At 69.2% G+C, this 57,411-nt stretch carries 47 protein-coding genes and 6 pseudogenes (1 of these 53 only partly in view); 38 read left to right on the plus strand and 15 right to left on the minus strand.

Features of this window, described 5'->3' with window-relative positions:
- Window positions 1-294: 294 nt before the first annotated feature.
- Window positions 295-588 carry a hypothetical protein gene (locus AB0A61_RS33160; RefSeq protein ID WP_361300691.1) on the minus strand — a complete coding sequence of 98 codons (294 nt, stop codon included), beginning with the start codon at window positions 586-588 and terminating at the stop codon, window positions 295-297.
- 198 nt (window positions 589-786) lie between these two features.
- Between AB0A61_RS33160 and AB0A61_RS33165 the strand changes: the two are divergent.
- The 8 genes and pseudogenes from AB0A61_RS33165 to AB0A61_RS33200 form a co-directional block, all read left to right on the plus strand.
- A pseudogene (locus AB0A61_RS33165) lies at window positions 787-942 on the plus strand (peptide-methionine (S)-S-oxide reductase); the annotation flags it as partial.
- A 177-nt stretch (window positions 943-1,119) separates the two neighbouring features.
- Window positions 1,120-1,328 (plus strand): annotated as a pseudogene (locus tag AB0A61_RS33170) (DUF4291 family protein); the annotation flags it as partial.
- Window positions 1,329-1,560: 232 nt separating this feature from the next.
- Entirely contained in the window at window positions 1,561-1,992 is a 432-nt protein-coding gene (locus tag AB0A61_RS33175; protein WP_361300694.1) for a WXG100 family type VII secretion target, read from the plus strand.
- Window positions 1,993-2,050: 58 nt separating this feature from the next.
- Window positions 2,051-2,371 carry a WXG100 family type VII secretion target gene (locus tag AB0A61_RS33180; RefSeq protein WP_361300697.1) on the plus strand — a complete coding sequence of 107 codons (321 nt, stop codon included), beginning with the start codon at window positions 2,051-2,053 and terminating at the stop codon, window positions 2,369-2,371.
- Window positions 2,371-4,065, plus strand: coding sequence for an RNase A-like domain-containing protein (locus tag AB0A61_RS33185; RefSeq protein ID WP_361300700.1), 1,695 nt, complete (start codon window positions 2,371-2,373; stop codon window positions 4,063-4,065). Before AB0A61_RS33180 ends, AB0A61_RS33185 begins: the two co-directional genes overlap by 1 nt.
- 19 nt (window positions 4,066-4,084) lie before the next feature.
- Window positions 4,085-4,573 (plus strand): hypothetical protein, encoded by a 489-nt coding sequence (locus AB0A61_RS33190; RefSeq protein ID WP_361300703.1) that lies wholly within the window; start codon window positions 4,085-4,087, stop codon window positions 4,571-4,573.
- Window positions 4,574-4,630: 57 nt separating this feature from the next.
- Window positions 4,631-4,930, plus strand: coding sequence for an RNase A-like domain-containing protein (locus AB0A61_RS33195; RefSeq protein ID WP_361300706.1), 300 nt, complete (start codon window positions 4,631-4,633; stop codon window positions 4,928-4,930).
- A gap of 25 nt (window positions 4,931-4,955) precedes the next feature.
- Window positions 4,956-5,654: a contact-dependent growth inhibition system immunity protein gene (locus AB0A61_RS33200; RefSeq protein WP_361300709.1), complete on the plus strand. Its 699-nt coding sequence runs from the start codon at window positions 4,956-4,958 to the stop codon at window positions 5,652-5,654.
- Between the two features lie 253 nt (window positions 5,655-5,907).
- Here the strand turns inward: AB0A61_RS33200 and msrA are convergent, their stop codons facing one another.
- A complete protein-coding gene (gene msrA, locus AB0A61_RS33205; protein WP_361300712.1) occupies window positions 5,908-6,420 on the minus strand; it encodes a peptide-methionine (S)-S-oxide reductase MsrA in 513 nt (170 codons plus the stop codon).
- Window positions 6,421-6,733: 313 nt separating this feature from the next.
- Here msrA and AB0A61_RS33210 point away from each other — a divergent pair.
- Window positions 6,734-6,889, plus strand: a pseudogene (locus AB0A61_RS33210) (DUF4291 family protein); the annotation flags it as partial.
- Between the two features lie 379 nt (window positions 6,890-7,268).
- On the opposite strand, the gene AB0A61_RS33215 reads toward AB0A61_RS33210, so the two are convergent.
- Window positions 7,269-10,061, minus strand: coding sequence for a tetratricopeptide repeat protein (locus AB0A61_RS33215; protein ID WP_361300715.1), 2,793 nt, complete (start codon window positions 10,059-10,061; stop codon window positions 7,269-7,271).
- 135 nt (window positions 10,062-10,196) lie between these two features.
- Between AB0A61_RS33215 and AB0A61_RS33220 the strand changes: the two genes are divergently transcribed.
- Both AB0A61_RS33220 and AB0A61_RS33225 read left to right on the plus strand, forming a co-directional pair.
- Complete coding sequence (locus AB0A61_RS33220; RefSeq protein WP_361300718.1) at window positions 10,197-10,379, plus strand: hypothetical protein; 183 nt, start codon at window positions 10,197-10,199, stop codon at window positions 10,377-10,379.
- Between the two features lie 71 nt (window positions 10,380-10,450).
- A complete protein-coding gene (locus tag AB0A61_RS33225; RefSeq protein ID WP_361300850.1) occupies window positions 10,451-10,885 on the plus strand; it encodes a DUF4291 family protein in 435 nt (144 codons plus the stop codon).
- Between the two features lie 234 nt (window positions 10,886-11,119).
- Here AB0A61_RS33225 and AB0A61_RS33230 read toward each other — a convergent pair whose 3' ends face one another.
- A complete protein-coding gene (locus AB0A61_RS33230) occupies window positions 11,120-11,626 on the minus strand; it encodes an RNase A-like domain-containing protein (RefSeq protein WP_361300721.1) in 507 nt (168 codons plus the stop codon).
- A 205-nt stretch (window positions 11,627-11,831) separates the two neighbouring features.
- Between AB0A61_RS33230 and AB0A61_RS33235 the strand changes: the two genes are divergently transcribed.
- Window positions 11,832-12,515, plus strand: a complete 684-nt coding sequence (locus tag AB0A61_RS33235) for an alpha/beta hydrolase (protein ID WP_361300724.1) — start codon at window positions 11,832-11,834, stop codon at window positions 12,513-12,515.
- 399 nt (window positions 12,516-12,914) lie between these two features.
- Here the strand turns inward: AB0A61_RS33235 and AB0A61_RS33240 are convergent, their stop codons facing one another.
- Complete coding sequence (locus AB0A61_RS33240; protein WP_361300727.1) at window positions 12,915-13,364, minus strand: GNAT family protein; 450 nt, start codon at window positions 13,362-13,364, stop codon at window positions 12,915-12,917.
- Between the two features lie 169 nt (window positions 13,365-13,533).
- On the opposite strand from AB0A61_RS33240, the gene AB0A61_RS33245 reads away from it, so the two are divergent.
- Window positions 13,534-15,591 carry a restriction endonuclease gene (locus AB0A61_RS33245; protein ID WP_361300730.1) on the plus strand — a complete coding sequence of 686 codons (2,058 nt, stop codon included), beginning with the start codon at window positions 13,534-13,536 and terminating at the stop codon, window positions 15,589-15,591.
- 521 nt (window positions 15,592-16,112) lie between these two features.
- Here AB0A61_RS33245 and AB0A61_RS33250 read toward each other — a convergent pair.
- A complete protein-coding gene (locus AB0A61_RS33250) occupies window positions 16,113-16,529 on the minus strand; it encodes a hypothetical protein (RefSeq protein WP_361300733.1) in 417 nt (138 codons plus the stop codon).
- 437 nt (window positions 16,530-16,966) lie between these two features.
- Between AB0A61_RS33250 and AB0A61_RS33255 the strand changes: the two genes are divergently transcribed.
- Window positions 16,967-17,362: a DUF3592 domain-containing protein gene (locus tag AB0A61_RS33255; RefSeq protein WP_361300736.1), complete on the plus strand. Its 396-nt coding sequence runs from the start codon at window positions 16,967-16,969 to the stop codon at window positions 17,360-17,362.
- A 21-nt stretch (window positions 17,363-17,383) separates the two neighbouring features.
- Here the strand turns inward: AB0A61_RS33255 and AB0A61_RS33260 are convergent.
- A pseudogene (locus AB0A61_RS33260) lies at window positions 17,384-17,515 on the minus strand (IS5/IS1182 family transposase); the annotation flags it as partial.
- 211 nt (window positions 17,516-17,726) lie between these two features.
- On the minus strand, window positions 17,727-18,173 hold the full coding sequence (locus tag AB0A61_RS33265) for a MarR family winged helix-turn-helix transcriptional regulator (protein ID WP_361300739.1): 447 nt from the start codon (window positions 18,171-18,173) through the stop codon (window positions 17,727-17,729).
- A gap of 110 nt (window positions 18,174-18,283) precedes the next feature.
- Here AB0A61_RS33265 and AB0A61_RS33270 point away from each other — a divergent pair, with 110 nt between their 5' ends.
- The 3 genes from AB0A61_RS33270 to AB0A61_RS33280 all read left to right on the plus strand — a co-directional run bounded on the left by AB0A61_RS33270 (window position 18,284) and on the right by AB0A61_RS33280 (window position 20,447).
- Window positions 18,284-19,213 (plus strand): alpha/beta hydrolase, encoded by a 930-nt coding sequence (locus tag AB0A61_RS33270; protein WP_361300742.1) that lies wholly within the window; start codon window positions 18,284-18,286, stop codon window positions 19,211-19,213.
- A gap of 97 nt (window positions 19,214-19,310) precedes the next feature.
- Entirely contained in the window at window positions 19,311-19,691 is a 381-nt protein-coding gene (locus tag AB0A61_RS33275; protein ID WP_361300745.1) for a hypothetical protein, read from the plus strand.
- Window positions 19,692-20,009: 318 nt separating this feature from the next.
- The gene (locus AB0A61_RS33280; RefSeq protein ID WP_361300748.1) at window positions 20,010-20,447 is read left to right on the plus strand and encodes a cupin domain-containing protein; all 438 of its coding nucleotides are present in this window, start codon (window positions 20,010-20,012) and stop codon (window positions 20,445-20,447) included.
- A gap of 55 nt (window positions 20,448-20,502) precedes the next feature.
- On the opposite strand, the pseudogene AB0A61_RS33285 reads toward AB0A61_RS33280, so the two are convergent.
- Window positions 20,503-20,872: pseudogene (locus tag AB0A61_RS33285) on the minus strand (SpoIIE family protein phosphatase); the annotation flags it as partial.
- Window positions 20,873-21,071: 199 nt separating this feature from the next.
- Between AB0A61_RS33285 and AB0A61_RS33290 the strand changes: the two are divergent.
- Window positions 21,072-22,247: a CapA family protein gene (locus AB0A61_RS33290; protein WP_361300751.1), complete on the plus strand. Its 1,176-nt coding sequence runs from the start codon at window positions 21,072-21,074 to the stop codon at window positions 22,245-22,247.
- A gap of 154 nt (window positions 22,248-22,401) precedes the next feature.
- Here the strand turns inward: AB0A61_RS33290 and AB0A61_RS33295 are convergent, their stop codons facing one another.
- Window positions 22,402-23,601, minus strand: a complete 1,200-nt coding sequence (locus AB0A61_RS33295; RefSeq protein WP_361300754.1) for a cytochrome P450 — start codon at window positions 23,599-23,601, stop codon at window positions 22,402-22,404.
- Between the two features lie 609 nt (window positions 23,602-24,210).
- Between AB0A61_RS33295 and AB0A61_RS33300 the strand changes: the two genes are divergently transcribed.
- Window positions 24,211-25,083 carry a hypothetical protein gene (locus AB0A61_RS33300; RefSeq protein ID WP_361300757.1) on the plus strand — a complete coding sequence of 291 codons (873 nt, stop codon included), beginning with the start codon at window positions 24,211-24,213 and terminating at the stop codon, window positions 25,081-25,083.
- 62 nt (window positions 25,084-25,145) lie between these two features.
- Here the strand turns inward: AB0A61_RS33300 and AB0A61_RS33305 are convergent, their stop codons facing one another.
- Window positions 25,146-25,781: a MerR family transcriptional regulator gene (locus tag AB0A61_RS33305; protein WP_361300760.1), complete on the minus strand. Its 636-nt coding sequence runs from the start codon at window positions 25,779-25,781 to the stop codon at window positions 25,146-25,148.
- Between the two features lie 214 nt (window positions 25,782-25,995).
- Here AB0A61_RS33305 and AB0A61_RS33310 point away from each other — a divergent pair, with 214 nt between their 5' ends.
- The 5 genes from AB0A61_RS33310 to AB0A61_RS33330 all read left to right on the plus strand — a co-directional run bounded on the left by AB0A61_RS33310 (window position 25,996) and on the right by AB0A61_RS33330 (window position 33,014).
- Window positions 25,996-27,336: a DUF3533 domain-containing protein gene (locus tag AB0A61_RS33310; protein WP_361300763.1), complete on the plus strand. Its 1,341-nt coding sequence runs from the start codon at window positions 25,996-25,998 to the stop codon at window positions 27,334-27,336.
- Window positions 27,337-27,449: 113 nt separating this feature from the next.
- The gene (locus tag AB0A61_RS33315; RefSeq protein WP_361300766.1) at window positions 27,450-28,178 is read left to right on the plus strand and encodes an NAD(P)H-binding protein; all 729 of its coding nucleotides are present in this window, start codon (window positions 27,450-27,452) and stop codon (window positions 28,176-28,178) included.
- Window positions 28,179-28,401: 223 nt separating this feature from the next.
- Window positions 28,402-30,945, plus strand: a complete 2,544-nt coding sequence (locus AB0A61_RS33320; protein ID WP_361300853.1) for an amino acid permease — start codon at window positions 28,402-28,404, stop codon at window positions 30,943-30,945.
- 140 nt (window positions 30,946-31,085) lie between these two features.
- The gene (locus AB0A61_RS33325; protein ID WP_361300769.1) at window positions 31,086-32,105 is read left to right on the plus strand and encodes a polyphosphate kinase 2 family protein; all 1,020 of its coding nucleotides are present in this window, start codon (window positions 31,086-31,088) and stop codon (window positions 32,103-32,105) included.
- A gap of 12 nt (window positions 32,106-32,117) precedes the next feature.
- A complete protein-coding gene (locus AB0A61_RS33330) occupies window positions 32,118-33,014 on the plus strand; it encodes a hypothetical protein (RefSeq protein WP_361300772.1) in 897 nt (298 codons plus the stop codon).
- Here the strand turns inward: AB0A61_RS33330 and AB0A61_RS33335 are convergent.
- A complete protein-coding gene (locus tag AB0A61_RS33335; protein WP_361300775.1) occupies window positions 32,999-33,943 on the minus strand; it encodes a VCBS repeat-containing protein in 945 nt (314 codons plus the stop codon). The two genes, AB0A61_RS33330 and AB0A61_RS33335, sit on opposite strands and share 16 nt — an antisense overlap.
- 265 nt (window positions 33,944-34,208) lie before the next feature.
- Here AB0A61_RS33335 and AB0A61_RS33340 point away from each other — a divergent pair.
- A pseudogene (locus AB0A61_RS33340) lies at window positions 34,209-35,304 on the plus strand (magnesium and cobalt transport protein CorA).
- Window positions 35,305-35,348: 44 nt separating this feature from the next.
- Here AB0A61_RS33340 and AB0A61_RS33345 read toward each other — a convergent pair.
- Window positions 35,349-36,251 carry a MerR family transcriptional regulator gene (locus AB0A61_RS33345; protein ID WP_361300778.1) on the minus strand — a complete coding sequence of 301 codons (903 nt, stop codon included), beginning with the start codon at window positions 36,249-36,251 and terminating at the stop codon, window positions 35,349-35,351.
- A gap of 65 nt (window positions 36,252-36,316) precedes the next feature.
- On the opposite strand from AB0A61_RS33345, the gene AB0A61_RS33350 reads away from it, so the two are divergent.
- A complete protein-coding gene (locus tag AB0A61_RS33350; RefSeq protein ID WP_361300781.1) occupies window positions 36,317-37,837 on the plus strand; it encodes an alpha/beta hydrolase in 1,521 nt (506 codons plus the stop codon).
- A gap of 233 nt (window positions 37,838-38,070) precedes the next feature.
- Window positions 38,071-38,841 carry an SDR family oxidoreductase gene (locus AB0A61_RS33355; protein ID WP_361300784.1) on the plus strand — a complete coding sequence of 257 codons (771 nt, stop codon included), beginning with the start codon at window positions 38,071-38,073 and terminating at the stop codon, window positions 38,839-38,841.
- A 94-nt stretch (window positions 38,842-38,935) separates the two neighbouring features.
- Here the strand turns inward: AB0A61_RS33355 and AB0A61_RS33360 are convergent, their stop codons facing one another.
- A complete protein-coding gene (locus AB0A61_RS33360; RefSeq protein ID WP_361300787.1) occupies window positions 38,936-39,520 on the minus strand; it encodes a TerD family protein in 585 nt (194 codons plus the stop codon).
- Window positions 39,521-39,999: 479 nt separating this feature from the next.
- Between AB0A61_RS33360 and AB0A61_RS33365 the strand changes: the two genes are divergently transcribed.
- The 5 genes from AB0A61_RS33365 to obgE all read left to right on the plus strand — a co-directional run bounded on the left by AB0A61_RS33365 (window position 40,000) and on the right by obgE (window position 47,915).
- Complete coding sequence (locus AB0A61_RS33365) at window positions 40,000-40,785, plus strand: TIGR03936 family radical SAM-associated protein (RefSeq protein ID WP_361300790.1); 786 nt, start codon at window positions 40,000-40,002, stop codon at window positions 40,783-40,785.
- A gap of 265 nt (window positions 40,786-41,050) precedes the next feature.
- A complete protein-coding gene (locus AB0A61_RS33370) occupies window positions 41,051-45,535 on the plus strand; it encodes an Rne/Rng family ribonuclease (protein WP_361300793.1) in 4,485 nt (1,494 codons plus the stop codon).
- Window positions 45,536-45,777: 242 nt separating this feature from the next.
- Window positions 45,778-46,098, plus strand: coding sequence for a 50S ribosomal protein L21 (rplU, locus tag AB0A61_RS33375; RefSeq protein ID WP_003990208.1), 321 nt, complete (start codon window positions 45,778-45,780; stop codon window positions 46,096-46,098).
- 14 nt (window positions 46,099-46,112) lie between these two features.
- Window positions 46,113-46,367 carry a 50S ribosomal protein L27 gene (gene rpmA, locus AB0A61_RS33380; RefSeq protein WP_023550764.1) on the plus strand — a complete coding sequence of 85 codons (255 nt, stop codon included), beginning with the start codon at window positions 46,113-46,115 and terminating at the stop codon, window positions 46,365-46,367.
- A gap of 111 nt (window positions 46,368-46,478) precedes the next feature.
- Window positions 46,479-47,915 (plus strand): GTPase ObgE, encoded by a 1,437-nt coding sequence (obgE, locus tag AB0A61_RS33385; protein ID WP_361300796.1) that lies wholly within the window; start codon window positions 46,479-46,481, stop codon window positions 47,913-47,915.
- A gap of 125 nt (window positions 47,916-48,040) precedes the next feature.
- Here obgE and AB0A61_RS33390 read toward each other — a convergent pair whose 3' ends face one another.
- Entirely contained in the window at window positions 48,041-50,917 is a 2,877-nt protein-coding gene (locus AB0A61_RS33390; RefSeq protein ID WP_361300799.1) for a CDP-glycerol glycerophosphotransferase family protein, read from the minus strand.
- A gap of 286 nt (window positions 50,918-51,203) precedes the next feature.
- Between AB0A61_RS33390 and galE the strand changes: the two genes are divergently transcribed.
- The 6 genes from galE to AB0A61_RS33420 form a co-directional block, all read left to right on the plus strand.
- Window positions 51,204-52,175 (plus strand): UDP-glucose 4-epimerase GalE, encoded by a 972-nt coding sequence (galE, locus tag AB0A61_RS33395; protein WP_361300802.1) that lies wholly within the window; start codon window positions 51,204-51,206, stop codon window positions 52,173-52,175.
- 308 nt (window positions 52,176-52,483) lie between these two features.
- Window positions 52,484-53,611 (plus strand): glutamate 5-kinase, encoded by a 1,128-nt coding sequence (gene proB, locus AB0A61_RS33400; protein WP_361300805.1) that lies wholly within the window; start codon window positions 52,484-52,486, stop codon window positions 53,609-53,611.
- 143 nt (window positions 53,612-53,754) lie between these two features.
- Window positions 53,755-54,225 (plus strand): hypothetical protein, encoded by a 471-nt coding sequence (locus AB0A61_RS33405; RefSeq protein ID WP_361300856.1) that lies wholly within the window; start codon window positions 53,755-53,757, stop codon window positions 54,223-54,225.
- 60 nt (window positions 54,226-54,285) lie between these two features.
- The gene (locus tag AB0A61_RS33410) at window positions 54,286-55,572 is read left to right on the plus strand and encodes a glutamate-5-semialdehyde dehydrogenase (protein ID WP_361300808.1); all 1,287 of its coding nucleotides are present in this window, start codon (window positions 54,286-54,288) and stop codon (window positions 55,570-55,572) included.
- Window positions 55,573-55,807: 235 nt separating this feature from the next.
- Window positions 55,808-56,380, plus strand: a complete 573-nt coding sequence (locus AB0A61_RS33415) for a hypothetical protein (protein WP_361300811.1) — start codon at window positions 55,808-55,810, stop codon at window positions 56,378-56,380.
- 89 nt (window positions 56,381-56,469) lie between these two features.
- Window positions 56,470-57,411 carry the 5' portion of a hypothetical protein gene (locus AB0A61_RS33420; protein ID WP_361300814.1) on the plus strand. The gene runs 129 nt beyond the window's last position, so 942 of the gene's 1,071 nt are visible here — the first part of the coding sequence; it begins with the start codon at window positions 56,470-56,472; its stop codon lies beyond the right edge, outside the window.

Raw genomic sequence — 57,411 nt, forward strand, 5'->3', positions numbered from 1 at the left:
GCGCACTGACGTGAGCGGGGCACTCGATCGGGTGGTTGAGGCGCTGGCGGGGGTGAGCGAGGAGGAGGTGGCGGCTGCGCCGGCTGCGGTCGGCGTTTCTGGACGTCGTCCGGCGGCCCCGAAGCGGAGACTCCGTACGCCCCTGCCGGAGCCGGCAGGCTCCTCGCACATCCGCTCAGAGGTGGAGTGGGTCTGAGCTCGCTGCGGTGTCGGGTGTCGATCTGCACTGGCCGGACAGATCGACTCGACGACCGGGCCGGTATCCCGGCAGTGCGCAGATCCGGCCGCGGTTGGTCACTTTCCGTCGACGCCGGGCTTGATCTCCAGCGTGAAGACCGCGTCCTCGGGGCCAGTGCCTTCTTCGCCCGCCCACACGATCACGCGCACGTGCTGCTCGCTGACGCCGTTCACCTTCCATTCGGTCACCAGGTCGGTGACTACGAGGGTGGCGACGTATTTGGCATCCTCGCTCCGGGACTCCGTGGTGACCCCTCCCCGCCACCGGTGGGAAGGGCCGCCGTGGGGGCGCCGGCCGTGCGAGCCGTGCGGCTCCTCCACTCGGTACCCCCACACCCTCTCGGTGCCCATGGCACCGATCCTGTCACCAAGGAGCCCTCATGCGCCGGATCGGATCGACGCCCGCAGAGCGGGGCAGTGCGACGGGGCAGTCTTGTCCGGACCTCATCCAGGCCGACGACGGGGACTTCCTCGCGATCGGGAAGCTCGCCTGGCTCAGCTTCCGCGACAGCACTGCGGATCGTCGCCGCAGGGGGCGACTTCTAGACGGCCGACTGCTACCACCATCAGCAGTGCCTCGACAAGAAGGCCGGGCACTGCGGGCTGGGCGGAACGGGGGTCATGCTAAGTGACCCGTTCGAGACGAACTGGGGTGCTTCCTGCCCGACAGGCATCGCTCCGGCACCGGATGCCAAGGACAAGTAGCCGGCGTGAGCCCAGAGTGTCTGAAGAGGGCGGCCCCGGCGCTGGCAACCTGCACGCTGCTGCGGGTCGGTGCTCTCCCTCGCAGGGGATGGCAGTCGAAAAATCAGTGGCCGCCTGAACCGGCCGACCCACGCTGTAGGTCATGGAAGAACCGCAACACGAGATCCGCGCGGCCTGCCTCGCGTGCAGTGGGACCCCGAGCGGGACCTGCACCTGCCGCCCCTGCGTACCGCTTCCTGCAACTTGGCCTCTCCCGTGAGGCCGCACGACGACACACGGACGAATGGACGGTCGCCATCCGCGACGTGACCCCACTCGCCCACGAGATCTATGCCCTCGTAAGTGGCGGTGACCTGGAGTCCGCCGCCCGACTGCTGCTCCAGGAACTCCGCCAGCGTGGTGTCCGCAGGTTCCTGCCGCGTTCCCCACTGCTTGGAAGCAGGGGAACGCCCGACGTTGATCAAGTAATCGTTTCGGGCGGCACGCTCGGCCCCCACCCACGCCGTACTTCCGTCGGCCGTCTCGCTCTATCGGCCCCGCACACCGGCATCGATGCTTCTTTCGTAAGATTCACGAGTCTGTTGAGACGCGAGATGCAGACCGGACGGGGGATGCGACATGGGTGCACCCGGCGCAAGCGCGGGCGGGAGAGATGGCCCTGATCTGCGCGTGTCATCGAAGGACCTGACAAAGCTCGCCGGTGACCTCGGCGACATGCAGGACCATCTCGACAAGCAGGTCAAGCGCATGGACGCGATCGTCGACCGCATCGAGGCCGGGTGGCGCAGCCCGGCGGCCACGGCGTACCGCCAGTTCCACCGGGCGGCGGCCGAGGACGCCGTACGCATCCGTGAAGTGATGAAGCTGCTCGAGCAGGCCGTTCGGCTGAGCCGGGACGGGTTCAGCGAACACGACATCGACGTGCTGGAACAGATGCAGCGGATCCAGGTGGACATCAACAGCGAAGTCGACAAGCTCTCCACGCCCGACGCGGAGGCCCGGACGGGCGGAGCGCCGTCAGCACCGCGCAGCAGCCTCGACTCCTTTTGACCGTGCCGTACGCCAAGTACTTACTTCGCCCACCCAGTTGCCGACAACAAGGGGAATCATGTCGACCGGGTCCGCCGCTGCCGAGGACGGCCACATAACCGTCTCCTTCTCCACGTTCCACGAGCTCGCCACCGAGCTGGAGGACATCCTCAAACAGCTCAACAGCGGACTCGACGACATGTACGAGCGAGTTCAGCCAGTCGTGCTGTCATGGAAAGGCGAGGCCCGGGAGGTCTTCGTCGAGAAGCTCGACGACTGGGACCGCTCCGCACAGGACCTGCAGGCGGCCCAGAAGTGGCTGCACGCCTACGTCACCACCGGCCACGCCAACTACGCGGCAGCGCACCGCGCGGTGCTGCGCGGCTGGGGAGCCGCCTGATGGGCACTCCGCCGGCTCCCCGGAACGGAACGATCGACGTGACCCCGTCCGTCCTCTACGGGGTCTCCACAGGGGTAGCCGGGCAGCAGGACCCTCTGGACCGGGGCATCAAGTCGTTCCTCAACGAACTGGCGCGGTACCCGGACGGCGGCGGCAAAGGGTCGGCCATGAAGGACTTCACGACCGCCTACCTGCAGATCGCCAACAGATTCCTCGAAGTGTGGGCCAAGTCCGTCGTGAGCGTCGGTGGCGCCGCCGTCGGCTTCACGACCACCGCCAACAACTACGCAGCGGCTGACGCCGCGACGCATCCTTCTCCGTCGGGGCACACGACGCACAGGCCCGTCCCGCATGTCATCGACACAGCCCCGAAATACGGTCCGGTCACGGACTTCAAGTGGGGGGACCTGGACCCCGGCCAGAGCATCATGCAGGAGGCCCTTGAGGGCCTGGAAGCCGCGGTCCTGGCCGTCATGCGGCCTTTGCTGGAGCACGAGTGCCGTTGGGGCAAGGCGGCAACCATCCTCCCGTTGCCCAATCACCTGCGCCTGTACTCGATCTCCCAGGCATGGCGAATGCCGCAGACCACGCTCAGCATGGTGGACGGAACGCTCACGGGCCTCATAGGCGGCATCACGGACCAGACCAACCAGGACTGGTACAACGCGATGCGCACGTTCTGCAGCACGCTGTGGGGAACCTCCGCCTGGGGCCAGAACCGAGAGGGCTACGACTGGTCCAACGATGACGCAAAGAAGAGGGGGACCAGCCACCCTGTCTTCGCCGTTCTGTTCGACACGTGCGACGCCATGGTGGAAGCCGTCCATGCCGTCGCCAAGGCGGCCGAGGACGTCCGGGACGATCTGCATCGCATCTACCGCCAAGCCGTTGTGGACAGTCTCAAGCAACTCGATCCGGGAAACCTTGACATCACGGACGCAAAGAGCCTGGTGAAGGGCCTGTGGGAAGCAGGCAAGGGCCTGGTCGCTGACGTCTCGATCGGCATCGTGCTGAACATCGACGAGGGCGCCCTGAACGACGCCGTGTCGGCCTACAACAACCGGATCCATCGACAGGTCGGTGAAATCAAGGCGCTGCTGCCGGCACTGGACGAGGCATACACGAGCGCACCGACCTTCAATGCCGAATCGGCCAGGGCCGAGGCGTTCGGCGCGCGGGCATTGACAGACTTTAAGGGTGACCCGCTCTACACGGTGCCGGGGGACAGCGAAGCCAATCATGCGTATCCGGTCGACTTGGCGAATCAGGAGGGGGTCCATGGGAGCCACATCATCGACAAACACGTGGGCAAGACCGATGAGCAACTCGCGCAGCGGCTCAGGGATCAGCCCACGATCGACGCCTCTTCCAGCTTCACTAATCTGACTTCCGCCCAGAAATACACACAAGATGCGCTGGAATATGTGGGACCGCCCGCGAATTCAGGTCAGCAAAACGCCGGTGTAGACAATCAGGAAAAGATCAAGAAGTGGCTCTCCAGGCCGCGTAGTGACAGTTCAATTTTGACTCTCGACCCTGTGGAGTTCAATTCTGCAACCGGGCGTACCGTTGAGGCAGGCAACCCTCGGGCGAGTGCGGCACGGGACACGCACACGGTAAAGGTCGTACTTAAGTACAAGAATGGCCTTCACCCGCCTTATGTGGTCTACACGTCCATGCCGACGCTGCCGTGAGCACACCGTGGGAGGATCTGTGAAGGAGAGGAAGACGGGTCTGCCCGGCTGCGCGCTGGGGCGTTTCGACGAGCGTCAGTCTTTCGCAGCGCTCGTAGCCCGCGGGGGCGCGGACTGGCACGACACCGTAATGGAAACGATCCAGGGGCATCCCGTGCTCCGGCAGGTCGACCGCATGGAGTTGCGAGACAGTGTCCTGCAGGTCTCACCCGCCCAGGCCCTGGATTTGGCCGGGCTGATTTCGGTCGGATCTCTTCTGCACGGTCCTCGCGAATCCCTTCGCACATCGGATGCGGAACGCGACGCCTGTCTACGGGACATCTTGAAGGCCGTGGGGAATGGTGCGCGTTTCTTCACCAATCATGGTCAGGCGGAAGACGGTGAAGAGGCTGACTTCCTGGCCTCGTCATTCCACGCCAATGCCCTTGCCGGCACCACCATTGATATTTGTCTCATCGGGGTGTCGGATGAGACCGTCCTAGTGCTCTGGCGCTTCGAGGACGACTAGCTGTTCGCGACCATCCAACGATCGCCGCCACCCGCAGCACCCAGGAGAGGACCGAAGGTGCGCACCCGTTCCGCCACCTACCCCGACCGCGAAACGGCCCAGTGGGCCACCCAGCAGGTCGTCACCGCCAACGAGCAGCTGATCCATCGCTGGCTGGCCCAGTCGACGCGCCCGCGCCTGACCATCGAAGCGTCCTGGCCGTCCCGGTTCGAGCCGGTCGGACGCGTCCTTCTGCAGGCGATGATGCTGGCCGGGCGGGAGCCCGTCGATGTGCGGGCCGCCCGGGTGATCCTCAAGCGGGATACCTCCCTCCCCCATGGCTTCGCCGTCCATGCCACCTTCCCCATTTACCTGTAGAGACGACCCGTAGAGGCTGACCACCGTGCCCCTGAGCCCCCTCGAACACGACCGTCGCTACGGCGAGCTCGACCAGGTGATCCGTGCCTACGCCGGACAGCCGGCCGACGACACCCCCGACAAACCCGGCCAGGCCCTGACTGCTTATCTCCGGCAGACCTGGCACAGCCGACCGTGGGCTCTCGCTGTCGCCGAGCGGCAGTTGCGGGATTACGCCGAGAATCCGCCGGGGCGACTGCGGCAGCGCCTCGGGGAGTTCTACGCCATTCCCGATGTCGGCCTGCCACAGAACGAGATCCAGCGGTGGCTGTACTGCCTCGCCGATCACCTCAAACACAGCATCGAGGAGGGCGAGGTTCCACCTCCGGCGACCCCCTTCACCCACTGGGAGTGGCACGCCCGCTTCCCGGAGCTCGGGCAGTTCCTCGGCGGCTGGTTCTCGCAGGACATGCCGGACGAGTTCGACGACCACGACGCGGCCGTCGAGGACTACCGGACCTCGAACGACCCACACCTCGTCGCCCGGCTCGTCGGCGAGTTGCATGAGCTCCTTGCCCTCGATCTCGACGAGTCCGACTACGCCCTCGCCGTCGCCGAGCTGGGCATGGAGGTCGACCCTCCAGCACCGTATTCACCCAGTGCCTGGCTGGCACTCGTTGCCGACCGGCTCACCGGGCCGCAGGCCCAGTACGGGTCCCGAGCAGGAACCGACGAGCCGACGTGACATGGTGTCGTGCGTCTGCCGGCCCACCGCGCGAGGTGGCCGACGGGTCACATGGCACAACAGGCTGGGCGGGACGGGAGTCAAGCTAAGTACCCCATTCGAGACGAACTCGGGCGCGTCCTGTCCCACCGGTGTCACCACGACCGACGGCTGAGCCGCACGACTTCAGCACCGAAGGTCCCAGCTCGGCAATCGGGGCCACGACACGACCCGCGGCCGAGCGGCCGTGCACCTTCTCCCGGCCACCTCGTGGTCAGCCCTCCGCGCGGGCGGGCAGCCGCCATCCCGGGCGCGGGAAGTGGCAGGTGTAGCCGTCCGGATAACGCTGCAGGTAGTCCTGGTGCTCCGGCTCGGCCTCCCAGAAGGGGCCGACCGGCTCCACTTCGGTGACGACCTTGCCGGGCCACAGTCCGGAGGCGTCCACATCAGCGATCGTGTCCTCGGCGATCCGCTTCTGCTCGTCGTCCACGTAGTAGATCGCCGAGCGGTAACTGAGGCCGATGTCATTGCCCTGACGGTTCTTGGTGCTCGGGTCGTGGATCTGGAAGAAGAACTCCAGGAGCGCACGGAAGTCGGTCTTCGCGGGGTCGAAAAGGATCTCAATGGCCTCCGCGTGCGTGCCATGGTTGCGGTACGTCGCGTTGGGCACGTCACCCCCTGTGTAACCGACCCGGGTCGCCGTCACGCCCGGGAGTCGGCGGATCAGCTCCTCCATCCCCCAGAAGCATCCGCCTGCCAGCACGGCCCTCTGCGTCTGCGCGGTCATTACGACCCCTCCAATTTCTGTCAGCTTCGCGGCATCCCTGCCCCCTGTCCTCAACGCGCGAGGCCTCCAAGCGATTCCGAGCCCGCACGACCCGCCCTGCGGTCGATGACCACCGGCCACCGCGAGGAGCGCACCCGTACCAGGCGGACTCGGGGACGTCTTCCCCGGCAGGTATCGCTCCGGAAGCCACGGACGGACAGGCCGTGGGTGCCGAAGAGCCGTGGCACCGGCTATCCGTGCGGTGCTGCGGCCGAAGCTCTCGCGGCGAACGGCAGTCGAAAATCAGTGGCCGCCTGAACCGGTCGACCCCACGCTGTACGCCATGGAAGAACCGCAACGCAGGATCCGTGCGGCCCACTCGGAATCCACGATCACCGTCTACCAGGCGTATTCCCCGGATATCGGCCTGCCCGCTGTCCGCGACGGCCGATTCCCCGCCGTGTGGAAGCGGGAGAGGATGACGTGGATCATCATGGCGCGTTCACAGTCTCCATCAGTTTTCGCGTCTCGCCTTTGGCTGGAGCTCCTGTCCCCCACGCAACGAACCGTCCGGCACCGTGTCAACACGCAGGAGACATGAGTGCTGGGCGGATACGTCCCTGCGTCGTGCTCTCGCCTTACCTGACGGTCGGCGGAGTTCGCGCCGTCTCTGAACGCATCGACGAAGACCTGGTACTCGCCTACAGCCTCCTTGACCGGTCGCTCCAGAGTTCCTCGTCGCTGCTATGCGGCGAGGCATATAACGACTTTCTGGAAGTTGCCGGCTTGCTGGACTGAGGAGTCACGCCCGGGTAGCCAGGGCTGCGCTGACGCTACCGCAATGCCTGACTCGGTTCCTCTCGAATCAGTTACCACCGGCCGCTGGGGGAGCCGTCTGCCTCAAGGCCATAGGTCAAAGGCTTGTCACTGTGCTTGCGCAACCGTATGAGCTCAGCGACGGCGTTCGAGTCACCACCGTCGCAAGCCTGTTGGTACAGCTGCTCAGCCCTCGTCCGATCGCCCTCCTTCTCCATGAGCCGGGCGAGGCGCACGAGAGCCGCCGGATTCCCCGCGTCGGCTGCTTGCTGATACAGGAAAGCCGCCCTCTCGTCGTCTCCGTTCCTGTTCCGCAATCGAGCCATCCGAAAGAGAGCCGTGGCCCCGCCGCGTGTCGCTGCCTCTCTGTACAGGGCTTCTGCAGCTACATGGTCACCGCGTCTATTGCATGCCCGGGCCAGATGAATCAAACCCTGCGGCTCGCCGGCGTCCGCTGCCATTCTACAGAGGTCCCCTGCTCCGGCATTATCTCCGGATTTTCCCTTTAGGCGGGCCAGGTGAAGCAGTGCTCCAGTATTCCCCGCGTCAACCGCTTGGTGATAGAGTTGTTCTGCAGTGATCCAGTCTCCATTCTTCTCACAAATTTGACCAAGGTGCACTATTGCGCCGGTATTTCCGGCATCCGCCGCCTTTCGGTATAGACGTTCCGCCGCCTCTGGATCCCCCCTTCTTTGATAGAGTCTCGCCCGCAGTACCAATGCATACGTGCCACCGCACTCTGCTGCGAGTTCGTAGATTTTTGCGGCGCTTGTCCAGTCGCCGTCTCTTTCCCGTTTTTGAGCTATGCGTAGAAGCTTGCTCTCGCCGCCTGCGTCTATTGCCTTCTTGCGCCATTCTAAAGCACTACTGGGGTCCTCTTGCTTTTCCTTCATGGACGCCAGACGGAGCATAGCGCGAACGTGTCCCTTCTCTGCCGCTCGCATATAGAGGAGCTCTGCCTCGGCTAGCTCTCCCTGTTTCTCGCGGAGTTGAGCCAGGCGCATGATCGCTCCTGGATTGCCAGCCTCTGCTGCCCGCACATACCACGACTCTGCGCTGCCGAGCTCGCCAGCCTTCTCATACAGAAGACCGAGACGAATCATCGCCACGGCGTGGCCGTCATCGGCGGCCCTCTTGTACGCGCGTTCTGCTTCAACAGTCGCCCCGACGGTCTCGCGTATTTGTCCGACGAGAGTCAATGCGGTCGTGTCTCCGCTGTCGGCTACGGCGTGGTAGAGCGAAGCGGCGTGCCGGAATCTGCCGCGGGCTGCAGCAGCCCGCCCCAGCCGCTGCAGGTCGGTTGCGGGAAAGTGTTCAACGGCTGCTGTCCAGAAAGTCGCCGGCGGGCATACAAAGCGCCGTACGGAACTCTCGTGCTGTTCCAAGTAGTCGGCCAGTCCGACGACCCCCGGCCGCGGGCCCATGCCGTTGATGCTGGGGAGCCGGTGAAGAGCAGAGACTACCCGCTTGACACGTAATTCAGCGTACGCCAGAGCTGCAGTGAGCCAATTTTCTGGATCCGCTTCTGCCCGCTGACTGCCGGTCAGGTAACCAGGAGCAGCCGCCCGAAGGAATTCGATGGGCAAGGGCCCGTTGACCCCAAGGCGTCGAGCGTCGACAGCAGCGATGATCAATGCGCGGCCATGAATTCCCTCTACCCCTGCGGGATTGTTGTAATGATCGAGGAGAGCTGGCCCTGCGGCAAGATTTTGAGTGATCGCTGGAGTCCCGACTCCAAGCGCTTGGGCCAACGAAGCATCGGTGGCTGAAGCCTCGCGGATTGCGTGCATCTCGCCGTTGAAGTCGGGTGGCACGATAATGCGGTGAGCCCGAGTCAGTAAGAGCCGAGCCTGAAGGTGGGTATCCTCCTGACCGGGAAGCGGATCCGAGGTGAGCGTGTGATCATGCTCGCGCCACAGAGTGATCAAGGTGAAGACGGGACCACGGCTTTTATCGAGGCGCTCAAGCAAAGCCGCTGCGATTGATTCTCCGACCGCCCCGTACAGATAGCGATGTCCGCTGTCGAGCCATAACACGGTGCGTGGCTTAATGCCGTCGATATCTAAAGAAGCTCGTAAGGATTCTGCCGTGCCGAAATTCGACAGATCCCAGTCCGGAACAACTTCCCGAATGGCCTCGAATGCACTGCGCGTCTTTCCGGTGCAGGAGTCTCCTCGAATGAGAACAAGTTTGTTTTCATCGCGTTTCACAGCTGCGGACAGCAGCTCTTTGAGAGCTGTGTCGTGGGGACGCGGTACAAAGGTCGGCAGGACGAAGTCCTCATCGGGAAGCAGGGTGGACTCACTGCCGATAGCTGCATGGACTCCCAGTTGCCGGGCTGTCCAGGATCGAACTGGAAGCGAGGGGGCCGGCGCGACGCTGTGCCCGGTTCGGCGGTGTTGCTCTTCCAGGGAAGCTCGTGCTCGCCAAGCTTCCGCGGTCAGACGGCCGAGTTGGATGCGTCGGTGGCTGTCTCGCTCGTAGATGGCGCGCCACCGCTGTTCGTCCAGCAGCTGAGCCACTGTCTCGCCGTCACTGCCTATCACGTGGCAACCGAGCAGACTGCGACGCTGCGCCTCTCCGCGAATCATGCGGATCAAGGTCAACAAGATGTCGCAGGTCTGTGGCGTGCGTCTGCCACGCAGCCAGTCACTGACGGTTGTGGGAGATACCGCTAGTGCCCTTGCCAAGGAACGGCCGGAAGGTACATCAGGCAATTGCTTGCGTTTCCACTCGCCGAGGCGTTGAAGCTCGATCTTGATCGTGGCTTCTGTGTTCGTCGCCGGGTCGTTCACATGGCCCCCACCCGCATCTCCGCCTGTCCAGCGGGCGAACTGGACGCTCATCAGCCTACGGTCTTGGCCGAGGTCAGCGGGCATGTTTGTCCACTTTCCAATAGATAGTCGCAGGACGCCGCTCTGGACAGCCACCGTCTTGGCGTGGCCGATGGCCGGCCCTGACGGTTGCCTCTGGAGAACAACATGACTGGCCTGAACGTTGTTTCCCTCTTGCTGGCGCTGCTGAGCGCCGTGAACATCGGTTGCGGTGTTGGTTTGCTGTCCCGGCGATCCGGAAGGAACCTCTACGAGGCAGCGCTAGCCGGGGTGAGCGCATGCGGCACTGCAGTTGCTCTGTTCCTCGCCGCCGTGGCGGCGTACCGCTAGGTTCCGTCGCTCAGCGGGCGGAAAGGGCCTGTGGACACGCCTTGACATGGATCAAGCCGTCGTTCCTGTGGATGATGTACCGCTGCGGCTGGGGTGCGAAGGCAGGGCAGGAGACCGTTCTCGCTGTCGAGATCACCCGCAACGGCTTCGAGTGGGCGCTGCGCCACGCCTGCCTGTCAAGCTACGCCCGCGAGGTCCACCCCGACCGCGCCACCTGGCAGCGTCAGCTGAAGCGCGCGCCCACCCGCGTGCAGTGGGACCCGGAGCGGGACCTGCACCTGCACCTGCACCCCATGCCGTACCGGTCGCTGCAACTCGGCCTCGCCGGTGAGGCCGCAGGACGCTACGCGGACGAATGGACGGTCGCCATCCGCGATGTGACCCCACTCGCCCACAAGATCCAGGGTCTCGTCAGTGGTGGAGACCTGGACTCCGCCGCCAGGCTGCTGCCCCAGGAACGCCCCTATCCCATCGAAGACGATCTCCTTGCCCACCTGTGCGGATGACGGGCTGCTCCACTTCGCCGGCTCCGGCTGATGGGTCACATGGCACCACGGACTCGCCGGGACAGGGGTCAAGCTAAGTACCCCGTTCGAGACGAACTGGGGAGCCTCGTGCCCGACCGGCATCGCGCCTGTTCCCACCGAGGGTGAGCGCTGACCTACTTCAAATCGGCCCGACGGCAAGAAGTTGCTTCCGCTGACGGTCAAGAACGCTGCGTCGGCGCCGGCTTCAAGTGGTCACGCCCACTGACGAGGGTGACGCACTCGATCGGGTGGTTGAGGCGTTGGCGGGAGTGAGCGAGGAAGAGGTGGCCGCTGCGTTGGCGGCGGCCGGGTTTCTTGCCCTCGCCCGCCGGCACCCTCGTGGACGCTGCTGCCGGGCCCTGGACGTTCCCCGCACATCGCTTCCGAGGTGGAGTGGGTCTGAGGCCCGGTCCAGCCTGTGCGCGACCGCGTGACTCCACGAGCCCCCTTCTTCTGGGCAGACTCCTCGTCGATGCAGCGGGAGGCCGTTTTGAGCTTCGGATTGGCACGAAGTCGGGCCCGCAGATCTCGAGTGGTCACATCAACATGCTTCGCCAGCGTATGGGGCGACGACTTGGCCGTGCCCTTGCCTTCGTCGTCCGCCAGGTCGGCCCAATACTTCGGATTGACCGCACCCTTGCGTTTGCTGCGGGGCCAGGCGTTTGGTTCGCCGCCTCCCTTGATCAGCAGGCCAAGGTCGTCCTGAACGCCAGAGACCACGCCTGCTCCACGGTGTGTGGGTCGACGGCGTACGGGATGGGAGCTGGGGTGAGTGGTGGGTGAGGCAGGGGGTCAGGCCGGTCGGAAGACCTGGACCTCGTGTCGGGCGAGCGGCACCTGTAGTTCCCACCTAGGGTTGAACAAAGAGGATCAAACGGAGTGGATCTCCGCTACAGGCAGCGACGTAGCGACAAAGGAGGCACTCATGGCCGGCAAAGCCAGCATCGTACTGGCCCACGGCTTGTGGGCCGATGGCTCGTGCTTCGCAAAGCTCATCCCCGCACTCCAGGCCGAGGGGCGCGAGGTCTTCGCGTCGCAGCATGGGCTTGACTCGCTCGCAGGCGACGTCGACTGCGTAACCCGCGCGATCAACCACGTGCCCGGCCCGGTCGTGCTCGTGGGCCACTCCTACGGCGGCACGCTGATCACCAAGGCGGGCGTGCACGACCGCGTGGGCGCCCTGGTGTACATCTGCGCGCTTGCCCCGGACGACGACGAGACCTCGCAGCAGCACCTGGCCGCGTTTCCCAGCTCGCCGGTTTTCGAGCACCTCGAGGTCACCGACAACCGCATCTACCTCAAGGAGTCGGGCATCGGCGACTTCTGCGGCGACCTGCCGCTGGAGGAACAAAAGCTCGTGCTGGCGACCGCCAACCCGCCGATCGCGGACCTCTTCGACCAGCAGGTACCCGGTAATGCCTGGCGAGCGAAGCCGAGCTGGTACATCGTGGGCACCCAGGACCGCACGGTGAACCCGGACCGGGAGCGCGCTTCCGCCGAACGGATGAAGGCCACGACCGTCAGCCTCGACAGCAGCCACGTCCCGATGCTCTCCCAGCCCAACGCTGTCCTCGAGGTCATCCGCAACGCTGCGAAGACCCTGGAGTAAGGCCGAGGACCGCGGGGCACGCCGCCTTTGGGCATCCGTGCGCGTCGCCGCCGGCCGCGATCCGATGTGCGTCGGGATCGCCAGTTGGTATGAAGTTCCCCCTTGATCTTGGACAGCGGGTTTCTACGCTGCGGGGGTGAAGTCCTGCTGCAGTCTCCACCCGAGAGTCTCGCGTGGGCGCGCGTTGGGAGCGACCGCGACGGCGTCGAGGTCGCTGCGGGCACGGCGTGCCCGTCGCGTGCCCGATCGGGCGGGAACTTCCGGGGACTCACGGTGAATCACGGCCGGAGCCACGCGCTACCGCAGGTCAGCAGACTGCCAGCTCAGCAGAGCGCCACAACCGGACTCTTCCAAACCAGTGCTTCGGCACTCAGCGGCCCGGCCCCCGACATCGCGTCGTCAGGGAGTCCACTCATGAGCGAGGAGACCGAGGATCACCTGGTCGACGAATGCTCCGTATACCCAGGCCGAGCGCCGCAACGTGCCCTCGATCGTGAACCCCGCTCTCTTCGCCGCCGCGATCATCGGCGCGTTGTCTGCCGTGGTCTCCACCTGTAGTCGCTGCAGTCCGCGCACCGCGAACCCGTACTCGCACAGCACGCGGACGATGTCCGAGCCAACACCACGACCGCGGAAGTCAGGGAGCACGGAGATGCCCAGGTGCGCCGACCTGTTATGCGCGTCGATGCCCCACAGCGAGGCGGCACCCACCAGTTCCTGCGACTCGAGTTCCACCACGGAAAAGGATGCTGCAGCGTCCGAGGGCTCAGCGACTGCATAGGGAGAGCGCGCCGACCCTGGTGGTATCGGATGCCAGGGCCGAGGGTCTTGACGCGACCGGGTTGCCACGTCTGGCGCAGTCGTGTCATGACCTGCCGGAACAGCCGGTGCAAGTTGCCTTTGGCAAGTTGATGTCCGTGCCAGCGATTGCTGGATAAAGTCGTTTGGTTACTACTGGTTGTGGGGGCAACCAGAGTTTGGTCGGCTCTGCCGACGTCCTGGGGAGGGCCTGTAGCGCATGAGTCGTCGCTCTGCTGGTTTTGTCGGTGTCTGGGCGGAAATGCAGCGTCAGCGCCAGCGCCAAGTGGAGGCCGAGGCCAGACGGCGCCGAGAAGAGGCACGACAGGCGCGGGCCTATCAACGACTTGCCACTCAAGAGCACCGGCAGTACCGACAGGCAGAGGCGAGGCGGCGCACGGAGGAGCTGGACGCGCAGGTCGCCACCTTGCGGGGGCTGCTGGCCGCGGGTTGCCAGGCGCCGGTCTTCAGGGCGTCGTCCCTGATGCGCGCGGAAGAGATCCCGCCGTTCGATCCGGGACAGCTCGCCTGGCCCGTGCGCATGCCGGATCCAAGCCAGTACCAGGCGCAGGGAGGTTGGACCGCAAACCGGCGAGCACAGGCTCAGGCGGAGGCGCAGGCTCGTTTCGAACGGGACTGGTACGCCGCGCAAGCTGCCGAAGCGCAGCGACAGCAGCAGCTGGCGGCCCTCCAGCGGGACTACGAGCAGAGGACTGGGGCCCAGCGGGCGGAGGTGCGTCGGCACAATGCCGGCATCGTCGAGGTGACCGAGGGTGTCAGGCGGGGAGACCCTGACTCCGTGGTCGAGTACTTCTCAGCGGCTCTCTACTCGTCGACTGCCTGGCCGGAAGGGTTTCCTCGGCAGGTCGCGGCAGCCTTCGACTCGGCGGCGCGGCAGCTTGTTCTGGACTGGGAGCTGCCCGGGTACGACGTGGTCCCCGAGACGAAATCCGTGAGGTACGTACCCGCCCAGGACGAGGACAGGGAAACCGCACGTCCTGTTACCCAGCGCCGTGGGCTGTACCGAGAGGTGCTGGCGCAGAGCCTGCTGCTCGTAGTGCATCAGCTCTTTGCGGCGGACGAGTACGGCATTCTCGACTCGGTGGCCCTGAACGGCTTCGTTGACGCGCACGATCCGGCGACGGGCCGGCGCACGCACATTTTCCTGGCGACTGTCATGGCCCAGCGGGCGGTGTTCACCGGCCTGCACCTGGGACAGGTGGATGCGGTCAGTTGTCTGACCGACGCATTGAGGGGCCAACTCGCGTCCAGGCCTGATCAACTCACCTCCGTACGGCCGGGTCGAAAACCTCAGGACGTGGGAAACCATGTTGTCACCCATGGCGGTGATGAGGATCCGGATCTGTATGCCATGGATCCGATCGAATTCGAGTCGCTCGTTGCCGACCTGTTCCGCGCCATGGGGATGCAGGCTGTGACGACCCAGCGCTCGAATGACGGCGGCGTGGACGTCGACGCGCTGGACCCGACGCCCATCCGAGGTGGAAAGATCGTCGTACAGGTGAAGCGCTACCGCAGCACAGTGCCGCCCACCGCGGTGCGTGACCTGTACGGGACGGTCCAGGACGTCGGCGCCAACAAGGGCGTCCTGGTGACCACGTCAGGATTCGGGCCCGGATCGCACGCCTTCGCTCGGGGCAAGCCTCTGGAGCTCATCTCAGGTAGCGAACTCGTCGACCTCCTGCACAGGCACGGGCTGCGTGGACGTCTGGGGGAGGGAGGGCGAGCGACTCCAGCGCAGCCGTCCCCGTCCAGTCCTGCAACTGCGCCCGATGACTACAACGTGTTGGGCATGACTTGGTCCGGCAATGTCGCATTGGACGTATGCGCGCTTGTCTGCTGTGGCAGTCGGGTACTGAGCGAAGACCACTTCGTCTTCTTCAACAACCCGCAAACTCCGGACGGCTCGGTACGCGCAGTGCCAGCTGCGGCGCCGGACAAGGCAGCGCTTCGTGTTTCCTTCGACGCGCTGCCGGAAGCGGCTGATCGGTTCGTGCTCGTGGCGGCCGTTGATCCGGAGGCCAACCCGGAAGCCGACCTGTCCAGATTCACCGACGCATGCATTCGGTTGCTGGACCCGGCAATGACTGAGCTCGGTCGACTCGAAGTCTCCGATGGCCGCTCCCGCGAGACCGCATTGGTGCTCGGTTCCTTCCGGCGCAGGCCCAATGGCGACTGGGACTTCGTGCTTGGAGGGAAGGGGTACACAGGGGGGTTGGAGGAGCTCGTCCAGGAGTACGGCATAGAAGTGGATTGACGGCACAGGCCTCTTGCGTGGTGTTGGCCTTTTCCGCAGATGGATACGGCCATTCAAATCGGCCCGACCGGCAAGAAGTTGCTGTCGCTGACGGTCGAGAACGCTGGTGCGGTGGCATGTAGCGGCTCGATTGGATCTGTGAGGCCCCAACTCAGCTGAGTTGCAACTTCTTCTGCCGGGTTCAAGCACCCGTCGTCGCTTCGCTCCTCCGGGCGGGCGCGGGCCGCCGTCCGCGCCCGCGCTGATGTCTCCGCCCCGCTCGGCACGGCCGACGCCCCCCGTCCGCCCAAGAGGCAGGCACACAGGGCTTGCGGTCAGAACAATCCTCCGGCGGGGGAGCGGCCGGCGCCGGGATGGTGAGGGCGTCGTTCCCGAGTGCGGGTTCGTAGGATGTGCGTGGGGGCTCTCCCATCCCGTTTGCCATCGGCCCAGGCAGAGCCGAGCGGACGCGGCCCCTGGCGTCCAGGTCATTCGTACAGTGGCGCGCTCTACCTGGACGCCAGGAACCACACTTTCGGCGATCACTTGGACATGGACACGGTGAAGTTTTCTGTCTTGCCGGACTTCCATTTAATGTAGTCCTCAACCGACACGTAGGTCGACTTCCGGGTCATGCGCAACTGCTCGCTCGCGTTGTTCCATGTGTACGTGGCGTACTGGGCGCCCGCGACGTACCTGCTGGGGGACAGCTTCTTCGTCCGGCCGCCGTCCCAGGGACAGTCCTTCGTCGCGTCGTAGTCGCACGTGGAATAGGCCCTGATGGAAAGGCCGCAGCTTTCTGAAACAAACACGTCGATGCGACTCAGCCTGTCATTGCTTGAATGCCACGTGCCTGGAAGCTTACTTGTGGTTAGGCAGGCGGCTGCCTGTTTCGCCGAGGTGAGCATGAATGTGACCGAGAGGGAAAGCGTCAAGGCCGCCGTGACGAGCAGGGCCATGATTCGGGGTAGTGGGCGGCGGGCAGAAGAGACGTGTGTCATTGCGAACCTCCCATGGCTGGTACCAGCATGAGCATTCCGTGGTCGCACGACACGTCAAGCTGGTCTTGTCGCTTGGCGGCAGGCACGACTGGCGCAGCGCGGGAGAGTTGACGACGGCGCGCTGAAGAGTGGGCGGCAAAAACACATCCGACTCTCGCTAGTCATCGAGGTAATTCCAGTCAACGCCGGTCACCCATATGCCGCAACTGGAGGGCGAGGCAGGGGGTTCCCGCTGGTCGGCTGTTTGCGCGACGACACGACAGCGTCCGTCGGTGTAGGGCTCGCACGGGAGCCAATCTCCGTGGGGCGTCGGCGAGGCCTGCCGGACGCCGCCGCGTCATCCTGGTGCGCGGCCCGTGCCGGGTGGCGCTGGGCGCGGGAGAGCAGAGGGACAGATGACGGCACGTGACATGTTCTGTGTCGTGTTGGCGAGCCTGGCGTGCCTGTGGGGCGGTGTGCGGGAGGCGCGGCTGCAAGCGCGGCTGCGTCGGTACGGCGTCCACGCCGGGGGTGTGGTGGTGGACCAGTATCTGGCGCCGGCGGACGATAATTTGACGCCCGTCATCGAGTTCACCGACCGGCAGGGCCGACCCGTCAGGTTCACGCCCGTGGCGACGGGGACGGGGCTGGGGCTGGACCTTGGAACCCGTGTCCCGGTCGTCCATCTGCCCGAACACCCCGAGATTGCCAGGGTGTTCACCCGGAGGTACCTCCGGCCCATGTACATCAGCATGCTTGCCGGAAGCGGGATCTTCCTCGGCGTCGCGGTGTGGATCGTGCTCAAGAGCTGAGCTGGTTCTCCTTCCTCGTTCTCACGAAAGGATCCACAGCCGGATCGCTGCGACGCTGACCGTGCCGTGAAAGACGAACGCTCGCTTGTCGTACCGGGTCGCCACAGCTCGGAAGCCCTTGAGTGCGTTGACGGTCCGCTCAACTTCGTTCCTGTGTTGCTGCCGCTGACGGTCGAGAACGCCGGTCAGGCGCCCGCTTCGAGTGGTCACGAGCACTGACGTGAGCGAGACACTCGATCGAGTGATGGAGGCGCTGACGGGCGTGAGCGAGGAGGGGGTGGCGGCCGCGCCGGCTGCGGTCGGCGCTTCGGTCCCTCGCCAGTCGGCGCCGCCGGCGCCCTCCCGGGCTCCCGGTCATGTCCCCTCATCCCGGCCGGCCGTGGGAGTCCTCCTCGAGGGTTGCGCGAAGGACGGCCAGGGTCGAGGCGATGCGGGCCAGGTCATCGGGGGGAACCGCCGCGGTCAGTGAGATGAGCTCGCTTTCGACAATGGGGCGGGAAGCGGACAGCTGCTTCTCACCCGCGGATGTGAGGCGGAGGACGGACGAGCGGCGGTCCTGGGGGTGCGCGACCCGCAGGCACCAGCCCGCAGCCACCAGCCGGTCGACCGCCTTGCTGACGGCGCCCACGGTGATCGCCAGTTCGCCGACGATGTCGAGCACGCGGCACCCCGGCACGCGGTCGATGATCTCCAAAAGCTCGAACTGTCCCAGCCCCAGCCCTTGTTCGGCGCGCAAACGGGCGCTCACCGCGTTGTAGAGCCGGGTCTCGACGCGGACCAGATCGGTGAAGATCGGGGTGATGTGGCTCACATTGGCCTTCCAGTAGATTCTCGGGAATCATCTTCCTTAGAATCCGGTTGGGGTCAGGCAGGTGGATTCCAAGGAATCCATCCTCGCACCCCGACCCATGGAGGCCCCGCATGTCCCGACAGCAGCGCGACGCCCTGGACGCCATACTCCGTTCCGCCCCTCGCAGCGAGACGCGGCCCACTCCCGAGGAGCAGCGCAGCGGTTTCGCCGCGGCTGTCACCCGCCCGGCGCCGGAGGGCGTGGTCACCCGCAGGACCGTCCTGGGCGGTCGACCGACCCTGGAGCTGGAGCCGGCCGAAGCCTCCGGCCGCGGCCGACTGCTCTACCTGCACGGCGGCGGCTACGTCATCGGCTCACCGGACACCCACGCAGGGCTGGTCGGTGAACTGGCCCGCCGCGCCGGGCTGCGCGCGACGTCGGTGGATTACCGGCTGGCGCCCGAGCACCCTTTCCCGGCGGCTGTCGGCGACGGGCTCGCGGTCTACCGCGAGCTGCTGGCGTCGGGCACCGACCCACGGGATCTCGTCATGGCCGGTGACTCCGCCGGTGGCGGATTGAGCATCGCCACGCTGCTCGCCGCCCGGGAGGCCGGGCTGCCGCAACCAGCCGCCGTGGTCGTCTTCTCCCCCTGGGCCGACCTCACCCTCGCTGGAGGAAGCATCCGTTCCAAGGAGAGCGCCGACCCCATTTTCACAGAGGCCGACGTGCGCGCCTACGCCGATCTCTACGTCGGCGCAGGCGACAGGGCGCATCCCCTGGCCAGCCCGGTGTTCGCCGACCTCACCGGACTGCCCCCACTCCTCGTGCAGGTCGGGGCGAACGAGGTGCTCCTCGACGACGCGGTCCGGCTGGCCGGCCGCGCGGGCGCCGACGGCGTCGACGTCACGCTCGAAGTCGGCCCCGGCCTCCCCCACGTCTTCCAGCACCACTACGGCCGCCTCGACGAGGCGGACGCCGCACTCGACCGCGCCGCCCGCTTCCTCACCGCCCACCTGAGCGCCGGGCGCCCGGGCGCCGACCATCTCGAACCGGTCCACTGACACCGACCCCGGCGGCGGGAATTCCACCGCGAGCGCACCGGGCTTCGCGGTACCGAACAAGGTCGGCGGGCTGTTCCCCAACCCCTACGACAAGTACTTGTGCACGCCGATGGAGTACGAGCCGGACCGCGTCGCCGTCATCCGCGGCAAGGCGCCCAGCTTCCCCAACACGGCCAACGGGCAGTCGGTGCTGACGAAGACCCGGCTTCGCTACTGGTCTCTTTGCCAGAACCGGCTTCAGATCCCCTATGCGGTGAGTTCCTGCGCCGCAGACTTCCAGACGAGCCGGAGCAAGGACGGGCGTGACACCTACGTGGTGTCCACCTCGCGGGACCGTCCGCACAACGCGACTACGGCGAACGGGATCACCTGGATCGACTGGGGTCCCACCAATGTCCAGAGCGTCCTGTTCTTGCGGAACATGCTCCCGGCGCAGAACCTCACCAACGCGGTCCAGGACGTCAAGAAGGGTGACTGACCCGGCGAAAGTGATGGGCGCCTACTACCCGACCATCACCTACTGCACCAAGGAAGCCTTCGCCAAGGACGGCCCGGACGCCTGCAGAGGCTGATACGCAGGCAGCCTGAGCGCAACTGCGGCAAGTCCTGGCAGGCCGGCACGAGAGATGGCTGCCCCTCGCCGGCCCCGCCGGCTCCCGGATTGTGGCGGTTGCCGACGGAAGGCAGGGTGGTCTCGAGACCGTTCGGGCCAGGCAGAAGGCACACCGCCTGTCACGGATACGGCCAAGCCGACGCGAGATCGTCCATTCCGGGCAGGCTTACGGAGGTGTGGTGCATGTCGGAGAAGAACCCGGAGCACGGGACCGCCAACGAGGTCTCCTTGCCGCCCGAAGTCAAGTTGCTGCAGGAGGTCACTCCGCCCTTCTTTCCCGAGGGTGGTTCGGGAATGACCATTCTCGTCGAGTGGCCTCCCGGTCACCCCGGGCTCCCTCCGCATCGCCACTCGGGCCCGTCGTTCGGCTACGTCATGGAGGGCGCGCTCCGGTTCGAGCTCGAGGGTGAGCCGGAGCGTGTGGTCGAGGCCGGTGGGACGTTCTGGGAGCCAGGCGGTGACGTGATCCACTACCAGGACGGCAACGCCCTGTCGGACGCATCGACCAAGTTCGTGGTGACCATGGTGTGCGCGCCGGGTCAGCCGATGCTCACGGTGGTCGACGAGGAGGAGCTGAAGGAACGGGCGCACCTGCGCGCCCCGCGTCCCTCCGAAGGCTGACCCGCGACCCGCGAGATCGACACGCGTCACTTCACAGGGAAGCGGCGGGCCGGGTTCACAGGCGCACGACGACCAAGGGGGTGTCGTCGGTGGCGCCACCGGGTGGGAGTAGGTCGGTGAGCACGGCGTCGGCGAGACCTTCGGGATCGTCTGCCCGGTGGCGGGCCAGGGAGTCGGCGAGCCGGGCGAGGCCCTTGTCGATGTCCTCGCCGCGGCGTTCGATCAGACCGTCGGTGCAAAGCACGGGGGCGCCGCCCGGCCGACGACGTCGCCGACGGTGACGGCCATGTGGTCGCCTGGCAGGTCGACGAGGTCGTACCAGTCGCCGGCCACGTTCAGCGCTTCGGCGGCGGGCCCGTAGCGCACGGCCGCCGGGTGGCGGCCGACCGGGCGGGGAGCATGGCTTCTTGCAAGGGCAGCGCCACTGTGCTTCGGGCCGTCGGCAGGCGGCCCAGCCGCCTGGGCCTCGCACGACTCTGCCGGGCCCGGCGGGCGCCACAGGGATCCACTCAGAGGTGGAGTGGGTCCGAGTCGCCTGCCTCCCTGCAGAGGGCCAAGCGGCCGGCGGACACGCCAGTGACTGACTTCCGCGAAGAATGGGTGGCCATTTCGTAGCATGAGCTGATGATCAGGTCAGGCGAACGACGCGCCCAGCAGCGGCGCGAGCGGCAGAAGGCCGTGCACCGTCACCGCCCGTTCGCCCTCGGTCTGGCCGGGATCGGTGTGGTGATCGTTGCGGCGTTCGTTTTCCGCGACGGGTCCGAGGACGCAGCGTCCATCGGCTCGGCCCGGACCCCCCTACGGACGACCAGGAGCACGGCGTCCGGGGCGCCGGGAGCACCGCGCCCTACCGGCAACGTACGGATTGCCGCCGTGGGGGACGTCGTGATGGGCTCGCTGCCGGACGATCTGCCGCCGGACGACGGCGCTTCGTTCTTCGCTCCTGTCGACGACCTGCTCGTCGGCGACGTGGTGCTCGGGAACCTGGAGGGAACACTCACCACCGGCGGCTCCAGCAAGTGCGACGACGACAGCCCGAACTGCTTCGCGTTCCGCGCCCCTCCGTCGTACAGCCACTGGCTCAAGAAGGCCGGCTTCACGGCGATGAACGTGGCCAACAACCACATCGACGACTTCGGGGCCGAGGGGCGGCGCGAGACGTTCGCCGCCCTGCGTTCGGTGAACCTGCCGTTCACCGGCCGCCTGGGCCAGATCACCATCCAGCGAGTCAACGGCATCCGGGTCGCACTGGTCGGGTTCGCTCCCGACCGGGGGGCCAACGATCTCACGGACATCCCCACCGCGAGGCGACTCACCGCTCGCGCCGCAACGATGGCGGACATCGTGATCGTCACGATGCACGCCGGAGCGGAAGGCTCGGACCGAACCCATGTAGAGCCCGGCACCGAGTACTTCCTCGGCGAGAACCGCGGCGACAGCTACCGCTTCAGCCGTGCGGTGATCGACGCCGGCGCCGACCTCGTGGTAGGCAGCGGCCCGCACGTGATGCGGGGGATGGAGTTCTACAAGGGCCGACTGATCGCCTACAGCCTGGGAAACTTCTCCGGCTACAAGGTACTCGGCCTCGGCGGCGCACTCTCCACCAGCGGCGTGCTGCAAGTCACCCTCCGCGCCGACGGCACCTACGTGTCCGGGCGCCTGCGCCCGACCCACATCGTGGAGCCAGGCACACCGGAGCCGGGCGGCGATGGGATCCACCTCGTCTCCGAAGTGTCGGAGGAGGACTTCGGCCCGCACGCCGCCCACATCACGGCGGACGGGACGATCCAGCGCCCGTAGCTGAGGAGATCCCCATTGCAGGCTCGTGCCGACCGTTGGCATCTGTTGGCATCTGATCGTCCTGCCGACGCCCTGGAGGACGACGAAGCCGGCTGTGGGGGCAGTTGGGAACGCGCTCGGAGCGGAGGAGAGCCCGCGGACCGTTGTGCGGCGCTCAGGCCGTGAGGCCCTCGATTGCCACGGGGAGGTGGCGGGGGCCGCGCAGTACTGCGTTGGGGCGGTAGGGGGGTGGGTCTTCGAGCAGCCGGGAGAACTTGACCCGGCGGAACAGTTCGGGCACGGCCAGATGTAGTTCCATGCGGGCGAGGGGGGCGCCGAAGCAGTAGTGGATGCCGGTGTAGAAGCCCAGGTGCTCGTTGTCCTTGCGGTCGGGATCGAATCGGTCGGGGTCCTTGAAGCGTTTGGGGTCGCGGTTGGCCGCGGCCAGCATGAGCCAGACCGGTGAGCCCTTGGGGATGGTGGTGTCGGCGATGTCGATGTCGGCCAGGGCGGTGGTCCACGGGACGAACTGGACCGGGGGCTCGTAGCGCAGCACTTCCTCGATGAGGGGGATGGCCAGGTCCGGGTCCTTCTGGAAGTGCTGGAGGACGTCGGGGTGGCGCAGCAGGGTGAGGGTGGTGTTGGTGATGGCGTTGACGGTGGTCTCGTGGCCGGCGACCAGGAGGAGCACCGCGGTGGCTTCCAGGTCTGCGGGTGTCATGTCGGGAGCGAGGGCGCTGAGGATTCCGGGGCCGGGACGGCGGCGTTTGGTCTCGATCAGGTCGGAGAGGTAGGCGCCCAGGTCCTGACGTGCCCGCTGCGCCTTTTCCTGGCCGTCGGCGCCGGGATCCACTCCGGACGCCAGGGCGTCGGCCCAGACGTGGAAGCGCGCTTCGTCCTCGCGTGGCACGCCCAGGACCTTGCAGATGGCGGTGACGGGAAGGGGGTAGGAGAAGTCCTGGACGATGTCGACCTGCTCCTTGCCGTCGAAGGCGTCGAGCAGTTCGGTGACGACGTTGGCCAGCTCTTCGCGCAGGCCGTCGAGGAACCTGGGGCTGTGCGGAGGGCCGAACGGCCGGTTGACGGTGTTGCGCAGCCGGTCGTGCTCGGGCGGGTCGGTGAAGATGAAGCTGGGCGGCAGGCCGCCTTCCGGCGCCGGCTGCCCGGGGCGGGCGTGGTCGGGTGGGCGGTTGCTGGTGTCGTTGCTCAGCCGCGGGTCGCCGGCCAGGCTCCGCACCTCGTAGTAGGTGCTGACCAGGTAGGTGCCGTCGTCCTCGCGCCGGACCGGTGTCTTGCGCAGTTCCGCGTAGAGCGGGTAGGGATCGGCGCGGTTGGCGTAGTCGGTGATCTGTGCGGAGATGGTGCCGGGCGTCATGGTGTCTCCTGAGGGGCTCCGGGCGGTGAAAGGGCCGGTGATCAGGCATGTGACGGGACGAACGGGGCGCCGGCCGCGATCTGCTGCTCACCGGTTGAGATCGACGACAGGCCTCATCCGGAACCCGCTCCCCGCACCGGCCGCGGTCGCCGCAAGCTCCGCAGCTCCAGCGCTCGGTCCACACGATCGGTCGGCATGCCTCTCCCTCAGGATCGACTCCTTCGGAGCGGCCCGCAAACCGGCAGCGGGGCCCGGGAAACCGTCTCCCAACCGACTGAGATTTGTTGGTACTTGCTGGTCAGGCATGGTTTCGCTCGGCCAACAGAGCCGCGCGGTGGATGCCCTCTCCCCAATCCACAGCCCCTCTGGGCCCGTCGGCGCGGCCCGCTCGCCGTGAACACGGCGAGCCCGGCCGCCGTAAGTGTGAGAACCGGAACCCCTCCGGTGCCCTGACGGTCATTGGCCTCCGCCACTTCCGGTGCGGGTGTTCGAGCAGGAGTGGCGTCGGCGGCTGCGCAAGAACCAGGACACGCACGTCCAGGTGCTTTCAGGCTGATCTTGCCAGGTCCGAACAGAGCTCCAACCCCTCACAAGCACAGGAGCCCCCTTTTGACGTCGACGAAATCCGTGATGAAGAAGCTGCCCGAGGTCACTCTGGCGTTCTGGATCATGAAGGTCGCCGCGACGACCCTGGGAGAGACGGCGGGCGACCTGTTCGCCCAGACGCTCAAACTCGGTTACTTCCTCACCACGATCGTCCTGTTTCTGATCTTCGTGGTGACGCTGGTCGTGCAGCTGCGGTCCTCGCGCTACCACCCGTTCTTCTACTGGACCGTGATCCTGTCGACCAGCATGGCGGGCACCACCATGTCCGACTTCATGAACCGCGACGCCAGTGCCAAGTACCTGTCGAAAGGCGCCACCTCACTGGGCTGGGGCCCACAGGGTTTCGGCATCGGCTACCCGGAGGGCGCCGCAATCCTGATCTCGATCCTCCTGGCGATCTTCCTCGTCTGGAGGATCAGCGGGATGACCTTCCAGATCAGGGACATCGTCACCTTCAAGGGCGAGGCACTCTTCTGGGCGGCGATCCTCGTCTCCAACACCCTCGGTACCTCGATGGGCGACTTCCTGTCCGACAGTTCCGGACTCGGCTACCTGGGCGGTGCGGCACTGGTGACCGGTGTGCTGGTCGTGCTGGTCGTCCTCATGAAGGTGCCCAGCGTCCCGAACGTGCTGCTCTTCTGGATCGCCTTCGTCCTCACCCGCCCCCTCGGCGCCACCGCGGGCGACTTCCTCACCAAGCCGGTCGCCAAGGGCGGCCTGGACCTCGGCACCGCGGGCTCCTCGGCCGTGCTGCTCACCGTCCTGTTCGGCCTGATGGCCTACGCCCACATCCAGGAGCGCAAGGCCCCCACACCGAGTCTTGAGACTGTCGGCCCGGAGGCCGTAGCGGCCCGCCAGGAAGCAGGTCAACGGTAAGCACTGGCGCCGGGCGCGTGAATCCGCGCCCGGCACACCGCAAGTTCAGGGGCACCGTCGCGTCAGCCCGGGTGGGCCTGTGCGCGCCTGTGTCGCAGCTCGCCCTCCTGGGCAAGTCTGCGCAGCAGCGCCAACACCGGTTCGAGCAGCAGGATCACGATGGCCGCTCGTTCGGCCAGTTGCTCCGGCTCGTCGATCCCGTCGAGCTGTTCGAGGTCGAGGCGGGCGACGGACGCGGCGAGCCTCGCGTAGGGGACCAGTTCGTCGTTGCTGTAGGGGACGCCGAGACGGCTGAGTTCCTGGAGACCCGCTGCCAGTGCGTGCGGGTGGGGTGAATCGTCCGAGATGTTCCACTCCATGGCGTTGAGCAGTTCCTTCACCTGCTGGACCTGCTCGGGGCCGGCCTCCGCGTCGCCCGACTCCGTCGGGATCGGCAGGGCGTGGTGCAGCACACCGAGGGCGGGCCGGGACTCCTCCGGGTGATCGACCGCCGCCAGCACGTCTCGGGCGGCCGCGATGGACAGGCCCCCGCGGGCGGTCAGCGCCCGGATCAGCCGCAGTCGCTTGACGTGCTCTTCGCCGTACTCGGCGATCGTGGCACCCATCGAACGTCCGGGCGGCAGCAGGCCCTCGCGCAGGTAGTACTTGATTCTCCCCACCGGAGTCCCGGACCGGCGGCTCAGCTCCGAGATCTTCATGCGCTCCCTCGACTCTCTGCTGGTCTCAGTGTCCCAGGTGCCTGGAGGCCGGACCCTCGTCCCAGGTGCCTGGAGGCCGGACCCTCGTCCCAGGTGCCTGGAGGCTGGACCCTCACCTTGGAAAGTGTTACTTTCCAATCTTGGAAAGTGCAGGTTTCCAGTGTGTCGCCCATCCCGGCGGACGGCGCGAACCACGCACACAGAGGAGAGGCGCATGGCCAGTTCACCCGCACACGCCCGCATGAGCGCACGGCACCTGCTCCGGGGGCGCCGGCTGTGGCTCGCCTCCGCAGCGGTGATCGGCTTGTTGTCCTTTTTGCTCTCGCTGCTCTACCTCGGCGCGAACAGCAACCCTGTCGGGGCGATGCACGACCTGCCGATCGCTGTGGTCAACGCCGACCAGGGCTCCGTGTACGCGGGCAAGCAGATGAACCTGGGTGCGCAGATCGCCGAGCGGGTCGCCGGCGCCCCGCAGCTCAAGGGCAAGGTCGGCTGGAAGCAGGTCGACCGGGCCGGGGCAAAGCGGCTCATGAGCCAGGACAAGGCGTTCGGGGCGTTGGTCGTCCCGGAGAACTTCTCCGCCACCGTGCTGGGGCTCGCGGCCCCTGGCAGTGCCTCCCCGAAGCAACCGACGCTGGAGATCCTCACCAATCCCGCGGCCGGCAGCTTCGGCTCGAACATGGCCGAGCAGGTCAACCGTGAGGCGGCACACGACGCCTCGGTCGTCCTGGGCGGGCAACTGGGCCGGCAGTTGGCCCACCAGGCCGCCCAAGCCGAAGCGGCTGGGCACCGCGTCACCGCACCGAGCGCCCCCGGGCGGCTGCTGCTTGCGGATCCGATCAAGGTCGTCGTGTCCCAGGGGCATCACCTGGGCGACCACAGCGGATTCGGTCTGACCTCCTTCTTCTACACCCTGGTGCTGGTCCTCGGCGGCATGCTCGGTGCCAACGTGATCCACATGCAGGTCGACGCCGCCCTCGGCTACGCCGCGAAGGACCTCGGCCCCTTCCGCACCGCACAGCCCGTGCGACACCTGAGCCGCACCCGCCACTTCCTCGTCGGCTGCGCACTCATGGCCGGAGTCTCCCTGGTCACCTCGGCGCTGGCCATGGCCGCCGCGGTCGAAATCATCGGCATCGACGCCTCCCACCTGCTGCTGCTCTGGATCTTCGGGTCCTGCGCCACGATGGCGATGGGCTGCACGGCGCTCGCCCTGCTGGCGGTCCTGGGCACCCCCGGCCCGCTCGTCTCGATGCTCGTGCTGATCGGCCTCGCCATCCCGTCGGCGGGTGCCACCATCCCGCTGCAGGCGCTGCCGTCCTTCTACCGCTTCCTCGCCGAGTTCGAACCGTTCCGCCAGGTCCTCGACGGGGTCAGGTCGATCCTCTACTTCGGCGCCCAGCTCGACGCCGGACTCGCCCGGGCCTGGACCATGACCGGTGCCGGGCTCGCGCTCTCGCTGCTCCTCGGACTGGGCCTGACCCACTTCTACGACCGCAGGGGGCTGCACCGCACCGCGCAGTTCGAGCCAGTCGCGTTCCCCGCGGCTGCCTGATCCGCTTCCGGGGCGGGCCGACGGCCCGACCATGCCTGACCCTGCTGTCCCGTCACGTCCATATAACGGTTCATATGTCATATTGCGCATATGATCCCGACGAAAGGTGCGTCATGAGAGTCGCAGTCATCGGCGGTACCGGGCTGATCGGTTCGCAGGTCGTCACTGACCTGAACGCCGCCGGGCACGAGGCGGTACCGCACTCGCAGTCCACTGGAGTCGACGTCATCAGCGGCCGGGGACTGGACGAGGCGGTGGCGGGAGCCGACGTCGTCGTCAACCTGACGAACTCCCCGACCTTCGACGAAGCCTCCCCGGCCTTCTTCCAGACCTCGATGGACAACCTCCTCGCCGCGGCCCGCAAGGGCGGCGTCGGCCACTTCGTCATCCTCTCGATCGTCGGGGCGGACCAGGTGCCGGAGCTGGACTACTACCGGGCCAAGGTGCTCCAGGAGCAGATCCTCGCCGCCGGTGCGGTCCCCTACTCGATCGTCCGGGCGACGCAGTTCATGGAGTTCATGGACGCCGTCATGTCCTGGACCTCCGACGGCGACACCGTCCGGTTGCCTGCCACGCCGATCCAGCCGATCGCCGCCAAGGACGTGGCCGGCGCGGTGGCACAGGTCGCCGCGGGCGCCCCGCTGAACGGCATTCGCAACATCGCCGGCCCCGAGATCTTCACCCTGGACGAGCTGGGCCGCATCACCCTGTCCCACAAGGGCGACAACCGCAGCGTCGTCACCGACCCCACCGCCGGCATGTTCGCCGCCGTCAAGGGCGACGTCCTCACCGACGAGCACGCCCACCTCGCCCCCACCCGCTACACCGACTGGCTCACCTGACCGACGAGAACCCCGTCGTGGTCAGACCGATGGAGGCGCGGCGTCCCGCGGTGGCCCCGTTGTGCGACCGGCGGCCTTCCCGCCGCCCCGGCGCTGTTGCGGAGGGCAGCGGCCCGGCGTTGGAATCAAGAGTGTGAGGCAACTTGGCGACGCCGTGTCCGCCGGCCGCCCCGCCCCCGGGACGGGGGCCGGCCGGAAGGGGCTCAAGAACAACGCCTTGGGCATGTTCTCCTCGGTGGTCATCGGGACAGCGTCCACTGCACCGGCCTACAGTCTCGCCGCAACGCTGGGGCTCATCGTGGCGGCGGTCGGTCTGCAGACACCGATCGTCATCATGCTGTCGTTCGTCCCGATGCTGTTGATCGCGTACGCCTTCAGGGAGCTCAACGCGAGCAACGCCGACTGCGGAACCACCTTCACCTGGGCAACCCGCGCCTTCGGCCCACGTACCGGCTGGATGGGCGGCTGGGGCATCTTCGTCGCCAACGTCATCGTGATGGCGAGCCTCGCCGAGATCGCCGGTGCCTACGGCTTCCGACTGGTGGGCCTGGACGGACTGGCGGAGAACCGGCTGTGGACCACTGTGGCGGGCATCGTCTGGATCGCCGTGATGACCACGGTCTGCTACGTCGGCATCGAGTTCTCGGCCGCCGTCCAGCGCTGGCTGCTGTGCCTGGAAGTGGGGATGCTGCTCCTCTTCGCGGTCGCCGCGCTGGTCAAGGCCTACACCGACCCTCCCTCGACGGCGATCCATGTCTCCGCCTCCTGGTTCAACCCCTTCGAGGTGTCGTCGATGAAGGGGCTGACGTCGGGCATTCTGGCCGGCGTCTTCATCTACTGGGGCTGGGACACCGCCGTCTCGATCAATGAGGAGACCGTCGACAGCACACGTATCCCCGGGCGCGCCGCCGTCATGTCCACCGTGCTGCTGCTGATCATGTACGCGCTGGTGTCCACCTCGGCGCAGGCCTTCGCAGGGGTCGGCTCCTCGGGCGTCGGGCTGGGCAACGCCCGCAACTCGGACGATGTGCTCTCCGGACTGGGCGAGGCCGTCTTCGGGAGCCACGGCACGGGGCTTCTCCTGTCGAGACTGCTGATCCTGATGGTGCTGATCTCGGCGCTGGCCTCCACCCAGACCACCATCCTGCCCCTGGCCCGTACCGTCTTCTCCATGGCGGTCCACAAGGCCGTTCCCTCCCAGTTCGCCCGGGTCCACCGCAAATTCCTCACCCCGACCTGGTCGACCGTCGGCATGGGCGCGATCTCGATCGCCTTCCTCATCCTGCTGGCGTCCTTCAGCGGGAACGTACTGGCCGACTCGATCGACTCGGTCGGTCTCGCGATCACGTTCCAGTACGGACTGACCGGGTTCGCCTGCCTCTGGTACCACCGCAAGGTCCTCAGCCGCAGCACCAAGGACCTCGTCTTCAAGGGCGTGCTGCCGGGGCTGGGCGGGCTGATCATGTTCTGCCTTTTCGTCTACGCCACTTTCGTGTACGCCGCCCCCGGGTACGGCGCGACCAGCGTCGACCTGCCGCTGATCGGACCGACCGGCGGAGTCACCGTGGTGGGCCTGGGCGCCCTGCTGCTCGGTCTCCTGCTGATGCCTGTGGTCACCCGGGGCCACTCCGTGGCCCTCAAACTCCAGCGGAGCCTGCTTCCGCGTCGCCTGCCGCGGCACACCGCCGTCGACTCGGCGAGCCGCTACCTGCCCGCCGACAGCGGGTCCGGGGTGGGCGGCGACTGGTACGACGTCATCCCCCTGTCGGGCACCCGGGTCGGCCTGGTCGTCGGGGACGTGCTCGGTCACGGTCTGCCCGCCGCGGCCACCATGGGACGCCTGCGCACGGGTGTGCGGGTGCTGGCCCGGCTGGACCTGACCCCGGACGAGCTCCTGTCCCGCCTGAGCGACCTGGTCGAGCAGACCGCGCACGAGAGCGGAGCCGGCCACGGCCCGGGCCACCTGAGACCGCACGCCGACGAGGCCCAGGGCGTGACCTGCCTGTACGCGGTGTACGACCCCGTCTCGGGGATATGCAGCCTGGCGCGGGCGGGGGAGTCGGTGCTGGCGGTCGTCGAACCGCACACGGGCGTCGTCGACTATCCGAAGCTGCCGCCCGGGCCGCCGCTGGGAGAAGACGGCCTGCCCTACCAGAGCACGGAACTGGAGCTCCCGCCGGGCAGTCTCGTCGCCCTCTTCACGGGCGGCCTCCTCCAGGCGGCCGACGGCCGTGAGGCGGGGCTCGCGCAGCTGTCCGAGGTCCTCGCCGACGGCCGAACGTCCCTGGACCAGCTGTGCGACCGGGCGGTGTCCACCCTGCTGCCCGGGCCGGTGGACGAGGACGCGACGCTGCTCATGGTCCGCACCCGCCTGCTCGACCGCGGCCAGTTCAACCAGTGGGAACTGCCCCCGGACCCGGCGGCGGTGGCCACCATCCGCACCGCCGTCAGCAAGCAGCTCCGCGACTGGGAGCTGGGCGACCTGGCATTCACCAGCGAGCTCATCGTCAGCGAACTGGTCACCAACGCCATCCGCTACGTCGGCGGCCCGATCCAGGTACGCCTGATCCGCGACCGGACCCTGATCTGCGAGGTCTCCGACACCGGCCACACCACGCCCAATCTGCGGCACGCCGCGAGCGACGACGAGGGAGGCCGGGGCCTGTTCATCATCGCCCAGATGACCCACCAGTGGGGTACGCGCTACACCCCCACCGGCAAGACCATCTGGACCGAGCAGGACATGCCGCCGACGGACGGTCAGTAATGCCAACCACCCGCCGAGGGTGATGCCGGCCCCACCGACCGGGCTGATCCTGCTGGTGGCGTGGGGAGTGGGGGAGCGGGGGAGTGGGGAAGTGGCGGCGTCGGGCCGACGGACCGGGGCGGTGAAGGGACGAGCGGGCGATGGCCGACCACAGAGCCGAGCGCATAACGAACCTCGTCAGCCCTCTGCGGGTCGAGCCCGGAACCAGGGTGCGTCTGCCGGATGACTTCGATCCCGGATACCGGGCGGGCATCAGCAAGAAGAAGGACGGCGTCGCGTTGCTCCGCCGCGGCACCGAGCTGCTGGCCGACTACCAGCGGCGGCTGGCCGCCCAGGACACGTACGGCGTGCTCGTGTGCCTGCAGGCACTGGACGCCGGTGGCAAGGACGGAACCATCCGTCACGTGATGAGCGGAATCAACCCGCAGGGGGTGCGGGTGGTCGGCTTCAAGGTGCCCTCGGAAGAGGAGCTCGACCACGACTACCTGTGGCGCTACGCCCGTCACCTGCCCCGGCGCGGGGAGATCGGCATCTTCAACCGGTCCCATTACGAAGAGGTCCTGGTGGTCCGGGTGCACCCCGAGAACCTCAAACGCCAGAAGCTGCCCGACGCGGCACGCCGCCCGGACGTGTGGGAACGGCGCTACCGAGAGATCAACGACTGGGAGCGCTATCTGACCGACAACGGCTTCAAGATCGTAAAGCTCTTCCTGAACCTGTCGAAGGAAGAACAGCGGGTCCGCTTCCTCAAGCGCATAGACGTACCCGAGCGGAACTGGAAGTTCTCGCCCGCGGACGTCCGCGAGCGCGCCCGGTGGGACGACTACCAGCGGGCGTTCTCGCAGATGCTGTCGGCCACCAGCACGCCGTGGGCGCCCTGGTACGTCATTCCGGCCGACCACAAATGGTTCGCGCGGCTGTGCGCGGCCGCGGTACTGGCCGACACCCTGATCGACATCGACCCCCAGTACCCGCACGTCAGTGACCGGACCCGGCAGGAACTGGCCGAGGTCAAACGGGAGCTGGAACGTCAGGCACCCGAGGGAGCACTGGCCGACCCGTATGCGGCTTCGGCCGCGGGCTCCACCGAGCAGGACCCGAAGGCAAAGAAGAGCGAGAAGGGCAAGAAGGGTAAGAAGGGCCAGAGGGGCGAGAAGTGACCGCGCAGGCGGATGCAGGTCGTCGTGGGCGACGTGGTGCTCCTCGCGGCGGGGGACGAGGTACCGGCCGACGGCCGGATCGTCGCGGCCAGCGCCCTGCAGATCGACGAGTCGGCGCTGACCGGCGAGAGCGTGCCCGCCGCCAAGGATTCCCGGACGCTGACCGGAGCGGACCTGCCGCCGGGGGGCCGGACGAACATGGCGTTCATGAACACCCCCGTCACCCATGGCAGTGCGACGGTGATCGTCACGGCGACCGGAGCCGGCACCGAACTCGGGCGCATCTCGGGGATGTTGTCGCCCCCCGGCGAGGCGTCGCCGCTGACCCAGGAGCTGGACCGGCTCACCCTGTGGATCACGGGCACGGCCGGACTGACGATGATCGTGATGTTCGTCCTGGGGCGCAGCCGGGGTACGGCGTGGGACGCGCTGTTCGTGAGTGCCGTCTCGCCGGCCATCGCCGCCATTCCGGAGGCCCTGCCCACCGTGACCCAGCGAGACGGAGACGGTCCTGACCACCGCCGGCTTCGACAGCAAGCAGATGAACCGGGCGATGCTCGTCGAGTTCGTCCTCGCGGTGCTGGTCACCCAGATGGATGCCTTCCGCAGGCTGCTCGGCACGACCCAGCTGAATCTGGCGCAGCTCGCGTGGACGCTGGTCCCCGCGCTCGCGCTGCCGGCGCCGTGGGAGCTCGGCGAGTTCCTGGCCCGCTGGAACGGGGGGCCGGCCGTACGGGGCCGAGGCGTTGCGACGGAGCCGGACGGGCGGCGTACGGCGGCGTACGAGTACGGGGTACGGCGGCGTACGAGTACGGGGTACGGCGGCGTACGAGTACGGGGTACGGCGGCGGGCGCCGTACCCCGATGTCTTCTCGCCGTTCAGCGGCCCGGCGTCAGATCAGGTTGTAACTGTTGTAGCCGGAGCCGATTTCGACCGGCTTGGCGAAGGGGCGGGACGCGTCACCGGTGCCGGAGTAGCGGTACAGGTCACCGCCCTGCGTGCGGGCGACGATGTCGGTCCTGCCGTCGGCGTCGAGGTCGCCGACGGACAGCACACGGTTGTACGTGTTCCATCCGGCGCCGACCCTGGTGCGGGCCGCGAAGGGCGCCTTGTAGTCGCCGGTGCCCTTGTAGAGCCACAGGACACCCGCCTTGTCCCGGGCGACGATGTCGGACTTGCCGTCGCCGGTCAGGTCTCCCTGGCCGGCGATCTCGGTGTACTGGTCCCAGCCGCCACCGATGCGTACGCGCTGGTCGACCCGGCCGTCCGCGTGGCCGGTGTAGACCCACATCACGCCGGACTTGTCGACGGCCACGAGGTCCGCGTCCTGCGTGCCGCCGAGGTTCCCGGGCGAGAGGACCTTGTTGTAGATCGTCCAGCCCTTGCCGATGTCCTTGGTGTGCGCCTGGAGGTCCTCGGACCAGGTGTAGGTCAGCAGGCCGTCCTTCTGGAAGTCCCAGGTGCCGTCGCTGTTGCCGTCGTGGTCGTTGTCCACGTCGACGGAGGCGGCGGCGAAGTCGAAGCTGACTCCGACGTCGTAGCGGGGCTTGAAGCCGCCCTGGCGGTCCGGGAAGAACAGGAACAGGTTCCCGGTCCGCTTGTCGACGGCGGTCAGGGCGAAGCTGGGCGTCTGCACCCGGCCGGTCGCGGCGACGCGCGGGGCCGCGAGCCCGGCAGACGTGGAGCGGTGCTGGGCCACCGCATGGGAGCGCGCCCGGTCGGCGCCGGCCGGGTGCTCGGCCGCGGTGGCGGTGTGGGCCGTGGTGGCCATCGCGGCGGTGATCGCGGCGGTGGCGAGCACACGGTTGAGCGTGCGGCCGTGTTGGGCGAAGGTCAAGTGAAGTCCCCGTGTTCTCTTGCTGGTTGACACGCCTGTCGGCAGGCCGTGCCAAAGGTCTCCAGAACTGTCTCACAGGTGCTTCACAACTGCGGACGGGGTCATGCGCGTACCTCCGACGCTCACGGCGCATCGCCCTTGCGTGACCGCTGCACGCCGGCCACTTCAGGGGCCTCTTCCGGCGGCGGGCACCGGCGCTGACCGCCGTCTTACCAGCTCCTGGCACACTGACCGGGCCCTGTTGTCCGGCGAACGGGAGTACTGCATGTCGATGGTCGGCAACCTGCGCAAAGTCGCCCGGCTGACGCGCCGCGGCGGCCGTGTGGACCTCAGCCACCCGGCCCGCTCGCCGCTGGGCTCCACCGTGGTCAACTGCGTGGTCTACCGCAACGGTGTCCGTCAGCCCCGCGTCGACTCCGTGCAGGACGCCGTTCGGCAGGTCCGCAGGCGGCGGCAGGGTTTCGTGTGGCTGGGGCTGCACGAGCCGGACGAGAAGGAGTTCGCCGGGGTGGCCGAGCTGTTCGGTCTGCACCCGCTTGCCGTCGAGGACGCGGTCCACGCCCATCAGCGGCCCAAGGCCGAGCAGTACGGCGACGTCCTGTTCGCCGTCTTCAAGACGGTCACCTACGTCGAGCACGCCGAACTCACGGCCACCAGCGAGATCGTCAACACCGGCGAGATCATGGTCTTCACCGGCCCGGACTTCGTCGTAACCGTACGGCACGGCCGCCATGGCTCCCTCGGCCCGCTGCGCGAGGACCTGGAAGCCGACTCCGAGCAGTTGGCCAAGGGCCCGTCCGCGGTGCTGCACGCCATCGCCGACCACGTCGTCGACGACTACGTGGCCGTCGCCGACGCCGTGCAGAACGACCTCGACCAGGTCGAGAGCGAGGTGTTCTCGCCGCGCAGTCCGCAAAGCGCCGACGCCGGCCGCGTCTACCAGCTCAAAGCGCGAACTGCTGGAACTCAAACGGGCCGTGGTCCCCCTCGCCCGCCCCCTGTCCCGGCTCGCCACCGAGCCGCACCGGGTCGTCGGCCCGGAGATACAGGCGTACTTCCGGGACGTCGCCGACCACCTCGCACGCGTCACGGAACAGGTCACGGCCTTCGAGGCCCTGATCGACTCCATCCTCCAGGCCCACCTCGCCCAGGTGGCCGTCGCCCAGAACGAGGACGCCCGCAAGATCACCGCCTGGGCGGCGATCATCGCCGTCCCCACCATGGTCTGCGGCGTCTACGGCATGAACTTCGACCACATGCCGGAACTCCACTGGCGCTTCGGCTACCCCCTCGCCCTCGCCGTCATCGCCGTTGCCTGTTTCGCCATCCACCGCAGCCTCAAGCGCAAGGGCTGGCTGTGACCAGTGCGTGACCGCCGCTGTGGCGCCCCGTGGAAGGGCGGGGCTCAGTCCGTCGCCGTGCTCCCGGCCAGCGCCGCGCGGAGCCAGGAGTCCGCCGCGCCGAGGGTCAGGTCGGTCGTCAACTCCCCTGCCAGGTGCCAGTAACGCCCCATCACCGGGTGATCCGCCTCGGCCAGGCCGACGGTGAGGGCGCGACGGAAGGCGGGAGTGTCCCGGGTACCCCGGGCACGTGCGTGGGCGGCTACGAAGCAGTCCAGGGCCCCGCCGGGACCGGGGGCGCGGTCGGCCCGCCGAGCGGCGTCCACCAGTTGGTAGGCCTCGTGCAGACCGTCGTAGAGCAGATCCGGGTGCGCGGCGGTGGCGGGCCGGTGGGACGCGAGGCAGTGGTCGGTGGCGGCCGTCGCGAGGGCGTGCAGGCGGGCGAAGGCGAGGACCTGGTCCGGAGTCGGGTCGGCGGGGGGCTGCGGTACGGCCGCCTCGACGATCGCGCGGCGCAGGCGGGCGGAGAGACGTACCGGCAGCAGGCGGCGCCAGTACTGCGCGAGCGCGGATGTGCTGGGCGGGACGCCGACCGCTCCGATCAGCTCCAGGCGGTCCGCCAACTGCCCCGGGGCGGCCTCGTGCAGGGCCCGCAGCGCGGCCTCGCGCCAGCGCAGGGCGGCCAGTTGGGTGCCGAGGTCGTCCAGCTGACGAGCCACGACGGCCTCCAGGGTGTCCCCGGAGTCCAGAACCCGCCCGATCTCGGGCACGGGGACGCCCAGCGAGCGCAGCGATCGGATCGCGCGCAGCCGGGCCGGCGCGTCGGGTCCGTAGCGGCGGTGGCCGCCGCTGCTGCGCGCGGCCTCCGGCAGCAGGCCCTGGTCGGAGTAGAAGCGGACCGTCTTCACCGTGGTCCTCGCCTGCGCGGCGAGCTCGCCGATGCTCATGCCGTCCGGGTCGGGGGACAAGGGTTGAACCTCCCTCAGGGGGAGTTCCTAGGTTACCCGCGACGACCCCACCCCTGGAGGTGCTGATGACTGTATTCGTCCTGGTCTCCGGCCCGTTCACCGACGAGCGGATCTGGAACGAGGTGACCGGCCCGCTGCGGAGGTCCGGCGCCGAGGCGCACCCGGTGACGCTGAGCAGGGAGCCCGAAGCCGATCTGGAGGCACATGTCGAGGACGTGGTCCGGCTGCTCGACTCCCTCGGGCCACAGCAGGTGGTGCTGGTCGGACACGACTACGCCATCCATCCGGTGCTGGGCGCGGTGGACCGCCGCCCCGAGCGGGTCGCCCGTGTCGTCCATCTGGACGCCGGGCTGCCGCAGGACGGCGACTCGGCGCTGGCCCTGGTGCCCGATCCGGCCGTGCACGAGCTGCTGGGAGCGGGCGGCAGCCCGGGGCCGGTCCCCGCGCCGGGACCGGCCCAGTGGCAGCGGTGGGGCAGTACGGAAGGGCTGTCGGCGCAGCGGCTGCGGCTGCTGAGCAGCCTGGCGGCCCCGCAGCCGCCGCGGACGCTGACACAGCCGCTGCGGCTGACCGGCGCCGCGGCGGCCGTGCCGACCAGCGGCATCATGTGCACGGCCGGAGGGATGACCGTCGACGCGGTCGAGGCGCTGGTGCACACCGGTCCGCCGCAGTTCCGGAAACTGGCCGACCCCCGCGTGGGCTTCTTCGAACTGGCCACCGGACACTGGCCGATGCTCTCCTGCCCGGGCGAGCTGGCCGAGGTGCTGCTCCGCGCGGCGGCGGGCGAGGGGCGCAGACTGACCGCGCCGAAGGGGGAGTCGCCGTTCCTGCGGCCCTTTCTGCTCGACCTTCCCGAGTCGCCGCGGGTGCGCAACGGGCGCCTGGACCTGCACCTGCCGCAGATGGAAGCGGGGCAGCCGGCTTGCGCACCGCGGCCCGCGGTGCTGTTCGTGCACGGCGGCCCGGTGCCGCCGGACCTCGACCCCACGCCGCGCGACTCCCCGTTCTACGTCGGCTATGCGCGCTGTGCGGCGAGCCTGGGCGCGGTGGGAGCCGTCGTGGACCACCGTCTGCACGGCATCACCGACTACGCGCAGGCCGCGGGCGACGTGGCCGAGGCCGTCGAACTGCTGCGGGCCGACCCCCGCGTGGACCCGGAGCGGATCGCCCTGTGGCTGTTCTCCGGCGCGGGACTGCTCGCCGCGGACTGGATCACCGCCCCGCCGGGGTGGCTGCGCTGCCTGGCGCTCAACTACCCGATCCTGGAACCGCTTCCGGGATGGGGAGCGGTCGGCGCCCGTTTCCACCCGGTCGGCGCGCTCCGGGCCGGTGGCGCGGCGCTGCCTCCCCTGGTACTGACCCGGGCGGGGCGGGAGACGCCGCCGATCGCCGCCACGGTCGAGAAGTTCCTGGTCGCGGCGGAGGAGGCCAAGACCCCGGTCGACGTCGTCGATGTCCCGCACGGTGTCCACAGCTTCGAGATCCACGACCCGACGGACGAGTCGCGCGAGGCCGTGACCAGGGCCGTGCGCACGGTGCTCGGGCACCTGGGGGTTCAGCCCGAGCGCGTCGGCGGGAGTGCCTGAGACCGGGGGACCCTGCGGTGTTCGGTGGGATGGCGCGGGGGCCGAGCCGGGCTGTGCCGGGCTGTGCCGGGTCGTGCCGGGCTGTGCCGGGTCGTGCCGGGCTGTGCCGGGTCGTGCCGGGCCGGGCCGGGTCGGCCACCGCCGAACGGCCGCCGTCCGTCGGCGGGCTGCCGACAGGCGATCAGTGGGCCGGAGCGGGACAATCGGATCAGAACCGATGCCCGGAGGCGCGGATGACAGGCGGCACAGGCGGCACAGGCAGCCAGTCAGCCCTCGGCCGGCCCTGCCTCGCCGACCAGACCGTGGTGGTGATCGGCGGCAGCGCCGGCATCGGGTTCGAGACCGCCCGCCGGGTGCGCGTGGACGGCGGCCGGGTGATCCTGGTGGGCCGCGACCCCGAACGGCTGGAGCGAGCGGCGCGCGAGCTCGACGCCGTGGGCACGGCATCCTTCGACGCCACCGACACCGACCGCCTGAAGCAGTTCTTCGACGACCTGTCCGGCCCGGTCGACCATGTGCTGGTCACGGCCGGCAGCCCCTCCTACGTGCCCCTGGCGGACATTGATCTCACCGCCGCCCGCCGGGAGTTCGGCGACCGCCTGGCCGTGGCCCTCGCGGTCGCCCTCTACAGCCGTGACAGGGTCCGGGCCGGAGGCACGCTGCTGTTCATGGGCGGAACCGGCGGTCGGCGCCCCGGTGTCGGCAAGGCCGTGGTGTCCGCGCTCACCGCGGCCATGCCCGCCCTGACCGCCAACCTGGCCCTCGAACTGGCGCCGATCCGGGTGAACCTCATCGCCGCCGGATTCGTAGACACCCCTTTGTCGGCCGCACTCCTGGGTGATCAGCTCGAAGCCCGGCGCGAGGAACTGCGCGCAACGCTCCCCGTCCGGCGGGTCGTCGGCCCGGCCGACGTGGCTGCCCTGGCCGTGCACATCATGTGCAACGACGCGCTCACCGGCGCCACGTACGACATCGACGGCGGCCAGCAGCTCCTCTCCCACTGACCGCCGGCGTCACCACGCCCAACCGGGCCGGACCTCGTGCTGCTCGGTCCACCTGGCCCTACTTGGTTCCACTTGATTCTTCTACTTGTTGGTCCTACTTGCTGATGGCGAAGCGCATCAGCGCGTGCTCGTCACCCTGCTTGATCTTCCCCGTCACATTGATCACCTCGAGCTTCCAACTGCCGCCGACCCGCATGGCCTTGGCCACGGCGCAGCCGTTGTCCTGGGAGAGCAGGCTCGGCCAGATGTCGGCGACCTGCTGGGAGCTGCCCCCGGTCGCGTCGTAGACCTTGAAGCTGATGTTGCGCGCCTTCTGGAAGGAACTGCCCTTCTTGAAGGCGGCGGCGACGAACACGATCGAGGTGATCTGCTGCGGGATCCGCGCGAACTCGACCGTCACGGTCTCGTCGTCCCCGTCCCCGCGCCCGGTCTGGTTGTCACCGCTGTGGACCAACGAGCCGTTGCCCATGGGGTCGAGGGAGTCGAGGCCCGCCAGCCGCACCGGGTCCGACCCCTGCATGGCGACGGCGATCAGGTCGAGGTCGGTGCCGGTCTTGCGGCGGAGTATGCCCACCACCCCACCACTGCTGCCTGAGGTGGGATCCCAGGACACGCCGATGGACAGATGGGTCACTCCGTCCAGATCCGCCGGGCCGTCTTCCTTCGTGAGCGTAATCATGCGTGGGTCATCCTCTGGTGACGGGACTGCGACAACTACGACAGGCAAAGTGTGCCTGCAGGCCTTGGCGTCCCACCCGACTGGTCCGTCCGGTCGCGGGATCGGGAGGGGGCCGCCGGACTGAGGGACGCCCGCAGGCTCCGGAAAGGTTCGCCGTCGGCTCGCTGCGCCCCGCGGGGCGCCAGGTGTTGGTGGGGTCACTGGTGTGCCTGCTGGGGCACCTGGGGCCTCGGGGGCACGCTGGACTGGGTCCCCGCGCGGGTGTTCAGGCCCGTCGGGCGCTTCCCGAGGACCCTCTTCCGGTGGATCCTCGTGGGACGCGTGCGGTGGAAGTGCCGCACGATGCCCAGGCCCGGGTGGCCCGGCGGGAACCGCCCGGCCGCGGGACACGTACTCTTGGTAGCAGCAGGACCCCTCTCACGAAGGACTGAACGACACTGGGCAAGCGACAGCCCGAAGGCCCGCCGCCCGCACCCGCGGTGCAGCGCATCCGACTGCGCTACACCAAGCGCGGCCGCCTCCGGTTCACCAGCCACCGTGACTTCCAGCGCGCCTTCGAGCGTGCGCTGCGCCGTGCCGAGGTGCCGATGGCGTACTCGGCGGGGTTCACGCCGCACCCGAAGGTGTCGTACGCCAATGCCGCACCCACCGGCACGGGCAGTGAGGCGGAGTATCTGGAGATCGCGCTCACCGCGCCCCGCGACCCGGAGCAGCTGCGCGTCCTCCTCGACGAGTCGTTGCCCGCCGGGCTCGACGTCATCGAGGCGGTCGAGGCCCGTACGTCCGGACTCTCCGACCGGCTGACGGCTTCCGTGTGGGAGCTGCGGCTGGACGGCGTGGACCCGGCCGAGGCCGAGTGCGCGGTCGCGGCCTTCAACGGCGCCGGGACCGTCGAGGTCCAGCGCATGACCAAGAACGGCATGCGCACCTTCGACGCCCGGCCCGCGGTCGTGACCTTGCAGAGCGTGACAACACAGAGTCAGCGGGCTGATAGGCCCAGCGACCAGCCCTGTGCGATACTGCGGCTGGTTGTTCGGCACGTGACGCCTGCCGTACGACCCGACGACGTCCTGTCCGGTCTCCGCGCCGTGGCCGACCTGGCGCCGCCGGTCCCCGCAGCGGTGACCAGGCTGGCGCAGGGGCTGTTCGATGAAGAGACCGGCACGGTGACCGACCCGCTCGCGCCCGACCGCGAGGCAGACCCGGCCGCCCCGGCCACATCCGCAGGGGCCGCCGAACCTGCCGCCGCGAAGGCGTCGGCGTAAGGAAGGTTCCGCGTAGGGACGGACGTCGAAAGCGCCGCCCTCGTACTCGGGAGCCACCTGGGTCGGGCAGCGCACCGACCAGAAGACTTTCGCCAGGCCGTAAGCGACAAGGCGTACGGAACCGGCGAGACAGGACACAGAAAGCTCCCGTGCGGCGCCCGCGCCCCGGACGGCGGCACCGCGCACCGCGCGAGCCGCGGACGTCAACGGCATTCGCTGCCGGACCAGGCGCGGCGCCCGGGAGCCTGACGGGAGATACGCCCGCATGCTCGAACCGATCGAACCCGCCGAGGGTTCCGAAGAACTGAACACCCCCAGCGACACCCTGCCGCCGCGTCGTCGGCGCCGTGCCGCCTCCCGCCCGGCGGGCCCGCCCGCCGCCGCCGAGGCCCCGGCCGAGATCACCGAGCCGGCCATACCGGCCGCGGAGTCCGCCGAGCTCACGGACGAGGAGACCGCCGGTCCGGAGCAGGCCGCTGGGATTGCCGAGGACGCCGGGACCGCTGTTGCCGGCGAGGACACCGAGGGTGTCGAGGCCGCCGCGGAAACCGAGGCGGAGGGCACCGGGGCCGAGGAGGCCGCTGAGGCCGAGCCGGCTGCGGAGGCCGAACAGGCCGAAGCCGCCCCGGCATCCGCTTCCGCGCGCCGTACGCGGCGTCGGGCCTCCGCGCCCGCCGGGGCGCCGAAGACCGACCAGAGCGAGACGGCCGCCGAGACGGTCGTACCGGCTGCCGCCGAGACCCCTGCCGCCGCCGACCGGACCGCCGCCGGGACGCTCGCCGCGGCCGCCGAGACCGGCGGTGGGTTCGTCGAGGTGGGCGAGGAGGCCGCTCCGCGGCGTACCCGCCGCCGGGCCACGCGCCGCGCCTCGGCGCCCGCCGGGGCTCCGACCGGAGCCGAGGCGCCCGAGACCGTCGTGCCGGTGACCGCCGAGCCCGCCGAGAAGCCCGAGGTGCCTGCCGGGGCCACCGAGGCGCCCGCCGCTGCCGAGGCCGCACCTGCCGTTGCCGAAGCCGCCCCTGCCACCGAAGAGGCCGCACCTGCCGGCCGTACCCGCCGCCGGGCGACTCGCCGTGTCTCCGCGCCCACGGCCGCGCCGCAGCCGGCCCCGGCGGAAGTAAGCACTCCGGCTTCCGAGGGCGCCCCGGCCGCCGCGACCGTCGCCGATGAGACGCAGGCCGCCGTCGAGGCCCCTGCCGAGACGCCGGCCGCCGAGGAGGGCGCGCCGCGCAGGGTCCGTCGCCGGGCCACGCGCCGTGTGACCGCGCCCGCCGGTGGTCCCGAGACCGAGGAGGCGCCCATGGCCGCCGCCGAGAGCAGTTCGGCGGACAGCGCCGAGCAGGCCGACACCGCCGCCTCGCAGCCGGCCGAGGCACTACAGGCCGTCGCGGCCGAGCCCGCGCAGCCGTCCGCCGAGGCGCCGCAGGCCCCTGCCGCCGAGGAGGCCGGAGCGCGCCGCACCCGGCGCCGGGTCGTCCGGCGCGCCGCGACCGGGTTCTCCGAGCCCGCGCAGTCCGCCGGCGGCGAGACTTTGGAAGCCACCGAGGCGGAGGAGCCCCGTCGGCCCGCGCGGCCCGCCGTGGCCGTCTTCCAGGCGCCCGTCTTCACCGAACCGCAGTTCCAGACCCCGCAGCGGGCCGCCGCCGAAGCGGCCGCCGAGGCCGCGGAGCCCGAGGAGTTCCCGGAGGAGCAGCCCGAGCAGCCGGAGCAGGCCGAGCAGTCTGAGCAGGCCGGCTCGCGTCGGCGCCGCCGTCGCCGGGGCGGCTACGGCGAGGACGCCGAGGCCCGGACCGCCGAGAGTGCCGAGGAGGACGAGGAGGCCGAGGAACCGGCCGAGGCGGAGGACGCCGCCGACGGCGAGGACGCCGAGGACACCGGCTCGCGCCGCCGCCGTCGCCGCGGAGGCCGTCGCCGTCGCCGGGGTGACTCCGGGGAGCCCACCGGGGACGAGGAGCAGGACGAGGCCGACGAGCTCGCCGCCGAGCAGGTCGCGCAGGACGCCGAGGACACCGCCGAGCAGGTCGAGGAGGACAGCGAGGAGGCCGACGAGGCCGAGGAGGAGGACGGCCGCGAGTCGACCGGTGCCGGCGGCTCCAGCAGCAGCCGCCGTCGCCGTCGCCGTCGCCGCCGCGCCGGTGACACGGCCACGGACGGCGAGCCGTCCTCCGACGACCCCGAGCGCACCGTCGTCAAGGTCCGCGAGCCCCGCAAGGCCGCCGAGCCGTCCGACGAGGTGCAGTCCATCAAGGGCTCGACCCGCCTGGAGGCCAAGAAGCAGCGCCGCCGCGAAGGCCGCGAGCAGGGCCGCCGCCGCGTTCCGATCATCACCGAGGCCGAGTTCCTGGCCCGCCGCGAGGCCGTCGAGCGCGTGATGGTCGTCCGGCAGCACGGTGACCGTACGCAGATCGGCGTTCTCGAGGACGGCGTGCTCGTCGAGCACTACGTCAACAAGGAGCAGTCGACCTCGTACGTCGGCAACGTCTACCTCGGCAAGGTGCAGAACGTGCTGCCGTCGATGGAGGCCGCCTTCATCGACATCGGCAAGGGCCGCAACGCCGTCCTGTACGCGGGCGAGGTCAACTTCGAGGCGCTGGGCATGGCGAACGGCCCGCGGCGCATCGAGTCCGCCCTCAAGTCCGGGCAGTCCGTGCTCGTCCAGGTGACGAAGGACCCGATCGGCCACAAGGGCGCCCGCCTGACCAGCCAGGTCTCCCTCCCGGGCCGCTACCTCGTGTACGTCCCCGAGGGCTCGATGACCGGCATCAGCCGCAAGCTGCCCGACACCGAGCGGGCCCGGCTGAAGACCATCCTCAAGAAGATCGTCCCCGAGGACGCGGGCGTCATCGTGCGCACCGCCGCCGAGGGCGCCAGCGAGGACGAACTGCGCCGGGACGTCGAGCGGCTGCAGGGGCAGTGGGAGGACATCCGGAAGAAGTCCAAGAGCGGCGGCGGCTCAAGTGCGCCTTCGCTGCTGTACGGCGAGCCGGACATGACCGTCCGGGTCGTGCGCGACATCTTCAACGAGGACTTCTCCAAGGTCATCGTCAGCGGCGACGAGGCATGGGAGACGATCCACGGCTACGTCTCGCACGTGGCGCCGGACCTGGCGCCGCGCCTGCAGAGGTGGACCAGCGAGGTCGACGCCTTCGCCACGTACCGGATCGACGAGCAGCTGGCCAAGGCGCTGGACCGCAAGGTCTGGCTGCCCAGCGGCGGTTCGCTGGTGATCGACCGGACCGAGGCGATGGTCGTCATCGACGTCAACACGGGCAAGTTCACCGGTCAGGGCGGCAACCTGGAGGAGACCGTCACCAGGAACAACCTGGAGGCGGCGGAGGAGATCGTGCGCCAGCTGCGGCTGCGCGACCTCGGCGGCATCATCGTCATCGACTTCATCGACATGGTGCTGGAGTCCAACCGGGACCTGGTGCTGCGGCGCCTGCTGGAGTGCCTGGGCCGGGACCGTACGAAGCACCAGGTCGCCGAGGTGACCTCGCTGGGCCTGGTCCAGATGACCCGCAAGCGCGTCGGACAGGGCCTTCTGGAGTCCTTCTCCGAGACCTGCGTCCACTGCAACGGCCGCGGTGTCATCGTCCACATGGACCAGGCGGCGGCCGCCGGAGGCGGCGGGGGCAAGCGCCGCAAGCGCGCCCGCGCGGGTGCGGAGCAGCCGCACGAGCACGAGGCCGTCGCCACGGTGGTCGCCGAGACCGCCGAGGAGGAGGCCGAGACCGAGGCGGAGATCGTCGCCGAGGTCGCCGAGCCGGTGGCGCTGCCCGCGCCCGAGATGGCACCCGACGAGGAGCTGTACAGCAGCGTCGCCGAGGCGGAGGCCGCGGCCACGCGTGGCCGGACGCGGCGCCGGGCGAGCCGGCGGGCGTCCGCGCCCGCGGGTGCGCCGCGGACCGATCGCCGTACGGCCGCGTCGGGGGCCGATGCCCGCGGCGGAGCGCCCAAGGTCGAGGCGGACGGGGGCACCCCGGCTCCGACCGCGCAGGACGTGACCGCCGCGGAGGAGACCGAGCGCCCGGTCGTGCCGGAGCCGGCCGTCGCGGCGCAGGCCGAGCCGGTGGCCGCCGAGGACCCGGTCGTCGAGGCGTCCGCGGTCACGGCTCCGGCGGCCGACGACGCCGCCACCGGCGAGGCCGCGCCCAAGGGCCGCAGCCGCCGCCGGGTGACCCGCAAGGTCTCCGCACCGGCCGGTTCCCCGGCAGGCGCCGAGGCGGCCGTGGTGACGGTCGCCGAGCCCGCGCCGACGGCTGCCGAGCCGCAGGCCGAGGCCGCCCCGGTGGCCAAGCCCGAGGCGTCCGCCGAGAGCGCCGCCCCGGCCCGTCCGCGCCGTCGTGCCGTGCGCAGGGCGACCGCTCCGACCGCCTCCGACGAGACGGCCGTGGTGGTCGTCCCGGCGGCCGCGGCCGACGAGGCCGCGGCCGTGGAGACGCCCGCGCAGGAGCCCGTCGCGGCCGAGGCTCCGGCGGCGGAGGCCGCCGACGTCACCGACGCCGGCGAGGCGGACGCGGAGGCGGCTCCGGCCAAGAAGACGGCCCGCAAGGCCGCCAAGAAGGCCACGGCGAAGAAGGCCGCCACGAAGAAGACGGCGGCCAAGAAGACCGCCGCCAAGAAGGCCACGGCCAAGAAGGCGGCGAAGACCGCCAAGACGGCCGCGGCCACGAAGAAGACGGCGTCGAAGAAGACCGCGGCGGCACAGCAGACGCTGTCCTCCGTCTCGGCCTCCACCGACGAGAGCTGACGCCCGTCAGCGCCGCGGGTGTGCGTCCGGTCGCCGTGACCGGACGCACACCGGCGGGGCCCGGCCCGGTTTGACCCCTTCGGCCGCGGCCCCGTAACCTTGACCGTCGGCGTGTCCACTGACACGCCACATCCCCGTAAACCTCATCCTCCCGGGCACAGGGTTGGCCGGGAGAGGCTGTCCGTTCGCCGGGCGGCTGGCCTGCGGGGGTGCCGTTTCCCGAGCGAGAGAGTGAGATCCGCGTGTACGCCATCGTGCGCAGCGGTGGTCGCCAGCACAAGGTTGCTGTCGGCGACATCGTTGAGGTTGACAAGATTTCCACTGCCAAGGTTGGCGACACGGTCGAGCTCTCGACCCTGCTCGTTGTCGACGGCGACGCCGTGACCAGCGACCCGTGGGTGCTGGCCGGCATCAAGGTCCAGGCCGAGGTCGTGGACCACCACAAGGGCCAGAAGATCGACATTCTGCGCTACAAGAACAAGACCGGCTACCGCCGTCGCCAGGGCCACCGCCAGCAGTACACGGCGATCAAGGTCACTGAGATCCCCACGGCTGCGAAGTAAGGGACTGAGGAGAAATGGCACACAAGAAGGGCGCATCGTCCACCCGGAACGGTCGCGACTCCAACGCCCAGCGGCTCGGCGTGAAGCGCTTCGGCGGTCAGGTCGTCAACGCGGGTGAGATCCTGGTCCGCCAGCGCGGCACCCACTTCCACCCGGGTGCGGGCGTCGGCCGTGGCGGCGACGACACGCTGTTCGCGCTGCAGGCCGGTGCGGTGGAGTTCGGTACCCACCGTGGCCGCAAGGTCGTGAACATCGTTCCGGTCGCCTGACCCGAACGTTTCGCTTTCGCGAGGCGGACCTCACTTCCCGGTCGGGAAGGCGGTCCGCCTTTCGCGTGTTGTTGACAAGACATTCCCGTACGTTCCTGGAGGCACTGAACCATGACCACCTTCGTGGACCGCGTCGAGTTGTACGTCGCCGCGGGTAACGGAGGCCACGGCTGTGCCTCCGTCCACCGTGAGAAGTTCAAGCCGCTCGGCGGCCCGGACGGCGGCAACGGCGGCCGCGGCGGAGACGTGACCCTCATCGTCGACCAGTCCGTCACCACGCTGCTCGACTACCACCACTCCCCGCACCGCAAGGCCACCAACGGCAAGCCCGGCGAGGGCGGCAACCGCTCCGGCAAGGACGGCGAGGACCTGGTCCTGCCGGTCCCGGACGGCACGGTCGTGCTGGACAAGGCGGGCAACGTGCTCGCCGACCTGGTCGGCCACGGCACCTCGTACGTCGCCGCGCAGGGCGGCCGGGGCGGCCTCGGCAACGCGGCGCTGGCCTCGGCGCGGCGCAAGGCGCCCGGCTTCGCCCTGCTCGGCGAGCCGGGGGACGTGCAGGACATCGTCCTGGAGCTGAAGACCGTCGCCGACGTGGCGCTGGTCGGCTACCCGAGCGCGGGCAAGTCCTCCCTGATCTCCGTGCTCAGCGCGGCCAAGCCGAAGATCGCGGACTACCCGTTCACCACCCTCGTGCCCAACCTGGGCGTGGTGACGGCCGGCTCGACCGTCTACACCATCGCCGACGTGCCGGGACTCATCCCGGGCGCCAGCCGGGGCAAGGGCCTGGGCCTGGAGTTCCTGCGGCACGTGGAGCGGTGCAGCGTGCTCGTGCACGTGCTGGACACGGCGACCCTGGAGTCCGACCGCGACCCGGTCTCCGACCTCGACGTCATCGAGGAGGAACTGCGGCAGTACGGCGGACTCGACAACCGTCCCCGCATCGTGGTCCTCAACAAGATCGACGTGCCCGACGGCAAGGACCTCGCCGAGATGGTCCGCCCCGACCTGGAGGCGCGCGGCTACCGCGTCTTCGAGGTGTCCGCGGTGGCGCACACGGGCCTGAAGGAGCTGTCGTTCGCGCTGGCCGAGCTGGTCGCCCGGGCACGCGCCGCCAGGCCGAAGGAGGAGGCGACGCGGATCGTCATCCGGCCGAAGGCGGTCGACGACGCCGGCTTCACCGTCACGCGGGAGGACGAGGGGCTGTTCCGGGTGCGCGGCGAGAAGCCCGAGCGCTGGGTGCGGCAGACCGACTTCAACAACGACGAGGCCGTCGGCTACCTCGCCGACCGGCTCAACCGCCTCGGTGTGGAAGAGGAGTTGATGAAGGCGGGTGCCCGGACCGGTGACGGCGTCGCCATCGGCCCCGAGGAGAACGCGGTGGTCTTCGACTGGGAGCCGTCCGTGATGGCCGGCGCCGAGATGCTGGGCCGCCGCGGCGAGGACCACCGCTTCGAGGCCCCCCGCCCGGCCGCGCAGCGCCGCCGGGACCGGCAGGCGGAACGGGACGAGGCGCAGCAGGAGTTCGACGGATTCGAGCCGTTCTGACGCACGCCCCCTTCTGACGCACGCCCCGTTCCGAAACGCCCGGGAGCCGAGGACCGTTCCTCGGCTCCCGGGCGTTCACGCAGGGTCCTCCCGGCGGCTCAGCGCTCCAGGAATGCGGGCCCGGGTCATCCGGCCTCTGTGCGGGTGCCGAAGAAGCGGTCCACGATCCGGGCGGCGGCGTCCCCCCGGTCGTACTCGCCGTACTGGGACATGAACTCCTTGAGCCGCCCCTCGTGTTCGCGGGCGAGCGCGTCCAGGTCCGACAGGGTGTCGAAGAGCGCCTCCGTCGTCATGGCCACCGGCCCCGGCGCCTGCTGGGACAGGTCGAAGTACGTACCGCGGCTGCTCCTGACGTACTCGTCCCAGTCGTAGGTGTAGAAGACCATCGGCCGCTGCAGCAGCGCGTAGTCGAACATGACGGAGGAGTAGTCGGTGACCAGTACGTCCGCCAGCAGGAAGACGGGCGTGATGTCCGGTTCCTGGCTGACGTTGACCACACGTCCGGCGACCGACGGCGGCAGCGTCACGTTGTTGAGGTAGTGCGTACGGATCAGCAGGGTGAACCGGTCACCGAAGCGGTCGGCGAACTCCTCGACGTCGAACGGGAACTCGAACTTGCGCACCCTCCCGTTCTCCGCCCGGAACGTCGGCGCGTACAGCACCACGGGGCGGTCCCGGCGGATGCCCAGCCGCTGGGCGAGTTCCTCGGCCGCCGGGTCGGGGGAGGCCGACTCCCGCGCCCGCACCAGGGCGTCGTTGCGCGGGTAACCCGTGCGCAGCAGTTTCTCCTCCGGTATCCGGAAGGCGCGCGCCAGCGTCCTCTCGTCGTGCTCACCGCGCACCAGGAAGTGGTCGAAGCGGTCGATCGCCTGCTGGTAGGCCTGCTGCTCGTGCTCGGGCATGACGCGGTACTGCGGCTCGTCGAAGCCCATGCGCTTGAGCGCGGAGCCGTGCCAGGTCTGGATGTAGGTGGTCTCCGGCCGCTTGCTCAGCTTCAGCGGGAAACCCTGGTTGTCGATCCAGAACTCCGCCTGCGCCAGCGCCCTGAGGTAGGGCCAGGACCAGCGGCGCACCAGCTCGACGTCCTTCGGGAACCCGGTGGGACGGTCACCGGCGTACGACCAGATCGCCTTGACCGGCACCTCGCGGCGCCGCAGCTCCTCGTAGACGGCGCGCGGGCTGTCGCTGTACTGCTTGCCGAGGTGGCTCTCGAAGACCACGGTCCCCTTGCGGACGGGCAGCAGCCGGATCATCCGGTGGTACGCCTCGATCTTGCGCGGACCGGAGTGGAGGTCCTTGCGCAGCGAGACGGCCTTGCGCACCGCCTTCTTGGCCACCCGGGCGGCCGGGCCCTGCATGTTGCGCTGCAGGAGCAGCGAGGTGCGCCGGGCCAGCCGGCCGTGCTGGGTCAGCCGGAAGGCGAGGTGCCCGTTGGCAGAGGCGTGCGGCTGGATCCGGTCGGCCATCATCCGGCCCAGGCGCGGCCGGATGCGGACCGCTCCGGCACCCTCCAGGTCGGTGCGCCCGGCGGTGAGGCGGCTCGTGGTGCGCTCCCCGTCGACCGTGAGGTGCATGCGCACGTCCCACACGTCGTCGACGACGCCCAGCGGGCGCAGCCTGTTCGCCAGGGGGACCGTGGCCTGCCAGGTCACCGATTCCCCTTCGTGCCGGAGTTCCTGCACGGGGAAGCGGAACGACGACCGCAGGCTCTTGCGCCGGGGACGGAACTCCAGCTCGGCTTCCAGCCGGGCATCGGGCGAGATCACACCGAGCGGATTGACCAGGGCTCCCCCGAGGGTCACGTCCGCGGAGGTCTCCGTGTACCGGGTCACCACGTTGCGCAGGGTGAGGCGCTGGACCGGCCTGTCGTGGTACCCGAGGTCGGTGACGTCGAGGACCTGGCGGCCCAGCGGGTCGTCGAGGTGCTCCGCGCACCAGTAGACACGGCCGTCCTTCTCCACCAGGGGGCTGGAGACCTTGGCCTGGTTGATGAGCGTGTCGATGGCCGGCATGAGGTGCTCCCAGTCCTCACGCAGGAGCAGGTAGGCGCACAGCCGGTGGATCGGGGACAGCTCCGCGTAGGCCGCTTCCGGGAAGTCCTGGATGTAGCCGCGAGCCATCTCCGCGAAGCGGTGCCGGTAGTCGTCGTCCAGGAAGGGCAGGTCCCGCAGGTAGAGGACGAGGTCGTGCTTCAGGAACTTGGTGTCCTTGTGCAGCTTCAGCCGGTCGTGGCCCGCACGGTCGAGGATGCGGTCGATCCTGCGGTGGATCTCCACCCGGTCGGCGAAGTTGTTGATCTCGTGCCGCCGGTTGCTGATCGACTTGGCCTCGGCCTTCTCGATCACGTTCCAGTGGTAGACCGTGCTCGGTATGAGCGTGATCCGGGACGCGGCCAGGTACGCCTGGGCGGAGAACAGCAGGTCCTCGTAGTGGATGCCGCGGGGGAAGGTCAGGCCCTTGTCGACCAGGAACTCACGGCGGTAGCACTTGTTCGTCGACAGGGTGTCGAAGACCATGAGGTCCGGTGTCTCCGCGACCGACTCGAAGGTCCGGGTCTCCCGGTACAGCCAGGGGTACCACTTGACCGTCCTGCCCGTCCTGCTGTCGACGTGGACGCGCAGGCAGAGCCCGGACACGAGATCGGCCCCGGTGCGCTCCGCGGCGTCCAGCATGTTGCGGCAGGCGTTGACCTCAAGGGTGTCGTCGCTGTCGAGGAACATCACATAGCGCCCGCGGGCCACGGCGATGCCCTGGTTGCGCGGCTCGCCGCAACCGCCGCTGTTCTCGGCCAGCCGGATCGCCCGCACCCGCTCCGATCCGGCCGCCAGTCGCTGCGCGACCTCGAAGGAGCCGTCGGTGGAGTGGTCGTCGGCGATGACGACTTCCACGTTGCGCAGGGACTGGTCGAGGACCGACTGCACCGCCGTCGGCAGACGTTCAGCGTCGTTGTACACGATGACGACGACGCTGATGTCGGGTGTTCTGTCGTGGTGCTGGGTCACTGCAGCAGTTACCTCTGACTCAGGGGACGGGGACCGGGGCTGCCGCCTCAGCGTAAATGATTCACTTGAAGTTTCCGTGGGTGAGGTGGCTGGTCAACCACCGTGCCAGGAAGGGCTGGAGGTCCGGTTCGCGGCGTTCGCCGACCGCTTTGTGGCCGACTGGAGAACTTCCTCACAGTCGTCCCCGCCCGTCTTCTTTGCGGTTCTGCCCGAAATGTCGGACTCGATTTTCCTCTGTTCATGGACGAGTCTGCTGTTTCATGACCAAGACCGAGGAGGCACGAGGATGAGCTGGCTGGTCACGGGTGGCGCTGGTTACATCGGCGCGCATGTGGTGCGCGCGATGACCGAGGGCGGCGAGAACGTGGTCGTGTACGACGACCTGTCGACCGGCAGTGCGGACCGGGTTCCCGCAGGTGTGCCGCTGGTGGTGGGCAGTGTGCTGGACCACTCCCTGCTGCAGCAGACGATGCGTGACCATGTGGTGACCGGTGTGGTGCACATCGCCGCCAAGAAGCAGGTGGGCGAGTCGGTGGAGCAGCCTCTCCACTACTACCGGGAGAACGTCACCGGTCTGCAGACCCTCCTGGAGGCGATGACGGCCACCGGCGTCGAAAGGATCGTCTTCTCCTCGTCCGCCGCCGTCTACGGCATGCCGGACGTGGACCTCGTGACCGAGGACACCCCCTGCGCGCCCATGAGCCCGTACGGCGAGACCAAGCTGGTCGGCGAGTGGCTGATCAAGGCCGCCGTGCAGGCCCACGGCCTCAGGGCCGCCTCGCTGCGGTACTTCAACGTGGCCGGGGCCGCCGCCCCCGAACTGTCCGACGCGGGCGTCTTCAACCTCATCCCCATGGTGTTCGAGCGGCTGGAGGCCGGCGAGGCCCCCCGGATCTTCGGGGACGACTACGCCACCGAGGACGGCACCTGCGTCCGGGACTACATCCACGTCCAGGACATCGCCTCCGCCCACCTGGCGGCGGCGCTGCGGCTGAACGAGGCTCCGGCGGGCACCGCGCTCACCCTCAACATCGGCCGTGGCGAGGGCAGTTCCGTCCGGCAGATGGTGGACCGCATCCTCAAGGTGACCGGCAACGAGCACCTGGCCCCCGAGGTGACGGACCGTCGCCCCGGCGACCCGGCACGGGTGGTGGCCTCGGCCGACCGCATCCATGCGGAACTGGGCTGGTCGGCCCGCCACGGCCTGGACGACATGGTCGAGTCCGCCTGGCAGGGGTGGCGTCACCGCCACTCCTGAGGGCGGCCCCGGGACGGTGAACCCGGGTCGGCCGACGGCCCCGCGGGCGACGCGCCCGCGGGGCCGTCCCGTGCGAGGCGGTGTACGTCCCAAGGCGCGGTGTACGTCCCGGAGGCGGCGTGACCGTCCCGGAGGCGTGGCGTCCGTCCCCAAGGCGCCCATGGCGCGGTGGCCGTCCCGGAGGCGCGGTGGTCGTCTCGTGAGTCGTCGCGGGGCCGTCCGAGGAGCGGACCGGCGGGCACGTTGCGTACCTCTTCGCGTAGATTCAAACCGGGCAGCCGGACCGACGTGAGGGGACAGACACCAAGGTGGCAGGGGCAAGGCAGGCCGTGAGCGAGGCCCACAGGATCGTCGTCAAGGTGGGGTCCTCCTCGCTGACCACCGCCGAGGGGGGCCTCGACGCCGATCGCGTCGACGCGCTCGTGGACGTGCTCGCCAAGCACCGCAGCGGCGGGGAGAAGGAGATCGTCCTGGTCTCCTCCGGTGCCATCGCCGCCGGACTGGCGCCCCTCGGCCTGCGCCGCCGCCCCAAGGACCTCGCCCGCCAGCAGGCCGCCGCCAGCGTCGGCCAGGGGCTGCTGGTGGCCCGCTACACCGCCTCCTTCGCCCGCTACGGGGTCCGGGTCGGCCAGGTGCTCCTCACCAGCGACGACATGAGCCGCCGCGCCCACCACCGCAACGCCTCCCGCACCCTGGACAAGCTCCTCGCGATGGGCGCCCTCCCGGTCGTCAACGAGAACGACACCGTCGCCACCGACGAGATCCGCTTCGGCGACAACGACCGGCTCGCGGCCCTGGTCGCCCACCTCGTCCGCGCCGATTTGCTGGTCCTGCTGTCCGACGTGGACGGTGTCTACGACGGTGCCCCCAGCAGGCCGGGCACGTCCCGGATAGCCGAGGTGCGCGGGCCGTCCGACCTGGCGGGCGTGGACATCGGCAGCGCCGGCAAGGCCGGGGTCGGCACCGGCGGCATGGTCACCAAGGTCGAGGCGGCCCGGATCGCGGCCGCCGCAGGCATCCCCGTGGTGCTGACCAGCGCGATCCACGCGGCCGACGCCCTGGCCGGCGGGGACACCGGAACCCTCTTCCACCCCACCGGAAGGCGCTCGGCGGACCGGCTGCTGTGGCTGCAGCACGCCTCCGCCCCGCAGGGCTCGCTGACCCTCGACGACGGGGCGGTCCGCGCGGTCGTGGAACGCCGCAAGTCCCTGCTGCCGGCCGGGATCGCCGCCGTCGAGGGCGAGTTCACCGCAGGCGACCCGGTCGAGCTGCGCGACGCCGAGGGGCGCGCGGTGGCCCGCGGGCTCGTCAACTTCGACGCCAAGGAGATCCCCCGGCTGATCGGCCGCTCGACCCGTGAACTCGCGCGCGAGCTCGGGCCGGCGTACGAACGCGAGGTCGTACACAGGGACGACCTGGTGATCCTGGAGCCCTAATGGTCCGAAACGTCCGGGCGTCGCGGCCCTGAAGGTGGGGGACGTTCCGTAAAACCGCCCCACGGAGCCGTGCGGCCTGCTCCACTTTGTCTCAGGGACAGATTCCGCACGAGCACTGCGTAAAGGAGGCCGTCGTGAGACGAGTGCGCCCTGGGGCGGCGGCGTCCCGCGGTGGTGCAGGCGGGTCCCCCTCCCGCGCGGCGGGCGATGAACGCGCCGAGCGCGCCCTGACCAGCGTGGCGGCCGGGGACCGCTACGAGGAGCCCAGGGACGTGCCCCGGCTGTGGCACGTCACCCTGAGCGTCTCCGGTGAGGAGGCCCCGCTGAAAGAGGTGCGGCGCGGCCTGGAACAGCTCGCCCACGACCACCCCTTCCTGCTGACCAGCCGCTACGCCAACGACCACGCGGAGATCCGCTACTGGGAGGAGGCCCGGGACCTGCACGACGCGGCCGCCGTCGCCCTGCGGCTGTGGGGCGAGCACCGGCAGAGCGCCAAGCTGCCGCCCTGGGAGATCGTCGGCCTGGAGGTCATCGACCGCGAGACCTATCACCAGCGGCTCGCGGAGGGCTACGGTCCGCCGCCCGCGCGGCCGGTGGGGGTTCACCCCTTTTGACCTCGTCTCGGGGTGTGGGACGGCCGATGGGGCGCCTGAGCAGCGCACTACCCTTCCCTCATGACCACGCTCTCGCCGTACGACTCGATGTCCCCGGTCACCCGGGCCGCCTACCGCGCCAAGGCCGCCGCCGCCGATCTCGCGCCGCTGCCGCGCGTGGAGAAGGACGATGCGCTGCTCGCCATCGCGGACGCCCTGGAGGTCCGGACCAGCGAGATCGTCGAGGCCAACGCCAGGGACATCGCCAAGGCCCGCAAGGCCGGCACCAGCGAGGCCATCATCGACCGGCTCACGCTCACCCCGGAGCGGATCCGTGCGATCGCCTCCGACGTGCGCGACGTGGTGGCGCTGCCCGACCCGGTCGGTGAGGTCGTCCGCGGCAACACGCTGCCCAACGGCATGGACCTGCGTCAGGTACGCGTCCCGCTGGGCGTGGTCGGGATCATCTACGAGGCCCGTCCGAACGTCACCGTGGACGCGGCCGCCCTCTGCCTGAAGTCCGGCAACGCGGTGCTGCTGCGCGGCTCGGCCTCCGCGTACGAGTCGAACACCGCCCTGGTCCGGGTGATCCGCGACGCAGTGGGCGGGGCGGGGCTGCCCGCGGACGCCGTGCAGCTGGTGCCCGGCGAGAGCCGGGAGAGCGTGCGCGAGCTGATGCGCGCCCGCGGCCTGGTCGACGTGCTCATCCCGCGCGGCGGCGCCTCGCTGATCCGGACGGTCGTGAGCGAGTCCACCGTCCCGGTGATCGAGACCGGCACCGGCAACTGCCACGTCTACGTCGACGCGCAGGCCGACCTCGACATGGCGGTCGACATCCTGATCAACTCCAAGGCGCAGCGGGTCAGCGTGTGCAACACCGCGGAGACGCTGCTGGTCCACCAGGACATCGCCGCGGAGTTCCTGCCCCGCGCCCTGGACGCGCTCGCCGAGGCCGGGGTGACCGTGCACGCCGACGAGCGGGTCATGGCGTACGCCGAGGACTCCAAGGCGACGGTCGTCGAGGCCACGCCGGAGGACTGGGAGACCGAGTACCTCTCCTACGACATCGCCGCCGCCGTCGTCGACTCACTGGACAGGGCCGTGGAGCACATCCGGCTGTGGAGCTCCGGCCACACCGAGGCGATCGTGACCACCTCCCAGCAGGCCGCCCGCCGCTTCACCCAGCTGGTCGACTCCACCACGGTCGCCGTCAACGCCTCCACCCGCTTCACGGACGGCGGCCAGTTCGGCTTCGGTGCGGAGATCGGCATCTCCACCCAGAAGCTCCACGCCCGCGGGCCGATGGGGCTGCCCGAGCTGACCAGCACGAAGTACATCCTGACGGGAGACGGGCACATCCGGCGCTGAGCCGAGGGGAGCGGGTGCCGGGCGGCGGGTGGAACAGGTTCCGCCCGGCGCCGCCGTCATGTGCCACGACGGCGCGGCAGCGTGCATCCGGCACCGCTCCCGGCCCCGGGCGGTCCGGACATATGCGTCCGGCAGGTGTCAACCCTCGTTCCGCGCCGCAGAAAAGACGTCTCACCAGGCGGATGAATTTCCATACCGTCTGCCCAAATTGACCCCCCAGGTCTACTCTGGATCCGTGCCGGAGGACGTGGGGGGCACGCCGTTCCCTGACGGCTGGGAGCCCGACGACGACCACGACCGCGGGGTGTCGGACGAAGAGTTCGCCTCCGTGGTCTTCGACGAGGCCTTCGTACGGGCGGCCGTGATCCACGAGCCGACCGCCGTCGAACGCCTCCTGGCCGCCGCGCAGGCCAGAGCCGAGGCCTCGGAGGCCGAGGCCCGCAGAGCGCACCCCGCGGGCGAGCACTACGAGGACGGTTACGGCCCCGAGCCACACCCCTTCGGTCATGATCACGACCTCCATGACCTGGACGACACCGACGTCATCGAAAGCCGCTACGGCATCCCGGGACCGTACGGCAAGCAGGTGCGCTGGCACCGACCCGTCGCCTGGATGCTCGCCCTGGTGATGGGCATAGGCATGGTCGCGCTGGCCTTCACGGCGGTCTACCGGGGCGGGTCCTCGGGCAGCCGCGAACGGGTTCCGCCGCCCGCCTCCACCGGCCTGGAACAGGGCAGCGCCGCGGCTCCCTCGGCGTCCGCCGACACCTCCCAGCCACGCGTCTCGGCGGTGCCGCGCACGCCCTGACAAGCCATGCGCGACCTTGGTGAGAACCTGTCAGAACTTGTGGTGTAGCAGCGCGTTTATGCGGGCTCCGGGAGACCTACCCTGAATATATGGGAGGGCCTGGAGACCCACCTGAGGGGACACCCGAGGGCGGCCCCGGAGGTGCGGAGGACGAATACCGATCCGTCGTCTTCGACGAGTCGTTCGTCCGCGCTGCCCGCCTCCAGGAGTACTCCGCGCGCGAGCGCATGACCGACCACACCCCTGCCGTGCGCCGCAGACCGCCCCTGCACCGCGGCCTGTCCCGGCAGGCGCTGATGCTGGTCCTGCTGATCGCCGTCGCCTTCGCCACCGCCATCTACATGGGCGTACGGCACCCGTACCAGACCTCCCAGTCCCTGCATCCGGCCGAGCCGCTGCGGATGACCGTCATCCCCCTGTCCCCGCAGGGCAAGGTGCCCGGGGCCGCCGATCCGGAGTACCTGTACGCGCACAGCCCCGCCGCGCAGTTCAGCGTCGGCGCCGAGGGCATACCGCTGCCCGCGGTCCGGCGTACCGCGCACTTCTCGGACAGCCAGATCGTCGCCGCCCTGAGCATCGCCAAGGACTACCTCGTCGACTCCTCCCTCTACCCGGAGGTGCTCACCGGCGGCCAGGTCCACCCGGCCCGGGCGCTGCTCGACCCCGACCAACTCGACCAGTTCGACCAGAGCTTCGAGCACCCCGCCGCGGACGGCCGGCACGGGCCCACCGGATGGCTGGTCCGCCTCGACCCGACCCGGGCCGAGCTCGCCGACCGCAAGGTGCGGGTGCAGGGCAGCCTGCAGGCCACCGAGGTCGACCCCTCCACCCTTGAAATCACTGGCGACCACACATTCGTATACGCACTGCGGCCGACCGGCTCCAAGGCCGACGCCCCGGCCTCGCTGTTCACCGTGCGGCGCGAGCTGCAGTTCCGCTTCGACCGCGACGACCTGCGGGTCCACCAGGCCCGGCTGGTCGCCTCCTACGCCGAGGCCGGCCCGCTGTCGTGCGCCGAGGACTCCGCGAAC

The organism is Streptomyces sp. NPDC046197 (genome assembly GCF_040646295.1).
GTDB lineage: Bacteria > Actinomycetota > Actinomycetes > Streptomycetales > Streptomycetaceae > Streptomyces.

Coding starts and splice junctions, on each gene's coding strand:
- AB0A61_RS33160 (WP_361300691.1), bottom strand. CDS start 588: ATGGGCACCGAGAGGGTGTGGGGGTACCGAGTGGAGGAGCCGCACGGC.
- AB0A61_RS33175 (WP_361300694.1), top strand. CDS start 1,561: ATGGGTGCACCCGGCGCAAGCGCGGGCGGGAGAGATGGCCCTGATCTG.
- AB0A61_RS33180 (WP_361300697.1), top strand. CDS start 2,051: ATGTCGACCGGGTCCGCCGCTGCCGAGGACGGCCACATAACCGTCTCC.
- AB0A61_RS33185 (WP_361300700.1), top strand. CDS start 2,371: ATGGGCACTCCGCCGGCTCCCCGGAACGGAACGATCGACGTGACCCCG.
- msrA (WP_361300712.1), bottom strand. CDS start 6,420: ATGACCGCGCAGACGCAGAGGGCCGTGCTGGCAGGCGGATGCTTCTGG.
- AB0A61_RS33215 (WP_361300715.1), bottom strand. CDS start 10,061: ATGAGCGTCCAGTTCGCCCGCTGGACAGGCGGAGATGCGGGTGGGGGC.
- AB0A61_RS33220 (WP_361300718.1), top strand. CDS start 10,197: ATGACTGGCCTGAACGTTGTTTCCCTCTTGCTGGCGCTGCTGAGCGCC.
- AB0A61_RS33225 (WP_361300850.1), top strand. CDS start 10,451: ATGATGTACCGCTGCGGCTGGGGTGCGAAGGCAGGGCAGGAGACCGTT.
- AB0A61_RS33235 (WP_361300724.1), top strand. CDS start 11,832: ATGGCCGGCAAAGCCAGCATCGTACTGGCCCACGGCTTGTGGGCCGAT.
- AB0A61_RS33245 (WP_361300730.1), top strand. CDS start 13,534: ATGAGTCGTCGCTCTGCTGGTTTTGTCGGTGTCTGGGCGGAAATGCAG.
- AB0A61_RS33250 (WP_361300733.1), bottom strand. CDS start 16,529: ATGGCCCTGCTCGTCACGGCGGCCTTGACGCTTTCCCTCTCGGTCACA.
- AB0A61_RS33255 (WP_361300736.1), top strand. CDS start 16,967: ATGACGGCACGTGACATGTTCTGTGTCGTGTTGGCGAGCCTGGCGTGC.
- AB0A61_RS33270 (WP_361300742.1), top strand. CDS start 18,284: ATGTCCCGACAGCAGCGCGACGCCCTGGACGCCATACTCCGTTCCGCC.
- AB0A61_RS33280 (WP_361300748.1), top strand. CDS start 20,010: ATGTCGGAGAAGAACCCGGAGCACGGGACCGCCAACGAGGTCTCCTTG.
- AB0A61_RS33290 (WP_361300751.1), top strand. CDS start 21,072: ATGATCAGGTCAGGCGAACGACGCGCCCAGCAGCGGCGCGAGCGGCAG.
- AB0A61_RS33295 (WP_361300754.1), bottom strand. CDS start 23,601: ATGACGCCCGGCACCATCTCCGCACAGATCACCGACTACGCCAACCGC.
- AB0A61_RS33305 (WP_361300760.1), bottom strand. CDS start 25,781: ATGAAGATCTCGGAGCTGAGCCGCCGGTCCGGGACTCCGGTGGGGAGA.
- AB0A61_RS33310 (WP_361300763.1), top strand. CDS start 25,996: ATGGCCAGTTCACCCGCACACGCCCGCATGAGCGCACGGCACCTGCTC.
- AB0A61_RS33315 (WP_361300766.1), top strand. CDS start 27,450: ATGAGAGTCGCAGTCATCGGCGGTACCGGGCTGATCGGTTCGCAGGTC.
- AB0A61_RS33320 (WP_361300853.1), top strand. CDS start 28,402: ATGTTCTCCTCGGTGGTCATCGGGACAGCGTCCACTGCACCGGCCTAC.
- AB0A61_RS33325 (WP_361300769.1), top strand. CDS start 31,086: ATGGCCGACCACAGAGCCGAGCGCATAACGAACCTCGTCAGCCCTCTG.
- AB0A61_RS33330 (WP_361300772.1), top strand. CDS start 32,118: ATGCAGGTCGTCGTGGGCGACGTGGTGCTCCTCGCGGCGGGGGACGAG.
- AB0A61_RS33350 (WP_361300781.1), top strand. CDS start 36,317: ATGACTGTATTCGTCCTGGTCTCCGGCCCGTTCACCGACGAGCGGATC.
- AB0A61_RS33355 (WP_361300784.1), top strand. CDS start 38,071: ATGACAGGCGGCACAGGCGGCACAGGCAGCCAGTCAGCCCTCGGCCGG.
- AB0A61_RS33360 (WP_361300787.1), bottom strand. CDS start 39,520: ATGATTACGCTCACGAAGGAAGACGGCCCGGCGGATCTGGACGGAGTG.
- AB0A61_RS33370 (WP_361300793.1), top strand. CDS start 41,051: ATGCTCGAACCGATCGAACCCGCCGAGGGTTCCGAAGAACTGAACACC.
- rpmA (WP_023550764.1), top strand. CDS start 46,113: ATGGCACACAAGAAGGGCGCATCGTCCACCCGGAACGGTCGCGACTCC.
- obgE (WP_361300796.1), top strand. CDS start 46,479: ATGACCACCTTCGTGGACCGCGTCGAGTTGTACGTCGCCGCGGGTAAC.
- galE (WP_361300802.1), top strand. CDS start 51,204: ATGAGCTGGCTGGTCACGGGTGGCGCTGGTTACATCGGCGCGCATGTG.
- AB0A61_RS33410 (WP_361300808.1), top strand. CDS start 54,286: ATGACCACGCTCTCGCCGTACGACTCGATGTCCCCGGTCACCCGGGCC.